Below are 56,970 nucleotides of genomic sequence, written 5' to 3'. Positions count from 1 at the left end.
TCTAAGGCTTCCGTGTTCAGCACTGGTGCGAGGTCAACCACCGCATCAATGGCTTTCAAATCACCACCGAAGGTCGTCACGTCGTCACACTTTAAAACAAAACCTTGCACGCGACGTTTGCCACGACCAAATGGCACAACGACACGCATTCCCGGTTTAACTTGGGATTGCCAAGCACTCGGAATCTGATAACTATAAGGTCGATTAGTCTGCATGGTCGGAACATCGACCAAAACTTGTGCAATTTGAGCCAAGTCAAACTTCCTTTCTTAAACTTTCTGCGTCGCACCTTGTGCAATTGCAGTTTCTAAAACTGTCCGCGCAATGGCTTTTTTGGCTAAAACACCGGTCGTAATCGGTGCAAAATTCTGACTTAACATCGTCACTTGATTCGTCTCTCCGTTAAAGCCAACACCGGGCTTTGAGACATCATTTGCCACTAACAAATCCAATTTTTTTGCGGTTAATTTGCGAGTTGCGTTGGCCAACAACTGCTGGGTTTCTGCCGCAAAGCCAATCACAAATTGATTGTGCTTTTGACCAGCTAATTTTTTCAAAATATCGGTCGTTTCCGTTAATTCGAGTGTCAGTCCATTAATCTCCGGTTGCTTTTTGATTTTTTGTGCCGCCATTTCAACCGGTCGATAATCTGAGACCGCTGCTGCCATCACTAAAATATCGGTCGCATCGAAAGCTTGTTCAACCTGAGTCAACATTTCTGCCGCAGAGGTCACTTGTACATAGTGCACTCCTTCAGGCGGTGTTAATGCTGTTTGTGCACTGATCAAAGTCACATTGGCACCCATTTCACGGGCCACTTGGGCAAGGGCATACCCCATCTTACCGGATGATCGGTTAGAAATATAACGTACTGGATCAAGCATCTCACGTGTGCCACCAGCCGTCACGAGGACTTTTTTTCCATGTAGTGGCAACTCAGTCGCGGTTGCAAGTAACTGAGACGTCAGCCAGGCCACGATTTCGGGTGGTTCTGGTAATCTGCCATGGCCTACATAACCTTCGGCTAACAGCCCCGTAGCTGGATCTAACACGGTCATGCCATCTGCAACAAGTTGCTTTAAATTACGGGTCGTCGCTGGATTCGCAAACATATGTGAATTCATGGCGGGAACCACGTACTTTGGCGCAGTCGTTGCTAAAATTGTCGTCGTAGCCACATCATCCGCGATACCAGTAGCCATTTTAGCAATCAGGTTAGCTGTTGCCGGCACGACCAACATTAGATCCGTCCAGTCAGCCAAAGCAACATGCACCACGTGTTCGGGGTCGGTCATCGCAAACTCATCCGTCGCAACTGGTTGTTGCGTTAGCGTCTGAAAGGTCAATGGCGTAATGAATTCAGTGGCATGAGCCGTCAGCGCCACCCGCACCTGGGCACCTTGATGCATTAATAATCGGATCACCGTTAAGGCCTTATAACTCGCAATGCCGCCACTAACCACGACAGTCACATGTCGATCCGTCCAAATACTCATTCGCTCACGTCCTCAATTTTTAATCGATTTAAACTTGCCTGGAGTCTTTTTTTAGTGCAACGTTGTCCAAACAAGTCATGAATAAGTTAATTGTATCAAGAATCAGAGTTTAGGTGAAGCTTGAAGGCCGCGTTAATCTACCCTACAAGTCAAAAAATGAGTCCGGGACTAAACCCCAGGCTCATTTCGTTGCAACAACTTATTTATTTCAGACTAATCTTTATCGGTTTCGTCAGGGTCAATCATTAAATCGCCGGCAGCGATTTCCTCTAAGGCCCGACCAATCGTTTTAACTGACTTGTATTCACTCAACATTGGCGTTGCACCAGCATCTAGCTCGTGAGCCCGTTTGCTGGCCAACATAATCAATGAGTAACGTGAATTAACTTGCTTTAATAAATCATCAACTGATGGATATAAGATCAAGATTCAGCATCTCCTAACATTTCTTCGTATTCTGGCATGACCCGTTTGACACTGTAACGTTCACTGCGAATAATCGCCTTGATTCGTTCAGCAGCCAATGGCACTTCATCATTGACGACGGCATAATCATAATTCCGCATCATCTTAATTTCGCCAACCGCTTTCGCCATTCGCTTATTGATGACCGCCATATCATCGGTACCACGACCAATGATGCGATGTTTCAGTTCCATTAGGTCTGGTGGTGTCAAAAAGATAAAGACACCATCGGGCATTTTTTCGCGAACTTGCATGGCACCGTTAACTTCAATCTCCAAAAAGACATCTTTGCCGGCTGCCAGTGATTGCTTAATATATTTTAAGGGCGTTCCATAGTAATTGTCAACATACTTGGCATATTCAAGCATACCGCCACTCTTGATTTCATCCTCGAATTCATCTTTGGAGACAAAATAGTAATCCTTTCCATCGACTTCACCCGGACGCATTTTCCGAGTCGTCATCGAGACTGAATATTGAAAATCGTTATCATCTGAGTCAAAGATTTCCTTACGGACGGTACCCTTGCCGACGCCCGAAGGACCTGATAAGACGATTAACATGCCTTGTTTCGCCATGATCGCAAATTCCCCTTATTAAATATGTTTTAAAGATTATTTTGCACTTTTTACGGCGTGATTGCAAGTTTTATCGCAGGCCAGCCATGGATTTTCATTAAAGTGCCATCGCTAATCTGATAATTTGCGAAAATATTGCTTGCATTTTAGAACGCTTGTTCGTATAATAAAAACACAAACAAATGTTCGAGGTGGCTATCATGCAAAACAAACAATCAAGTTTACAAATTGTTTCCAAAAGCTTACAAACTTCATATCGGCAGTTCATGGCTGATTTTACCAGCCCAGCCGAAGTCGTCGCACCGTTGTTGCCGCAGATGCCTGCCTTCCAATTAAACCTATTTTTGGAAAAAGCACAGACGAATCATTATCAGATTATGTTGCAAATGCAACCAAGTTTAACCGAAACTCGTCCCTATAACATTCATGGTATTCTTAAAACTTTGGCTTCTGGGCAGTTGGTCCTCGTAAATCGTCGCGAACATCTGACCCATTTAATTGATCCAGAACAAATTCGCTATTTAAAACGTGCCTAATCATCATTATTAACATGACTTGCATCAAAAGATGAAATCAAGGTTAATCAAACCTTGCAGATTGCCTTGGTGTTTTTGATGCAACTTAAAAAAGATTGATGTTACAGTTCAACCTGCTTCCCTGAATGAGCAATGTTGACGCCTGTAAATCAATCTTTTAGTTTACGCTTTTTTCTGAGTTGGATCAGCTTTTTTCTCGATCCAGCCTAAAACTAAATCGGAAATAATTGCCATTAAAGCCGTTGGTAATGCCCCAGCTAAGATAATGGCACCACCATCCGTTGCGTTAGTCCCACGAATAATGATATCACCTAATCCACCAGCACCAACGAAGGTCCCAATCGCAGTAATCCCAATTTCCAAGACCAAGGCATTCCGCAAGCCTGCCATAATCACTGATAAAGATAATGGTAACTCAACGATCCGTAACACTTGCCAACGAGTCATGCCCATCCCTTTACCTGAATCCAGCACACTTGGATCAACATTAAGCATCCCAGTATACGTATTCTTGATAATTGGTAATAAGGCATACAAGAAGACCGTAACGATAACCGTATTTACACCCAGTCCTAGGCCAATCATGATGATTGACAACATCGCGAGTGATGGCACCGTCTGGATCACATTGGCAATGGCAATTACGGTCGCACTTAACTTACTGTGATGCGCAATGAAAATCCCAATGGGAATCCCAATCACGGCGGCAAATAAGACCCCATAAATTGAAATCAAGAAGTGGCGGGAGAACTGGCTCAAAACATAAGCGCCATTTTGTTGATAATAATAAATCAACTGTTGCAACATATTCATATTAGCCATTATTTGCCACTCCCTTCAAAGTAATTATTTTTTTCGAGGAATTGTTTAGCAACCACTTCTGGTTCAACTAAGTTGTTATCCACCTGATAATTCAAGCTCTGCATCGTCTTCAAATCAATCTTACCATTCAAACGCGACAGAATCGGTTTGAGTTTAGGATGTGCGGCCAGGATTTTGTTTGTCGCAACAGCACTGGCATTGTATGGTGGGAAGAAGTGGCGATCATCCTTCAAAATCGTCAAATCGTAGCTCTTAATCCGACCATCGGTGGAATAACCGAGAATTGCATCCATCTTACCAGATTCCAACGCGTCATAAACTAACCCAATTTGCATTGGATAAGTCTTGCCGAAGGAATAGCCATAGAGTTTTTGAAAGGCATCGTAGCCGTCACCCTTACGCTCCAGCCAAGTTTGATCCAAACCAACTGTCAACTTTGAAGAGACTTTCTGCATGTCACTAACCGTCTTTAAATTATACTTTTTGGCCGTTTGTTTTGTGACCATAAAGGCATACGTATCCGCAAAGCCATAACTTGGGAAATAATGCATCCCATATTTCGAGTCGAATTGCCGCTTAACCAAAGCATCCGTCTTTTTGGTTTGACCACGTTGAACTTTTTCACCCAGGATGGTCGTTAAATCAGTCCCAGTAAAGCGAATCGAGGAAATATCAGCCTGGTCGTTCTTCAAAGCATTGAAGCTTACTGTCCCAGAGCCCAAATTATTAATAATCGTCGTATTTAAATTCGAATAATGCTGAATCATGTCTTGAATCATATAAGCCATGATTTGTTGTTCGGTCGTATTTTGGGATGCAATCCGAACGGTATCACTCGAAGTCCCAGATAGGCCGGGAAACCCACAACCTGCCAAGAGCAAGGCACTGGCAGCGGCGGCGATTAAACTGAGTAACCATTTCTTAAATTTTCGCATGTCGTTTCCCTCCTTACGCTTGAGTCGTTCGTGGGGTCACTGCAGCTTCCAGTTTCCCGAGTAACCAATCGACAATCAACGCCAGGATAATCACTGGAATCGACCCACCTAAAATTAAATCAGTCCGATACAAATTCAACCCATTGAAGATGAAATCCCCAAGACCACCGGCACCAATATAAGAGGCTAAGGCGGCCCATGCGATGACATAGGTTGCCGACAAACGAATTCCCGCCATAATGACTGGCGCCGCCATTGGTAACTCAACTTTAACGATTGATTGCCAACCAGTGAGGCCCATCCCTTTAGCGGCATCAATCAAAGCTGGATTCACATCTTCCATCCCCAAATAGGTATTCCGCAAAATTGGCAACAGCGAATAGATGAATAACGCGATGATGGCTGGAATTGCCCCAATCCCGAAGAACGGAATCATTAAGGCCAACAAAGCCATCGCCGGAATCGTTTGTAACATACTAGCAATCGCCATGACAAAGCCAGAAATTTTCTTGGTCCGTGTCAATAAAATGCCAAGTGGCACCGCGACAATAATCCCTAGTGCAAGCGCAATTGCCGAAATGTATAAGTGTTGCCAAGTTTTCAGTAATAATTGCGTGCCATAAGTTTGCAAGAACGTGATCATCCCTGATCACCGCCCTTAGCGTCAGTTTGCGAAGCCCCACTTACTGGTGTTTTGTCGGTGCCATGATGAATGTTATCAGACTCTTCATCTTCTTCTTCATCACCCCAGAGCGCATCGTAGACGATGTCGACCAAGGTTGCCCGAGTCACAATCCCGACCAACCGATGCTCGTCATCGACAACCGGAATATTCTTAAAGCCACGCTTCAAGATGCGTTCAACTGTATCACGAATTAATGAGTTAGATTGAACATAGAAAATATCGCGGTTCATTATGTCATCGACACTCGTGGCCGAATTAAAGTTATAATCCACATCTTCAATACCAATCATCCCTTTAAGGATATTGGCTTCATCAGTCACTAAGAGTGAATCGACCCGTTTTTCATGCATCAAACGTAAGGCATCAGTCAATGATTTGCCAGGCGTCGTTGAAATTGGGTTCTTCAACATCACTTGCCCAACAGTCGTAATACTTGGCCGGGCCTGAATCAAGCGATCCTTCCCAATCAAATTCTCAACAAATTCATTGGCGGGATGCCGTAAAATACCATCGGGCGTGTCAACTTGCATAATCTTACCGCCATCCATGACGACGATCCGAGTTGATAGCTTCAAAGCTTCATCCATATCATGGGTCACAAAGACGAAGGTCTTACCCAAACGTTCCTGCAAATCTTTGACCAAGTCTTGCAAAGCTTCCCGCGTGATTGGATCCAAGGCTCCAAATGGTTCGTCCATCAAAACTAAATCTTGATTGGCGGCCAAAGCCCGCACAACCCCAATCCGTTGTTGTTGCCCACCAGAAAGTTCGGAAGGATAACGATCTAAATAATCTTCAGGCAATTCAACCAATTTGATCATTTCTTTAGCCCGTTGGTTCATTTTTTCTTGTGGCCATTTCAACAATTTGGGCACTAACGTAATGTTGTCACGGATTGTCATATGCGGCATTAAGCCGATATTTTGAATGACGTAGCCGATTTTACGCCGCAACTTGACGGGATCCATCTTGCCAATATCTTCCCCGTTCAATTTAATTGTGCCGGAGGTCTGACTCAACATCCGATTAATCATCCGCATCGTAGTCGTTTTCCCGGAACCAGACGTCCCGATAAAACAGATAAATTCACCTTTTTCAATTTCTAGGTTAAAATCTTCGACCGCGACTTTGCCACCGGGATAAGTTTTGTTCAAATGTTCCATTGTCAGAAACAATCTTATCACTCCTATCTTTTTATTTTTCATAATTAATTTTCTAAAGCAGTACACGATAAATCATAACTTACCCAAGCCCCCAATTGCAAACAAGTCGAAGTCTCCCTATCGAGCATCTGCTTGGATAACTCTCCACAATCCCCTTGAGCGCACCGATTGCACAAAAAAGGTTTGACATAAATCGTCAAACCTTCCTGGGCCACTGATGGGCTTATTTTTTCTCTTCTCCGGCTAAACGTAATAGCTCTTCAGCATGCTCCAATGACAATTGTGTCACCTTTGTTCCGGCAAGCATCCGTGCCAATTCTTGCACCCGATCCGGTTGTGCGAGCTTAGCAACACTCGTCTTGGTTCGTTTACCAGTGATTTTCTTAGCAATAAAGTAATGATGATCCGCCATAGCCGCAACTTGTGGTAAATGAGTGATACAAAGGACTTGTGAAAAGGTTGCAATACCACTGATTTTTTCTGCAATTGCTTGTGCCACTCGACCACTGACCCCGGTATCCACTTCATCAAAGATAATACTCGTGATTCCCTGTGACTCTGAAAAAATGGTTTTCAAGGCCAACATCATCCGTGAAAGTTCCCCACCGGACGCAATCTTTGCCAATGGTCGCATCCGTTCGCCAGGATTTGTCTGGATATAAAATTCTACACTGTCTAAACCACTACGATAGATTTGTCCCTTAGTTGGCTTGAACCGTACTTCAAAAATAGCTTTATCCATATAGAGATCTTTGAGTTCTTGATGAATTTGGCGTTGTAAACTTTTCGCGCAAGACCGCCGCTTATCTGAGAGCGCCTGTCCGGTCTTCAGCAGCGCTGCTTTTTGTTCGGCAACACGTTGTGATAAGCCTTCACTATTTTCTTCAGAGTCCGTCATTTTGGCGAGTTCGGCAACAATCTTTTGATAATAATCCAAAATCTGTTGCTCAGAATCGCCATATTTACGTTTTAACTGCGCCAAGACATCAAGCCGTTGTTCAATTTCATCCAGCCGACCCTCGTCAAACTCTTGTAAATCCAACTGATTCGAAATTTGACCGGCAGCATCTTGTAACGCATAAAAGGCATTTTTGACGTTGACCGTAATGTCATTAAATGCAGAATCTAAATTGGCAATCGGTTCTAAGGCATTCATTACTTCGCCAACCACATCAACCGCACCCGGAGTTTCTTCTTCGGCGGTCAACAAATTGTAGCTTTGTTGCAAGGCTTGGTTAATGGTCTGATAGTTATCTAACCGATCCCGTTCGGCCGTCAATTCCGCCTCTTCGCCAACCTTAACTTGAGCGCCACTAATTTCCTCAACTTGAAAATTCAACATATCCAAGCGTTGGGCCCATTCTTTTTCGTTCGCATTTTTCTGGCGTAATTCTTGATTTAACTGTTGATATTCTTCATATTGTTGCGTGTAAGTTGCTTTTAATTTTTGAATCTTGTGAGCAGCAAATTCGTCCAATAACCCTAAATGTTTTTCAGGTTGCATTAACTCTTGATGTTCATTTTGACCGTGAATATCGACGATCGTTTCGCCAATCCGTTTCAGCGTCGTCGTATTGACCAACATCCCATTGATTCGACAAGTATTCCGGCCGCTCTTCGCAATCTCACGTTGTAAAATCACCGTGTTGTCCGCATGATCAATCCCCGCATCGTCAAGCATATGCGCGGTCACACCATCGGCTGGTAAAATGAACATGCCTTGCAAAACCGCTTTGTCCGCACCAGTTCGAATAAACTCCTGTGAGCCACGGCCACCTGCAAGTAAGCCAACCGCATCAATAATAATTGATTTACCGGCCCCGGTTTCCCCTGTTAAGACCGTCATCCCATTTTCAAAGGCGATGTCTAGTTGTTCAATAATCGCAAAATTCGTAATGGATAATTCTTGTAACACCGCGAATCCCTCCTAAAAAAATGGCCTGTCTCACTCATCGTGAACAGGCCCATGATAACCCTTAGTTATCGCTTAATAGTCGTTGAAGTGTTTGTTGTAATTCTAAGGTTGCATCCAGTGACTTGCAGATAATCAAAACAGTTGAATCGTCACCCAAAGTTCCAAAAACGTGCTCATAATGCATAGCTTCTACTAGTGAAGCCAGTGCTGGACCGTTACCGGGCAACACCTTGATCAGCACAAATTTATCCTGTGTCGCATACGAAACATACGCGTCTTTCAAAGTTCGCTTGAGCTTCTTTTCCGTGTCCATCTTTTTTTGGACTGGCATACTGTAATGATACCCACCCGTGGCCGAGGGAACTTTAACCAGTTGCATGTCCTTGATATCTCTAGAAATCGTGGCTTGCGTCACGTCAATATTTTCGGCACGTAATAAGCTGACAAAGTCTTCTTGTCGTTCAATCTCTTTTGAACTTAATAATCGTTTAATGTAGCGTTGGCGCTCTTGCTTTTTCAACCGATCACCCCCGGCGTATTAGTCAGTTCACTACCCACATAATAAGCTATTTTGCATAAATATGAAAGACTTCACGACAAAATAATTACTTATTCAATTGGTCGTAAGCTGCTTGTTGCGTCTTTTCAATGGATACGGTAGGTTTCACTTCAGCACTGCCGTCGGTTGCTTGTAAATGAACTAAAAATTCAATATTGCCTTCGCCGCCTTTAATTGGTGAATAATCGAGGCCAAGCACATTGTACCCCGCCGACTGAGCAAAATTAACAATATCCGTTAAAACCGACGTGTGCACCGCATGATCACGGACAATTCCATGTTTCCCGACGTTTTCCCGACCAGCTTCAAATTGTGGCTTGATCAGTGCGACCACTTCACCGCCGTTTTCAATAATGGCATGTAATGGTGGCAAAATTAAGTGTAAGGAAATAAAGGACACATCGATGGACGCGAAGCTGGGTTGGCCGCGTTTGAAATCTGCCAACTTACTGTAACGGAAGTTAGTGTGTTCCATGACTTCAACACGCGGATCTTGCCGTAACTTCCAGACCAGCTGATTGCTGCCGACATCCAGGGCATAGCTCATCTGGGCACCATTTTGTAACATCACATCTGTAAAACCGCCAGTTGAAGAACCAATATCTAGCACAATCCGGTCGGTCACATCAATGTTAAAACTTTTGAGTGCCTTTTCGAGCTTCAAGCCCCCACGTGAAACGTAGGGCATTGGTTTGCCTTTCAAATGCAACTCAGTGGTCACCGGAATTTTCACACCAGGTTTATCTAACCGCTCTTCGTTGACCCCTAAGATTTCACCGGCCATGACCGCCCGTTTCGCTTTTTCTCGGGTATCAAATAGGCCTTGTTGTACTAATAACACGTCAATCCGTTCTTTTTCCATCTAATTAAGTCCTCTAATTCGTAAAATACGTTAAAAACGATGCCAATAAATCTAAGTCGCGCTGACTGAGACGCTCGGCGCGATCAAGAGCGGTTTGCGCAGTGGTGATTGCTTGTTTCAAAGCATCTTCCGCGCCGGCTAACCCCAATAGACCCGGATAAGTATTCTTGTGCTCACCCGCATCTTTATGAGTCTCTTTACCGAGTTGCGCCGGCGTACTAGTCACATCCAGAATATCGTCATAGATCTGGAAAGCGAGTCCAAAGGCATCGCCAAAAGCTAATAAAGCCGTTCGAACGTCAGTTGGCAGTTCGGCCTGAATGGCACCGGATAACACTGCATAATGAATCAACGCACCTGTTTTCTCGCGATGTAATTGCTGTAGTGCCGGTAACGCTAAGTGTTGACCAACCCCTTGCACATCTGCAACTTGGCCAGCAACCATCCCTTGTGGACCAGCAGCTTGTGCCAAGCCCAAAGTCAATTGGGCCACTTGTTCGGCGGGCAATCCACTGTCGGCCAGCCACTGAAAGGCCAACGGCTGTAGTGCATCACCCGCTAAAATGGCAATATCTTCACCAAATTTAACGTGACTAGTCGGTTGGCCGCGCCGCAAGCCATCATTGTCCATGGCTGGTAAGTCATCATGGATCAACGAATAAGTATGCATGAGTTCCAACGCCACACTTGCGCGCAGATTAATCTCTGTAATCGGTTGCTCAAACGCGGTTAAGACGGCCAAACTGAGTAACGGCCGTAATCGCTTGCCACCCGCCAGTACAGAATAACGCATTGCCGCAGTTAAGCTTTCCCGGTCACTAACTGAACGCAAATTTTCATCCAAATAAGTGTTAATTCGCGGTTGCCATTGCTGTTCAAAGGCAGTTAGGGTTGACTTATTCATTAGAATCAGGAGCTTTAGCTTGTTCAAATGGGACCTCTGCCCCATTTTCATCCATCATCTTAGTTAGGGTCTTCTCGGCACCTTCCAAGGTCGTTTGTAATTGTTTGCTTAAGGTCACGCCCTTTTGGAATTGATCCAAAGCTTGTTCCAGCGGCACGTCGCCTTGTTCTAACTGGTTCACAATGGTTTCTAATTGGGTTAAGTTTGCTTCAAAAGTTGGTTGATCAGCCATTCATTTTTCCTCCATCAATTTTCGTAATCTGAGCTTGGGCTTCGCCATCCGCAAAATGGACCGCAACAGTCTGTTTCGGAGCAACCTGCTTAATCGACCGCACGATTTGATCATCGTGTGTCACAAACGCGTAGCCACGCCCCATAATCTTCAAGGGACTCAGCAAATCCAATGATTGGATCGTCCGCGTGAGTTGCTGTTCCTTAGTCGTTAAGACAAGCTGAACACCACGCTGTAAACGCTGTTGTAAGTTCGTCAACTGCGTCTGAGCTTGACGAACACGATGAATCGGTGTTTGTTGCCCTAAGCGTTGTGCTAAGCGTTGATACTGTTGCTGCGATTGTGCTAAGCGTTGTGTCCCTGCTTGTTGTAAACGCTCAGTTAAGAAATCTAATTTTTGAATATAGCCCTCATACAACCGATTGGGCTGCATGAAGACATAGGAAGTCGTCAACTTATTCAGTCGTTGGCGATCCCGTTGAACTAAATTTTGAAACGCATTAAAGACGCGTGTTCGATCCTGGTTGAGTTGCAGTAAAACATCATTAAAAACCGGCACTGCTAACTCAGCGGCCGCAGTTGGCGTCGCAGCACGAACGTCTGCGACCAAATCAGCAATTGTGGTATCCGTTTCATGACCCACCGAAGAAATAACCGGTAACTGACTCGCCGCAATCGCGCGCGCCACAACTTCTTCATTAAATGGCCATAAGTCTTCAATCGAGCCACCACCACGACCAATAATCAACGTATCAAAGTTGCCAGCTGCATTAGCGCGTTCAATCTGCTGGGCAATCTCTGGTGCCGCCGCATCACCTTGAACCTGTGCTGGATAAAGCACGATTTGCGCAATCGGGTAACGCCGTCGGACTGTCGTAATAATATCGCGGATCACTGCACCCGATTGACTCGTTACCACCGCAATCCGTTTTGGAAAACGCGGTAATGGCTGTTTGGGAGCACTAAAGAGGCCTTCTGTTGCTAACTTCTTCTTGAGTTGTTCATAAGCTTGATAAAGTGCCCCGACGCCATCAGGTTCCATACGTTCGATATAAATTTGGTAATTGCCACTCGCTTCATAAAGCCCAATACGGCCGACCACGAGCACCTTCATCCCAACTTCGGGTTGAAATTTGACCTTTTCAAACGCCGACCGAAACATAATTGCCGCAATCTTAGCCTGATCGTCTTTTAAACTAAAGTATTGATGCGTATGTGGACGTGGACGGTAATTGGAAATTTCACCCGTCAAATAAACCTTACCCAAGTATGGATCAACATCAAATTTACGTTTAATGTATTGCGTTAGTGCAGAAACTGTCAAATACTGCTGACTGTCACTCACCTAAATCACTCCATTTTGCTAATTCTACCGTTGTTTGCATCAAAGTTGCGATGGTCATTGGACCAACACCACCGGGCACCGGCGTAATTGCCCCAGCAATCCCTTGAGCAGAATCGAAATCGACGTCACCGACTAATTTACCATTAGCGTCACGATCCATACCGACATCAATCACAGTCGCACCGGGCTTCAAATCTGCACCAGTAATCAGGTGCGCAATCCCCGTCGCCACCACTAAAATATCGGCAGTGCGGGCAACCGCTTTGAGATCCTTCGTCCGACTATGGGCAATCGTGACGGTAGCATTGGCATTCGTCAAGAGTGCTGCCATCGGTTTACCCACAATGGTGCTCCGGCCAATCACGACTGCAGTCTTCCCAGCCGGGTCAATATCATAGGCTGCCAACATGGTCATAATTCCCCGTGGGGTATTGGCAACCGGATAGTGACCAGGAAAATTGGTCAACAGCTTACCAATATTCGTTGGATGGAACCCATCAACGTCTTTTCTAGGATCAATGGCCAATGTGATCAATGGTTCGTTAATTTGTTTTGGCAATGGTGACTGCACTAAGATTCCGTGAATACTTGGATCCACATTATATTCAGCAATGATTGATAGTAATTCGGCCTGTGTCGTCGTCTCGGGTAATTCCCGAACAATCGAATGCATGCCTAGTTTTTCAGCTTTGCGATTCTTATTACGCACATAGATTTGACTGGCTGGATCTGCCCCCACAATAATGACCACAATTCCAGGTTGAATACCCCGTTCAACTAATTTAGCAACTTCGACTTGCGTTGCTTGATTAACTTTTTTCGCTACGGCTTTACCATCAATAAGTGTTGTCACACATGCCACGCTCCTTTGGTTTGTCTTTTTTTATTTTAGCATATTCCAGCTACGATTATATAGCGGCTTAACCAAGAGTTATTAAAAAAAGCCTGGCAATTTGCCAGGCTCTCAGATTGAACAAACTATTATTCGGTTTTAGACTAGATGTGATCATTCATGACGGCTTTACCCAAGACGCCACTCACAAATTTCCGTGATTGGTCATCACTGAATGCTTTCGTTAATTCGATAGCTTCATTGACAGCAACTTTTCCGGGCACATCTTCCACGTAGTCCAACTCATAAAATGCGAGTCGTAAGATAATCAAATCAGTTTTAGGTAACCGATCCAATGACCAAGTTTGACTCAGATACGGTTGAATTTTAGCGTCTAATTCCGCTTGATGTTCCGTGACTCCGGTCACCAACGTACTGAGGTAACTCGGAATTTCTAATTCCGCCGTTTCATCAGGATTGAGTAATTGTTGGTATAACTGATTTTCATCAGCATCTGGATTCGCGTTCAAGGCAAACAAGGCTTGAAACGCTTTTTCACGAATTTCATGACGCGTTAAACTCAAGATTCTTCACCGTCTTCATTTTCTGGGGTTTCCGGGTCAGCATCACCAAAGAGATTATTCGGGTCAATCCCGCTTTCTGTCTTTTCGGTAACGATCCCAGTAATATGCACGTTAACTTCGCTCAAGGCCAAATCAGTCATGAACAAGATCTGTTGCTTGACTTTGTCTTGAATGGCTAAGGCAACTTTAGGTACGGACACACCGTAATCTAAATAGGCATAGACATCAACACTGATTTGGTCATCAACGATGGTTAACTTGACACCTTTGCTGAGACTCTTTTTTCGACCGAACAACTCATTTACACTGGAAGAAATCGAGCCACGCATGCGGTTAACCCCATCAATCTGGCTTACCGCGATACCAACGATTATCTCAAGCACTTCTGGTGCAATTTGAATTTGTCCTAAGCTGGGTTCTTTACTTTGTAACGTAATGTTGCTGCTTTCAGCCATTTTGACATTCCTCCAATTCCATGTTTGTCGGCGCTAACTAAAAAATTAAGCCCGAGAAACGTAGGTGCTGTCAACCGTGTTAACGATTAACTTGTCGCCAGCTTTAACGAAGAAAGGTACTTGGATAATCGCACCAGTTTCCAAAGTAGCTGGTTTTGAGCCACCAGAAGCCGTGTCACCCTTGATACCTGGTTCAGTATCAGTAACTTCCAAGGTAACCGTGTTTGGTAATTCAATCCCTAACACTTCGCCGCCGTATAAAGTTACTTGAACTTCCATGTTTTCCTTCAAGAACTTCAATTCAGTTTGGATATGGTCGCCAGGAATTTCAAGTTGTTCGTACGTGTCAGTATTCATGAAGACGTAGTTGTCGCCATCTTCATAAAGGTATTGCATCGTACTCTTTTCGATTGGGGCTTGTTCCATCTTAGCACCGGCACGGAAAGTCTTGTCTTGAACAGCACCTGTCCGCAAGTTCTTAAGCTTTGAACGTACAAAAGCGCCACCCTTACCAGGCTTAACGTGCTGGAATTCCACGATACGCCAAATGGCATGGTCTACTTCAATTGTTAAACCGTTTTTAAAATCTGCTGTAGAAATCATATAAAAGTTCCTCCTATGAAGATATCTTTATTACTATAACAAGACAGAGCCACCGTGGCAACTGTCTTACCATTATAAAATCAATAAATCGCGTGTCGCGGTCGTTAGCCGTTCATGCCCCGTTTCGGTCACCAACACATCGTCTTCGATGCGCATCCCACCTAGACCAGGGAAATAAACACCCGGTTCAACCGTCACAACACTGTTGCTAACTAACTTTTCAGTACCATGAGTCGAAATTAACGGACTTTCATGAATCTCCAGCCCAATTCCGTGACCCATGCCATGATTGAATGCTTCGCCGTAACCAGCCGCTGTGATAAGTTGCCGACCAACTTGATCCAAATCAGCACTAACAGCGCCTGGTTTCACTTGATCAACGACTGCTTGTTGCGCGGTTTTCACCACGTCATAAGCCGTCGCTAACTTGTCATCAGGCTGACCCAAAGCAAACGTCCGCGTCATATCTGACGTGTAACCAGCTAAAAAGTAGCCAAAATCTAAGGTGACCAGTTGCCCAGCCGTCAATAAAGCCGTTGAGGCCGTGCCGTGGGGCAGAGCTGCCCGGGCACCACCAAGCACGATAGTTGTAAACGATGGCCCGCTTGCACCATGCGTTCGCATGAAGGCGTCTAGCAAGTTGCTGACGTCAATTTCACGCATTCCCGGTCTCACAATACTCGTCACGTACTCAAAGCCGGCATCCGCCAATTTAGCGGTTGCTCGTAGCTTATCCAATTCGTCACTCGTTTTAACCATCCGGATCTGTTCGACCACGTTTGGTAACGCCACCAAATCACTGACTAAGTTTTCGTCCAAATAGCTGTACGCCGTATATGGCAAGCCATCTTCAAAACCTAAGACCCCAGTTTGGTGCTGGGCAATCACATCACACACTGCCCCGAGATAGTCGCGGGTAATTATCAAGTGATCAGCATCAAATTGATCTGCGAATGCTGTTTGGTAACGTGCATCAGTGATCAAGAAAACTGATTTGGTAAGCACTAATAAATAACCGTCGCCGGCCATATCTGCCATCCCCGTCAAATAGTGCAAATTGCCTTCACTTGAAACGAGAAAAGCATCAATTTTTAACTGATCAAACCTTGCTTGTAACCGTTCAATTCGACTAGACATCCAGTCACTCCCATCATAACTCATGCTTCATTATACCAAACTTGAGTGCAGACGACGTCCTAGAAAGCCAATTCACGGCTCAAGCGTTAAAAAAAGAGCCTCAAGCAGAGGCTCTTTCAAAAAAAATTATTTTGCTGGGTAAACAGAAACTTGACGCTTGTCGCGACCTTTGCGTTCAAAACGAACGACACCGTCAACCTTAGCAAATAACGTATCGTCGCCACCGCGGCCAACGTTAACACCAGGGTAAATATGGGTTCCACGTTGACGATAAAGGATGTTACCACCCTTAACAGTTTGGCCATCAGCCCGCTTGGCACCTAAACGCCGACCAGCTGAATCACGACCGTTGGCAGTTGAACCGCCACCTTTATGGTGAGAGAAGAATTGCAAGTTCATTTTCATAGTAAGTCCACCTCCGAATGTGGTTATCGTGTTTGCTCACGAACTCGGATATAATCCTGATAGTTCGCGGCAACATCGTTTAATCCAAGAGTGAAGCTCTCAAGCAGTGTCTGTAATTGGTTATTTGTTAAGTCAAGCTTACCAAAGTTCGCAATTAGTAGACCACCGTTGGCTTCATCACTTTGGACATCGGGTTTTAGATGAGCAACTTGTTCAATCCCATTGATTGTACTGATTGCCAATACTGAAACTGCCGCACAAACGATGTCTTGTCCATAAGCACCTGAATCAGCATGACCCGTCAATCGAAAACCAGTAATTAACCGGTCAGGATTACGATAAATCATTGCTTGAATCATAAAGAATGCCTACTTTCTTATTTATGCATTAATTGTGTCGATCGTTACCTTAGTGTATGGTTGGCGATGACCCTTCTTAGTATGTTGGCCTTTCTTAGCCTTGTACTTGTAAGTAATCACTTTACGTTCGCGGCCTTGTTTTTCAACAGTACCTTCGACCGTCGCACCATCAACAGTAGGCGTACCAATCTTAGTTGAGTCGCCACCGACAAAGACTACTTGATCAAAAGTAACCTTGTCGCCTGCAGCAGCATCAAGCTTTTCGACATAAATTGCTTGGCCTGCTTCAACTTTATATTGTTTACCACCAGTTACAATAATTGCGTACACGTTTGTGCACCTCCTTAAATTATGAATCACTTAGACTCGCCAAATTAAGCGTCATTGCTGAACTTAATACTCAATTCGTGCGGTTGTAGCTGTAGAAGTCCACAAATACAACAAGAAAATACTATCAAAATACCGGTGACTAGTCAAGTTATATTTTCATTGTACGAAGAAATCCGTGAAAGTAATATTACGAGCTGTCATTAAATGATGAAGCTTTTTGATACATTTCGTCAAATAACGCGGCGTGTAAATCATGTCGTGTGCCAACCAATCCGTAATAATTCCCGTCGTTGCCGAGACGTAATAAGCAATCTGGACGCTCACCGGAACTTCTAAATCCGCAAACTGATCTTCAAAATCGTGATAAAACCGTTGCATCCACTGTGTTAGTTGTTCATTGATACGACGATTGACCGCTAATTGACTCTGGTCTAATAGTAACGTTTTAAATGCCTCGGCGTGTTGATCAACGTAACCCAAGGCCTTCGATAACGACAGGACTTGTACGCGACGCAACGGATCGAGCGGATTGGTAATGATATCTGCCACCGGTACCGTCACAATCGTCTGCTCAAATAAATCAGTCACCAAATCATCCAACGCTTGATCGACGAAGGCTGGTTTATCTTTATAATGAAGATAAAAGGTCCCTCGCGTCACCGAAGCGGTGGCAGTTAATTCCTGGACCGAAATGTTTTCAACTTGTTCATTTTGTAGTAATGTAATTAGTGCTTGCCGTAAATGCCGGCGGGTCTTATCGACGCGTGGATCCATGTCGTGACTCATTTAACTTCCCTACTTTCTCATTAAATTAAATATAACATCATTTTGAGAAAGTGTCTAACAGTTCAAATAAGCAAGACAAATTATGGCTAAACGTGTATAATTTTCGAGGAATTTTCAAAAAAAATAGCTTTTTCATTAATTTTTGTTGCATTTTACGTTATACTAGCTTTACAATAATTGTTATTGGACTAAATAAAGGAGGAATTTCTCTCATGACCGAAGTACGTAAGCCATACAATACATGGGCATCACGTCGTCCAGTTGCTGATAAGCAAAAGCGCATTCGTCGCGAAAAGCAAACTGCTGCCATCCAACGTTTCGCTGCTGGCAAGACTGAAACCATTGAAGCAACACCAAAAATCAAGTAATCTAAAAAAAGAACTGGCCACTTGGTGGTCAGTTCTTTTTTTATTTATCTATTAAGTGCCGGTTACTCGAATGGCAAAAATCGTTAACGATTTTCGCGGGAAGCGGTGAAGTGTTTACTTGCTTCATTTTCCTTCTTCACAAAATCTGAATAATATTGAACGCCACCGGCAATGGCAAGCATGCCAATAATTGCTAATACTGGACCCATAAGCGTCACACCTTCCCTTTCTCTGATTACAGTTATATTATCGTTATGTTACAGGAATATTTCAAGTGAAATGTTTGAAATTTATGACTATACCCCTCACCTTTAACTTTTCTTAAACTATTAAACCCATTTAATCAATTTTTTATTTTAAAATAACGGCATAACGCGTAAACTTAATCCTATCGAATGGAGGCTCCCCAATGGCTAAGTCATCAGACAGTATCATCTATCGTGCGACACCATACGGCACCATTTTAATTATCTTGGTTAGCATCGGCTTCACCTATTTCGCCATCGACAGTTTAATTGCAGTCTGGGGTGATCCCTGGTTTTCCATCGCTGCCGATCACGTCTGGGAAAAAGGAATCGGCTATACGTCACTGACTGTGCTCGAAGTTGAAGGCCTCAGTTGGCTCGGAATCGGCCTATTTGGTGTTGGTGGGTTATTTATGATTTGGCAATCCGCGCTTCGCTTCATCAAGGGACGCTGCCAAGTCTTAAATATCAATGCAAGTGGCATTGCCTTGCCAATGTTTACTCGTAATTTTGCGCGGATTCCATGGCAAAATGTCCAAAAATTAACCAGCAATGAGGATACCATCCACATTACACTCGTCAATCCAAATATGATTTGGGGACCCGCAGTTAAAAAGTTAGACCGTGGCATTGACCTCACTGGTAACACCCTAACCGTACAACTTTATCAATATACTTACTGGAGCGGTTGCGATGAAGCGCAGTTAAAACGAGACTTGAACCGACTCAGCAAACACTACATCGAAGCTTAAACCACCAAAAAGCCCTACTAGTAATTTTGACATTACTGGTAAGGCTTTTTTCGTCACTGATCTAACTGCAATTGTTCAGTTAAAAATCTGCCCACTAACTCACCACCGGCAGCCGAAAAATGAATATGATCCCCACAATCAAAATCTGGGACCAGTCTTTGGTCTGCGGTGGCCACAAATTGAGCCAAATCAACAGTCAGTGGCAACGATCGCAAATAACGATTAACCGTTTGCCGAATTTGCTCTTTAGTAGGATTCCAGGCTGGCGCTCCACCATTGAGGCCCCCTTTAAACGGCGTAATGGTCATGAGCGTCAGGCGACAATGTTGGGTCTGTGCTAACTGTTGCACCTGCTTAAGCCCGGCAATCAGTTCGGCAGCACGCGGCAATTCGGTAATTGGCGACCCATTCCCCGGATGTAGCAGGTCATTCAGCCCTTCCATAAAAATTAACCAATTGACGGGTTGTTCAGTCAATAGACGGGGTAAACGGTCAAGGCCCGCTGCGCCAAAACTTGGTGACCACTCGGAAGTTGAATGTCCAGGACGTAACAGCCGATTGCCTGAAATTCCCCCATTGGTAATCCCCCATTGATCCGGCTGACTGGTCAATAATCGTCGTGAAAACGCGGCGGAATAGTAGCCTTGATTGGTTAAAGAGTCGCCAAACATGAGCAGTGATTGCGCTGAATCCTCGCGTTCAACTTCAATTGCAGCCAGCCCGAAAAAGTACGGGCGTGACGCACTCGTTACCCGAACAATGGTTTCATCGAGTGACTGCGCCAACGTTTGTGGACTATCACACGATGAGGTCGTTTCAAACTGCAACCACTCTCCCGCCGTAACCGGTAGCTCAAGCCAGTCGCTCCAAAACCGCGACTGTGCTGGGATTTGAAAACTGGTTTGTCCTGAAACCGTAACGGATACAGTTTTCTGGCCCGTCACCACCAGACTTTTGATTGGCAAGGGCGCGTCCCCGTAGTCATTAGTCAGCCATATCCGTAATCTAGTCGCTGACAACGGTTGACAGATTTGAACGGACTGATAGTGTTGTGCATTCAGCCCTTTTAGATTTGGAAAATTAGCGACCATTTGCCGCCACGCCATGATAGTGGACATCCAAAAACCTTCTTTATTTAGACTGTTTGATCTGATGGTTTCATTTTATCATTAAAGCCCACTAGCCAGGTTAAGACGAATGCGACTAGGAAGGTTAAGCCATGTGAAATAATATAATTATAAAAATTCTGATCAATGCCAACTTTTGGATTGATAAATGATGCAAACCCAATTAGGCCGCCTGAGAAACCATAATTTAATAAATGTAGTGCCCCAGCAAGCGCCCCACCAAAAATGTTAGCTAAGGTGACCATATAGAAGACCCGTTTGTATTTTAACAAAACCCCATAAATCGCTGGTTCACCAACCCCGCACAATTGCGAAATTGTGGCCCCAAAACCGATTTGTTTCAACTGCTTTTGCCGTGTCTTTAACGTCACTGCGAAGACCCCACCGGCAATTCCCATCATCAAAACGGATGAAAAGGCATTTAACATGCTATACCCATGGACCGCTAAATCATTAACAATAATTGGAATCAATGGCCAGTGTAGACCAAAGATAACCAACACTGGGAAAATGGCGCAATAGATGGCGCCCCCAATAATAGCGTTGAAATTCAGTGCCGCCATAATACCATTGGCTAACCAATCACTTAACTGAGTAATCGCTGGACCAAGGATCAAAATAATTAAGGCACTTAAAATCAGAACTTCAATAATTGGGATGAAGATCGAAGCAATCAGTTGTGGAATAACTTTTTTTAGCCAGCGCTCGAGGTACACCGCCAACCACGCTGCAACTAAAATTGGAAAGACCGACGCCGCATAATTCATGATTGGAAAATGAACGCCAAAAAGTAACAGGGACGGCGTTTTACTGCTGGCAATCGTCGCGAGTGACGGATACACCAGCACGCCCCCGACCGTGGCTAACACAATCTGATTTGAACCCAACTTTTTGGCGGCCGTGACACCCAAAATAACTGGTAAGAAATGGAAAATACCATCGGCAATCGCACTAATCAAAATATACAACGGTGCGGTTGCCGTTAACCATTTAAACCCCACCGCCATCGCGAGAATCCCTTTGACAATCCCAGCACCGGCCAACAAGCCGATGATTGGCATCATCGTAGCGGTGATAACCCCAACCAGTTCACCAAATCCCCACTTAAAACTTGGCCAAATTCCTTTTGGCCGAGGCGCTTTTACCACCGCAGTCGGTTTCAAGTCTAATTTGGCCATAACCGCATCATAGACAGACTCAACGGCCGCACCAATAACGACTTGATATTGACCACCCGCTTTGACGACATCAATCACCCCAGGCAAGCGTTTAATCGCCGCGTCATCCGCTAAACTTTCATCTGCCAAATAAAAACGTAGACGCGTAATACAGTGAATCAAGTTTTTAATATTACCGGGACCGCCGACCAGTTTAATCAACGTCGGTGCCATATCGGCTGGCTTAGTTGTCCCGGTTGCAGGTTTGATTGTGGGATCGGTAAACTCACAGGTGGTTACGTCATCACCGGCCTGGACCGCCTGAGGGTTCATTGGTGATAAGTCCGCAGCGAGTTCAACCGTGTTGGTGATTACGACAACCACGGTCGCAGCTAAGTGCTTCACTTCAATGGCCGCCAGATCCATTGCCCCCAATGATTCACCGGCCGTAACCGCCTGCTGAGCCTTAACTTTCCAAGTAAATGGTGCGCCATTGAGTGTCACCGTATCTAGCCCCAGATGAAGTAGGATTTCCACCCCGCTAGTCGTCAAAATCGCCAGTGCATGCTTGGTCGGTGCAATGAAACTGATGACCCCACTAACTGGCGCCACCACTGCGCCATCAGTCGGTTCGACTGCAAACCCTTTTCCCATTTTTTCAGAAGCAAACACCGCGTCATTGACTGCCGTAATCGGCTTTAATTGGCCACTGACTGGTGCTTTTAGTGTTAACTTTGTTGGCATGAAAAACTCCCCCTTTAAACTAACTTTCATAACCAACCATATTCTAGTAGGTCAGTCGTTCAAAGAGACACTTGATGAATTGTTTGGGGAGTGTGCAAACAAACTTTGTTAAGATACAAACAAAAAAACGGCCACCTGCTAAAGTTGATTTTAACAGGTGGTCGTTTTTGATTTAGACGCTTAATTTATGTCACGAGTGAGACTTGAACTCACAACCCTCCGCTTAGAAGGCGGATGCTCTATCCAGTTGAGCTACCGTGACAACAACAAGATTAATTATAGTTAACAAAAGAAAGGCTGTCAATTCTTATTTAATCAGCTAGCACCGGATTCCATGGTAATTAGACAACCAATTGATTTTTGAAAATAAAACTAAAATTAAAAAAATGAAACTTCCTAGAATTTGCGTATTTAAGTAATAGTGGCTCAAAGTCACGAAAAAATTATTTCTTTGGAGGCGTTTCAGTCATGAAAAAGTTTAAGCATCAAGTATTAAGTCTTATTTTATTAGCAGCTACTGGGGTTGCATTAGCCGGTTGTAGTTCAGAAGCCAGTACCGCTGTCACCACTTCTAGCTCATCCTCGGCCGTGGAAAAATCAAGTAAAAGTCCTACCAGCAGTTCTACTAGCTCATCGGTCAACAATTCTAGTAGTTCGGCTTCCAGTGAGTCGATTCAAGCACTAGACACTAGTATTACTGATGAAATCACACAATCAACTAGTTCCTCAACAAGTCAAAAAGCTGAGCCGAAGACGACGGCCTCAAGCACCAGTAGCGCTACCAACACTGCTAGTACTGATAGCGCCGCTGCAACCAGTGCACCTCAACCAGAAACCAAAGCGACACCCGCAACGCAAAAATCAGGTGCCGAAAAAACAGCCGTCATTTGGGGCAACCCCAAGAGCAAAATCTATCATGTTCCTGGTCAACACAATTATCGTAATCCCCATGGCAACGGCGTACAGTTCAACAGTGAAGCTGAAGCACAGGCAGCCGGCTACCGGCGCTCAATGAAATAATTAGACCACAAGCATCTGAAAACCGTTCAGATGCTTTTTTGGACGAAAAAAGCGTAGCCTTAACAGCTACACTTCATTTCAATAATCATTTTCTTGGCGCTGCTCGTTAACTTGATTCTTGGCAATAAAGGCCGCCTGAATCTCCGCTTGTGAGTAACCAAACTCAACTAAACCAATCTTCAAAAAGACATGCCATGCGTGCTTGTAACTCACCTGTCGATGATTAAAGTACGCATCATACAGCAAGTGCTTGATGGCTAAGTATTGTTTATTCAAATCGGTTGGTCGTTTGTCAGTTAGCTCGGTTAACTCGCTCGGCATCATTGGGATCAGATGTGTCCATTGTTGAATCGCCGCAACCAAGAAAAAGAAATCCATGGCATCGACATATTCATTGAGTAACGTTTCACGATGGGTTTTACCAGCATCCGCCTTACCCTTATGAATCTTCCAAACTTTGAACCACTCCGAAGTATTCGCCATCTCAGCGAGTTCCACGTCCAGTGAGACCATCGCATTCTGCAACCGATCTGCTGGTTTCCAATGAATCGCTTGTCGACGCGTAATATCTTGATCCAATCGAATTGATTGTTGTAATAACGTGGTTAAATCTAACATATCTACCTCCATCAGCTATGCGAACACCAATGGGTCTGCTTTAATTTCTAGGGCCTCAATATTATTGAGATACCAATCCCGCATGAAATCAAAGTGAAGTAACACGTCGAACCAAGAGACTCGTTGTTCGGTATCGCGAACAGTTAAGACCCACTTCGCATTTTCCGGCGTGCCAGCGTCGAAAACGTCAATGACTAAGGCGCCCGGCAATTCGATCTCGGCACCATGACCATTTGGTGAATTACGTAACATGTAGTCATGTTCAGCAGCTAACACAAAGAGTTTATCCAAAACTTCGCCATCGAGATTCGTTTGGCGTAACTCGTAGCGGGCTGCATTGTTGACATCCAAAATATTGAAGTCAACGTTGAAACCAAAATCGTCCTGTAAATCATGACCAAAATTGATCAATGTTGCCAATACAGTATTAATCTGGGCGACATCCGCACCCTTCAGCAACAATTTATTAATAAATAAATTGGTAAATGCCGTGCTATTAAAGCGCAATAACCGCCGTTCTAAGTGAATATAAAATAAATTTTCACCAGTCGTCTGTTCACGATAATAAGCCCCACCATTTTCACCATCAACAACTTGATACAAAAATGTATAGTCATCAGAAATCGCATCAAAAACGTGATACAACGCTTCACTATGCGCCCGTGTTTTTAGCGTAGCTTGTTCATCTTGATGCATACTTAGCAAACGACTCATAAAAATGAGATAATAATCGGCATTTTTATATTGATGCGGGAATGTCACGTAAGCCGAATCTAGTTTGAAATCGGCCAGCTTCTGAGCAGCTGCTAACAAGGCCTCGGCATCCGTGGTATCAATTAACTGATCCATCAGCGCCGTGAATTTTTCCCCGTTCGCTAAGCCCTTCTTCAGACCCTCGTTAAACATCGCAAGCTTACCGTGCGTGCTTAGCGTTGCAGCGTCAATTTTATTCGTCTCATTCGCCATCAGCAGCTACCTGCGCCTTTCCAATCAGCGTTGTCAAATAGTCCACATAAAGACTACGATTACGCTCATTAAAGTTTTCAAAACTCTTGAACGACGTTTCGATAGCTTGCTTTTCGTAGGCCAAAATCGTGTCTTCTTTAGACAACGACAAAATTTTAGCTTCGTTATCTTTCATAGTGGCGTGCGCATTATTGGCTTGTTCATCGGCATCAGCCAATTTTGTTAATTGGTCAATAATTTGTTGTCGTTCTTCTTTAATCCGGCCAGAATCAAACAACGAGTTACGTTGGCCGTTTTCTTTTAATTGTTGCCGCAACTGATCTTTTTCAGCATCCCGGTCATCTTGCGCATCGATGAGCTTTTGAAGTTCATCATTAGCGGCCGAAACCTTTTGAATGTTATCTGTATTGTACCGTTTATGGGCCATGGCTAATTCAAAAGTCTGTTGTAACTTGTTGAATTCTTCTTGACTAAACTCAAACGCCACATTTAAGACATTTAGCTTGCCAAAACGGCGCCGATCCCACCAATTCCCAAAATAAATCTGGAATTCACCTGGCTGGATTTCTTCGTAATAAAAGAATGGGTATTCATGTGCTAAATAGTCAATCAATTTCGTACTGAGGTAGTGACTGATTGCTGGATGAACATCCGTAATTAAATCCACCTGTGCGTTTCGAGCTGGATTAGGTTCTTCGTTCAATAAGGCTTGATGATAGTGGTCGCCATCGATCAATTCGTAAATTAACCGGTCGTCACCAGCCGTTATTGCTTGACGTAGCGTCGTTAAATAGTCCAGTTTTTGCTGTAAGCTATTCGTAAGCTCGCTCGTCCGTTGATCTTGTTTTTCAAGACCTGGCTGATTTTGTTTTTCCATGATAATCTCCTTGCAATCAATTGATAATTGGCAAATTGCTGACTTGCACTTCTGTCCTTAATGTTACCGAAAATAACCCGATTAAGAAAGGGTTGTGTCGCCAATTTTCCAAAAAACTAACAAAAAAGCAGTTAGAACGACCAACTTGGTGTTCTAACCGCTCAATTCAGTTGAATTTATCGCTTTTTAGTACAATTCCATGTACTGTTCACGTTCCCATTCACTAACTTGTTGACGGTATGAAGCCCATTCAAGTCGTTTAGCTTCCAAGAAACTTTGATAAATATGTGGCCCTAAGGCTTTCTTCATCGTTGGATCAGTTTGGAATTCTTTTAAGGCATTATGCAAAGTTGATGGTAAGTCGACAATGCCAGCTTCACGGCGTTCATCTTCATCCATCACATAAATATTGCGATCAACACTCTTTGGTGGTTCGATATTATTCTTAATGCCATCGAGTCCAGCTTCCAAAACAGTTGCAAATGCTAAATATGGATTAGCAGAAGCATCAACACTCCGAAGTTCCAAACGAGTCGATAAACCACGCGCACTTGGAATACGGATCATTGGTGACCGGTTAGACCCAGACCAAGCCACATAAACTGGCGCTTCGTACCCAGGCACTAAACGCTTGTACGAGTTAACGGTTGGATTAGTCACCGCTGTATAACTGCGAGCATGCTTCATCAAGCCGCCCAAGAAGTGGTAAGCATCCGTTGATAATTGTAATTCGTCTTTTTCACTTTGATCGTAAAACGCATTGCCTTGATCATGGAATAAGGACATATTGACGTGCATCCCAGAACCATTGACCCCGTTTAAAGGCTTTGGCATAAAGGTTGCCCATAAATTGTACTTACGTGCGATCGTTTTGACGACTAATTTAAAGGTTTGAATGTGATCGGCCGCGGCTAAAGCGTCTGCATACTTAAAGTCAATTTCATGTTGGCCAGGAGCAACTTCATGGTGACTGGCTTCAACATTGAAGCCCAAGCGTTCAAGTTCAAGCGCAATATCACGACGACAGTTCTCGCCCATGTCCATTGGAGCCAAGTCAAAATAGCTCCCTTTATCATTCAATTCGGTCGTTGGTTCACCCTTCTCATTCATCTTAAATAAGAAGAATTCAGGTTCCGTCCCAATATTAAAGGCGGTATAACCCGCATCACGCATATCGCTTAAGACCCGAATTAAATTATTCCGTGGGTCGCCTTCGAATGGCTTGCGGTCAGTGGTATAAACTTCACAGATAATCCGGGCAATCTTGCCATGTTCCGTGTTCCAAGGCATGATCAACCAAGTTGATAAATCTGGGTACAGGTACATGTCACTCTCTTCAATCCGAACAAAGCCGTCGATTGAAGAACCGTCAAACATTAACTTGTTATCTAATAACTTGTCCAGTTGAGACACTGGCACTTCCACGTTTTTGATGGTACCGAATAAATCAGTGAACATTAAACGTAAGAAATTAACGTTTTCTTCTTTGACGATTTTGCGAATATCGTCCTTAGTATACTGCTGTTTTGCCATGAAAATCGCTCCTTAAATTGGTTGACTATCTGGATGCAGACGCATTAATGAGTTGGATATTCCGGACCATCCTTAGCTTTTAAGCCCCCGATATTCAGAAACTCGTCATGCAAGATTCGGCGTACATCGTTGTCAGTTAATGGCCGCGCTAAGTCCGCTTCTTTTTGTTGGGCTTTTTGCTTTTGCATGGCATAAATTTCTTTAATACCAGCCATATTAATCCCATCAGCTAAATAGTCTTTAATTTCTAACAAACGATCCACATCGTTCAGCGAAAACATCCGTCGATTCCCGGCATTACGCTCCGGATGAATCAAGTCCTGTTCTTCGTAATAACGAATCTGTCGCGCGGTTAAATTAGCTAACTTCATAACCGTACCAATTGGTAAGACTGCTAACGAACGACGTAATTCCTTTTCTTTCATGACGACCCTCCTCTTTAATACAGTGTTAATATTAGCAATCTCATTCTGGAATGTCAATCATTCATGTAAGAAAATATCACATCATTTATACGGGTATACCAATTTAATTTTTAATTTAACCAACTAGCTAGTTCGGTCATAATCATTGCTTGTTGTGAAGGATCTTCTAATAGGTTATACCAATCCACCGTCATTTTGTTGCGGAACCACGTTAGCTGACGCTTGGCATAGCGCCGGGAATCCTGCTTGATTAACGCGACCGCCGTGTCTAAATCACTGTCACCGGCAAAATATGGGAAGAGCTCATGATAGCCGATCCCCTTGCCCGCTGGCAGGTCAGTGCCACCCTGATCAAATAACCATTTGGCTTCATCGACCAAACCAGCCGACATCATCTGATCCACGCGTTGATTGATACGTGCATATAACAATGATCGTTCAGCAGTTAAACATATCGTACGAGCATCCAACGTCTGTGGGGCCTCGTCAGCTTGTTCAGAGAACTTCTGACCACTTGTATGCCAATACTCTAAAGCACGAACGACACGCACCAAATTCTGCGGTTCAATTCCGGTCGCCGCCGCTGGATCAATCTTTTTGAGTGCTGTCCAAACGGCTGGTGTGCCATGACTGGCAGCATAATCAAACCATGACTGCCGATACGCCAAGTCTGGTTCCGTCGTTGCCGAGCCAAACTGATAACCAGCCAGCAAAGATTGCAGGTAAAACCCTGTTCCACCAGCAATAATCGGTAATTTCCCTCGCGCTTGAATCTGATTAATCAAATCCGTGGCGCGAGTGACAAACTCTGCCACGGTAAAACGTTCCTGCACCGCTTTAATATCAATTAAGTAATGTGGAATTCCCTGTCGTTCAGCTGGCAAAACCTTGGCCGTGCCAATATCTAAATGGCGATAAACTTGCATCGAATCGCCAGAGATCACTTCACCGTTAAATTTCTTGGCCAAGTCAATGGCTAATGCCGTTTTCCCGACAGCCGTGGGACCGGCAATTAATAGTACCTTTTTACCTGTCAAATGTCGTTAGCTCCCTTGCATTTTTAGTCGTAAGCGATGCGCCAGACCTGGATAATCCGTAATCAGGCCCGCAAATTGATGACGATAGCAGAATCGCATATCACGTTCCGAATTGACCGTCCAGGGCCGGAGTTGCACTTTTGGCAACAACAGCCAGTGCCGCCGTACCCACCGAATATCCGGATGGTACCCAATAATCACATGTTCCGCATGCAGCCGTCTGGCAGTCTTAAACTTGCTCTCGAATAAACTATCGAATTCAGCGGTTGGTTGTAATGCATGCAGTCGTTCAATTGACTTCGGATAGAAACTCGAATAGACCAACTTGAATGGCACCTCGTGATGATTAAAGTAATCCGCCACTAACGCTTCAATGCCATCATAATGAATCTTATTCGTTTTCAATTCCAGATTAAAAATGCCAGTAAAGTTCGCCTTGACGAGTAACTGCACCACTTCATCTAGTGTTGGAATTCGCGTGCCCGCATAGACGGAATCAAATTTAGCACCCGCATCCAAGCGTTTTAATTGTGCCAAAGTTAAATCCAACACGCGCCCTTTACCGTCAGTGGTGCGATCAACTTTTTCGTCATGAATAATGATCAGGTGGCCATCTTTTGATAGATGCACGTCCGTTTCAATGCCATCTGCGCCATCAGCCAATGCCGCTTCAAACGCTGGTAACGTATTTTCGGGACGAGTGCCTTTACTGCCACGATGAGCGATAATTTGAGTTAACATCTAATCACCTCAATTAGCTTAGACCTTTTTTAAGCTTTTAATATTGCGCTTTCAACGAAAAACATACATAATGAATGTAACAAATTATTAGGAGGTTCAAACGATGAAATCATTTACACGCGGGTTCTTATTTGGGGTAGTTGCGACTGCCGGTGCCGTTATCGGTTCCGTTTTATCATTCAAGAAACAGGTCGTTGACCCAATTGAAGATCAAGAAAATAAATTTGAAGAAAGCCGTAAAAAGGCCTTACGCAAGAGTCGTTCAGCCCATAACGGTTAATAACAAAAAATGGTGGCACGAACAAAGTTATTTTGTTCCGGCCGCCATTTTTTTAATACTTCGCTTTTTTCGTCTTGCCTTCCCAACGGGCATAACCAGGTTTCAAAATACATAAGTTTGAATACCCGTTTTTAGCTAAGATTGCCACTGCTCGCGTGCTTAACGTATGATTTTGGTCATAAACATAAACGGGCATGTCTTGACGTAATTCACCCATCCGAACCTTTAAGGAATTATAGGGAATATTACGAGCGCCTAAAATATGTCCCGCATCAAATTCCTTCTTTTCACGTAAGTCAATCACTTGAGCCTTACGCATTCCCTTAGTAAATTCTTCTTCATCTAGCATCGTTGAAACCTGACGCCGACGAATATAACTATAAAAGACATAAATAAAATATGCCGCGATTAAGATGATCAACACCGTGTTAACGTATGTCATCACACCAACTGCACCTAAAACCAACGCTATCCCTCCTAATTTCTACTTCTTTATTTTACACAAAACCGCTTACTTTTACTAGTCCTACTGTGGTTTCAACTAAGATTTAGCCAATTGACGACACAGGTATGGCTAGCAGAAATCACCTTGAACTAAAAAAGAGCCCCTCTTGAGGACTCTTTTCACACATCAATGAATTAGATAAAACGTTGAGCTAATGATGCGGCGCCAATAACACCGGCGTCATTACCTAAAACCGCTAACTTCAACTTTGTCGTATTCCGAACAGTTGGGAATGTGAATTGTTGGAAGTAAGCGTCAACTTGCTTCAATAAGAAGTCGCCGGCTGCAGAAACGCCACCACCAATGATGATTGAAGATGGGTTCATGGTATTACCAACGTTAGCCAAAGCTAAACCTAAGTAATATGAAACCTTGTCAACAACCTTTTTAGCTAAGGCATCGTCTTCTTTAGCTAAGTCAAAGGTAATTTTTGAACTGATTTCTTCACCATTGTCTAAAAGTTCTTTTAATTTAGAAGCACCAGAGAATTCTTCAGCCATATCTCGCGCAACGTGAACCACACCAGTTGCTGAAGCGTATTGTTCCAAACAACCGCGCTTGCCACAAGTACACATGTAACCATTAGGTTCTACGGTCACATGACCGATTTCACCAGCGGCACCAGCAGCACCGTGAAGTAAATGACCGCCAGCGATCAAACCACCACCGACACCAGTCCCTAAGGTCACAAAGGCCACATCATTGCCGTTTTCGCCAGCGCCTTTCCAGCGTTCGCCCAAAGCAGCTACGTTGGCATCGTTATCAAGCGTAAACTTGATTCCGGTTCCAGCTTCGATTTGTTTTTTAACTGGTTGTAAGGTCTTCCAGTTTAAGTTGTAGGCACCAATAACTGTCCCGGCGTCTAAATCAACAGTCCCGGGAGTTCCCATGCCAATACCGACAAATTGAGAACGATCCATCTTGTAGAGATCCAAATGATGATTGATTGAGTCGATGATGTTTGGCACGATGTGTGCCCCTTCATCTAAGATAGTGGTTTCGATACTCCACTTTTGTTGAATGTCGCCATTTTCAGTTAAAATAGCGAATTTAGTCGTCGTCCCACCAAGGTCGACACCGATTAATTTGCGATCCATGTTACGAAATCCCTCCATTAATGATGCGTGTGCTCATCACGCGCATGTTCTGCTTCTATCCGGTGCTCATGAGTCAATACGAGTTTTACGCGCGCATACGTCTTGGCATCCAGCACTCCGGCTTGGTACAAATGATCAATTTCGATCGCCATGAGTTCAATATCCCAAATTCGTTTGCCCACGTAAACGTAAACGCCAAACTTTTTCAGTAACTGTTGTACGTCGTAAAGTGTTTTCATGTGCATATCCTCGATTAATTATACAGTTTATTGAAAATTTGTAAAACCTAATTTTATCATTGCCAACCAAGCGATTATTAACGTTATCCCAGCTAAAACGCGTTTGAGGGTTGGAATCTTTCCCATTCGCGGTACACCAACGATGTAACCGAGTAAAAAGCCCCCGATTAAACCACCGACATGCCCCCAAATATCGATTCCTGACGAGAACAAATCGAAGACCAAGTTCAGCGCGGTGAATAATAAAAATTGACTGGTCAATTGTCGAATCATTGGGTTTTCCCAGAAAGACTCACCAACCATCAAGAACGCGCCAAACAGCGCAAAAATCGCCGTACTAGCACCGACTGACTGGTCTGGTGACAAGCCGAAGCTCATGATGTTACCGCTGATGCCACCCAGCAAGTAAATTGCTAATAGTCGCCAATGACCAAATAGCGCTTCAATCTGCATACCCATAAAGTAGATGACCACCCCATTTAGCGCAATGTGGGTCAACCCCATATGTAAAAAGATTGGTGTGATAAAGCGCCACCACTGGCCCGCAATAATCGCTTGGTCGTTCTTGGCACCCATTAGATAGAGCACTGCCGTGGCCGTGCTGCCACCTAATAACCATTCAACTAAGAAAACTGCAACGGTGAGCCCCAGTAACAACTGGGTCATCGCTGGTTCCGTTTGCCACCAACGTTTAATGTTCGTAATCAACACCATCCTTTGCAACCAATAATTGATCCAATAAAATATCATAGGCGTCCACGGGCCATTCAGCCTGCGTAAACACCATTTCGCGAAAAGCCAGCGTCAGTTTAATGCCACTATAATCAGCGAGGTAGCGATCGTAATACCCACCGCCAAAACCAATTCGGGCCAGTTCAGCTTGACTGTAACCTAAACCAGGAACCAAGATTAAGTCGATCTCATCCTTGGCAACCGTTTCACCAGTTGTTGGCTCGAAAATACCAAACTTAGTGCGAGTCAGCACTGTCTCTGACGTATATGGTTTAAAGGCCATTTGGCGTTTAGGTAAGGTTTGTGGAATGACCACTTGTTTATGATCCATCCAAGCTTGTCTGATAATTGGTTGAGTTGCAACCTCGATGCCACTGCTGATCGTCGTCGCAATCACTTGAGCTTGTTGCCACGCGGGACTAGCAAACAATTGTTGTTGTAAGTTCAGATTCTGTTGTGCTCGCGCATCGTCCGACAGCTCGGTCAAACGAGTGATCTGTTGTTGACGAAAAGCCTTTTTCTCCAAAACAATCACACTCCTATATTCAAGTCAATTTCTCTCTTAAGACTAAAAAATCTCATTCATCAACACGGCTGATTGTTAAGAAAACAATCACCCATTTGCCAACAAATGAGAAACCCATTGTCTAATGACAATGCACCGAAAAAACAACAGGTCACCCCGTTGTTATTTCGTTTCGCGATGTAATGTAACTTTGTGATCCCGTGGACAGTACTTCTTAAATTCAACCCGGTCCGGATTGTTCCGACGGTTCTTTGAAGATAAGTAGTTGCGTTCATGGCATTCTGTACATTCTAAAGTAATGTGTACCCGCATGTTGTAAACCCTCCAAACTCATTCGCATAATACAGGGCTGGAGCCCTTAACTTGAACTACTATACCATTATTAAATAAAAAATACCAGTATCAATTCAGATACTGGCATCGAAAAACACAATTTAATTATTTCGCATAATACTTCCAGAAAGCCTTATAAATTTGAATCGCCGTCTGCAAGTTAACAGTACTATTCGTCCCATTATTCATCCCTGGGAAGACAACCGCAATCGCCACCTTAGGGTTCTTGAATGGCGCATAAGTTGCCAAACTCAATGTTTCGGTAGGTGTCGAAGCATTGTAGAACGTTTCAGCAGTCCCAGACTTGGCGGCTACAGCTGGTGACAAACCAGCTAAGGTTCGCCCAGTTTTGTATTGGTTTGACCCATGGACCACGTCCCAATAACCGGTATGCACAACATCAAAATACGAGCTAGGAACATCAATCGTGTTCAAAACCCGTGTCCCGACGTTGACCTTAGTCTTACCTTGACTACCATCAGCATTTGTTCCCGTAATTGAAGAAACCACGTGTGGTGCCACCCGTTTACCACCGTTCGCCATGGTGGCAATGTATTGAGCCACTTGGATGGTCGTGTACGAATCGTAGTTACCGAAGGACAAGTCTAACGCATTACCAATATGGGCTTGATCCGCAGTCCCTTCATACCCAGTAGCTTCACCAGGTAAATCGATCCCGGTTGAGACACCTAAACCAAATTGATTAAAGTAGCCACGCAACTTAGAAAAAATTGAGGTTGGCATGTCTAGTGCTTTACCAGAGGCATACTGGAACCCGCCTTCCTTCATCGCTAATTGCATCATGTACGAGTTTGAAGAAACTTCCATCGCCGTTGAAGCATCTAGTCCGATACTTTGAGCACCCGCCTTATTGAACCAAGAAGTCTTAGCAGCGGTCCCTTTTAATTTGATTGGCGTATCGGTTAAGGCACTGCTGGTTGGCGTAATCACACCTGATTGTAGCGCACCCATGACCGTCGCACCTTTGACGACTGACCCCATAACAAATGATTGGTTAATAGTTCCGAGGGCGTTTTCGGTCACTTTACCAGTCTTAACATCACGATTTGCTCCGGCTAAGGCATAAACTGCGCCAGTAGTTGGATTCAGGACAACCGCATAGCCACCAACTGAATACGAATTACCAGAGCCGGCAGATTTAGCTTGTGACATGACAATACTTTGGACTTTTTCTTGGAATTTAGCGTTCATCGTTAGCCCAACGTTATCACCCTTTTGCCCGCCATATTTCTTGATTTCTTTCTTGATGACCCCATCTTGAGTCTTTACTTCAGTCTGTGACTTGGTGCCACGCAGCACGTTTTCGTATTGCTTTTCCAATTGGCTTTGACCAACGGAATCGTCCCGCGAATAACCCTGTGCCAGCAACGTCTTAATGTCATCACTTGGTAGCCCTTGCTTTTCAGTGGTGACTGTCCCAAGCACACTGCTTAAGCTAGTCCCATTAGGATAACTACGGGTCCAACTTGTCCCAACTTTGATCCCTGGCATTTGAGATTGATGTTCACCAATTTCGGCGAGTTCCTTACTCGTCACGCCAGTCGCTTTGATATTGACCGTCGACAACGAATAAGCGCCACTCATTTTGGCATAAATTTCAGCGGCATTCTTCTGATCCACTGTAAAATCATCAATCAAATGATCCGTCGTATATTTGACTTCACGGTCGTATAACACCTCTGAATCTGAAGAAGTTTTAACGTGTTTTGCAACGGCTTTTAAATTCTTAGCGTTCGATAAATAATAGTCGGCCTTGTTCCGATCAGTTAACGTATCCGTTGGTACCGTTAAATAATTGCTTAATTTCGTCGCAATTGAATACATTTTAGTAGAAGCAACGTTCAAACCTTTTGTATATTGAATGGCTTGATGAGACTTGTTACCAACCATGACACGACCAGTGGAATCATAGACAGAACCACGCTGCACGCTAGCGGTTGCTGTCGTGTTATTCGCGGAGTTAACTTCCGTCGCAAACTTATTCCCATAGTCAACTTGTAAGTAAGCCAACTGACCAATTAACGCTGCAAATAGTAAGAAGACGATAAAAAACAAAAAATTCAATCGAAATGGAATATGTGATTTATTCGGATCACGGTTTGCAGTTACTTTCTTAAACAGTTTCAATTCTCAGGCTCCCGTTCTTAATTTGGTCGCTATTTCTCAACAACTACCAGATACTACTAGCAATTGGACATCATTGCATAACTGGTACTATTTTACCCTGTACCTATTCACCAATCAATAGTGTACTATAAATCCCCTTATTTGGCATTCTTACGACTATGAATTTATACGCATCTTTAAAACTCGGTCCGAATAAAAATAGATCTTATCAAAAAGTTTCAAAGCCGAGACAGATTCACATTAACTGGTTATCTAAAATGAAAACTAGTCGATCACCGCCGCTTCCGATTGTTGCCGATAACATGCGGACGAGGGACCGGTTCAAGCCTTAGAAACGTCTTGAGCCTCGCCCGGAAGCTTTGCCTAAACCGCAAATCTCCCGGACCGTCCGTGGTGTAAGACCGGCAAGAAACGCCGGTCAAACGCCACCTGCACGTCCGATGTTATCAACAACAACCTCGGGCTAACCAGCAATTTTTAAAAGATAAATCAGTTATTTACACTTAGCGGAGTCAGTCAAAATCGGTGTGCGGTGTCAGCAAGCTTAGTCAGCGTTCTTGGTTGACTAAGCTCGCGGGGCAATTCAAAGACGGGTTTATCGGCTTTGAATTGAGATGCTAGACCGTTCTTTGGCTAGCGTCGTCCCCCACAGCACACCGGTTTTGACTGACGGAGCGCAAAATTTAGGTAAGTCTATTTTGGACGTAAAGGTTGCTGGTACTTCTACATTTGTGATACTTTTGAGTCTTTCAAGTTATAATAAAATCAGTTAGCAATTAATGTGCTCCGGGGAAGTGTTAATTGACTATCAAAACTACTTTGGAGGAATTACCATGAAAAAATCACTGATTTTGGGTATGACAGTGCTTACCATGTCTACACTCACATTATCTGGTTGCGGCAATCAACGTGCCAGCTCAAATACTGCAGGCAGTTCGAAGGTATCATCAGTTAAAAAAGTGAGTGAGAAGAAAGAAACAAGTCTTAAAAAGAAGTCAAGTGAAGCTGCATCAACAAGTATAACTGTCAGTGCATCATCAAGTCAGAATTCTGATAGCGCCACAACTAGCAGTCATGAATCCAGCTCACACTACACTAACTTAGCGGAAGTCAAACAACAACTAATTGGCAAGAGTTTTACAATAACCCCAACACAATTTGATGGCGAAGATGTCGATCAGGCCATGGATGAACAAAAGGCACCACAAAATACCGTTCACGACGGCATCGGATTCATAAATTTTGACAACGATACAACGGCCAGTTCAGTCATGCTAGGCTCAGTTAACGTTGCAACTAATTTTTATACAATTTCGGACCACTTGATCAAAGTCGCTAACTACGAGATTCCCTACACGCTAACCAATGATTCGTTAAATTTTAACAATTGGCAAACTGAAAGTGGCGGCCACACAATTACTTGGACTTGCAAATTAGATCCGGGTGCTAAAAGTAAGATTGATCAGATTGCCAACAACGGGTAGTTCATGACTATGAAAGTCAACACAGTCGCCATATCAGTAATTTAAAGCAACTGTAGTCGGATCTGATATCTATACGCAATTCTCGATTCTCACTTAAAACCAACTTACCTAGCGTTTTCCAGTACTAAGTTCAGCCACTTAACTTTCACCCATTTCATTACGAAGTTTTAACCGACGACTTGGGTCACTTATGCTATCCTAGACGATAGACATAAAATTTCAGTAACCATTTTACAGGTCTTAACTGGCTACTGTGGATTTAATAAGAGATTGAGGTGGCATTTTGAGAATCCGTCGTATCTTTGACAAACGCACTTGGCCGCTGTGGGTCAGTTTTTGGCTGCCATTACTAATCATGACCGGTTATTTCATTTACCGGCACATGGCACCTTTTGGCTCAAGTAGCCTGCTAACAGTTGATTTGGGACAACAATACGTTGACCTCTTCGCCTATTTCCGCCATACCCTGTTGCACGATCCAAGTGCTTTTTTCTATTCCTTTTCTAAAACAATTGGCGGCGAAATGGTGGGCGTCTGGGCTTACTATTTAATGAGTCCGTTTAACTTAATTTATTTACTATTCCCAGGCACATCGATCACTACCGGCATTTTCATCGTGACCGTGCTGAAATACGGCTTTGCCGGTTGGTCATTTGCCTGGTTATTGACCAAGACCCACACGCAAAAAGGCTGGCTAGTGCCAACATTCAGTACCGCCTACGCCTTAATGGGTTGGATGGTTGCCAACCAACTCAACATGATTTGGCTCGATACGACCGCAATTTTGCCATTAGTTATCCTCGGCCTTGAACGCCTCTTCAAAACTGGCAAAGTTCGTTGGTTTGCTGGTTGGCTCACCATCATGTTAATCGATAATTACTACATGGCATACATGGTCATTTTGTTCAGTTGCCTATACTGGTTGTATGGTGCAACTAAATATTGGGAGAATTTAAAAACGCTTGGCAAACAGCTCTTAAAGTTTGCCTGGGGTGGCCTACTTGCGGTCGCGTTATCCGCATGGTTGCTCCTACCAACTTTCTGGGCGTTGATGCAAAGTAAAGCTCAATACAACGTGACCAAGCTCCATTGGAAATTTGAATACGCGCCTTGGAAAATGTTGGCAAAATTCGTCACTGGTAGCTTCAACTTTGAACAGATGCCAGCTGGTCAGCCTAACTTCTATGTGGCTTGGCTGGTATTATTTGCCTTCATTCTGTACTTCTTACGTAAGCAACCCAAATGGTCCATTAAAGTTAGTGCTCTGCTGATCACAGCCGTTTTAGTCTTATCTTTCTGTTATGAACCATTAGACTTGCTTTGGCACGCCGACCAATTTCCAGTCTGGTACCCTTACCGCTTCTCATTTGTCTTTTGTTTCTGGATCGTTTGGCTAGGCGCACAAGCACTGACACAAAAGTTAACCGTCAACTGGTGGCAAGGAACGATCATGTTTGCATTAGCGGCTGGTCTCTTTGGCACTGTTTATTTAAATCTCAAGCACGTGAGCTACATTAACGTGCCTAATCTGTTAATTACGATTGGGCTTGCGGCAGTTAGTTTAATTTTACTCTTGGCACCTAAACAAAATCGAATGATTTACCATCTAATCGCCTTATTGTTAGTTGCAACTGATATGAGTATTAACGTTGTTGCTTCTCTGAATAACATTTCATACGTTTCACAATCCGAATTTGGCAACTATACCGCTGCCTTGGATAAAACGGTCAATCAAATCAAGGGCAGCGACAATCACTTCTATCGGGTTGGCAAAACGTTCACGCGAACTAAAGATGATCCGATGCAAGCGGCTTATAATGGTGCCGATCATTTTAGTTCAACCTTTGAAAGCATTATTCCGAACTTCTTTGGCTCGATTGGACAACCTGATGGTGACGGGGTTGTGACCTACTCGAACGGGACGTTGATTACCGATTCCTTATTAGACATGCGCTACTTCATGTCCAAGACGATTCCACAATCACAAGCTGACAATGCCAATTACAATCGCTATATTCCGGTTACGAGTACCAAGCCAGATTTAGTTCATTATCAAAAAAAGCCCAGTTTGAGTAACTCTGAGGCAACGACTTATCAAAATCCTTATGCGCTTGGCCTAGGCTTTGCGGCTTCAGATAACATCTTGCATTTGAAAGTTCCTAAAACAACTGGTGATCCAATTGCCCGCCAAGAATTGATCTATCAAACGCTGGCAAATCGGTCAACCACTGGCCTGATTTCAGCAGAAAACTTTGATCAGGTCGTCTTCCAAAACGTGAAGCAAGTGACCACCTTGACGGGGGCCGTCGTAAATAAGAAAGACCTCGCTAAAACTGGTTCGATCTACTTTAAGTTTACGCCGCAAACGAATGATTCTTACTATATTACTTTAGGCTCGAACTTAACGACTTCTAACGCTAGTTATTATATTAACGGTAAAGAATTACAACAATATCCGACTTACCGGCATACCATCGCTGTCAATGTCGCAACTAACAGCAAAGGTAAAACGGTCACGTTCGGCATTCAAATGAAAAAGACGTCGCTCTGGTTGCAGAACTTTACGCTTTATAAGTTGAATAATCATCAATTTAAACAATCCGCCAAGACATTGCAACAGTCACCTTGGCAGTTGACGAAACACTCAAGTCGTAAATTGACTGGAACCATCAACATTAAACAAAAGCACCAAGTCTTGATGACGACCATTCCGTACTCTGATGGTTGGCATGCTACCGTCGATGGCAAGGCAGTCAACACGAAGAAAGTCATCAACACGTTTGTCGCCGTGCCACTTAACCAAGGCAAGCACACTGTCACGTTAACCTATCGCCCACCATACCTAGTCACCGGCTTAAGTATTTCCGGAATTGCTGCACTCGGTACCGTCGCCTGGTTCACATTAAAACGCCGCAAGCATTAGTCAAGAAAGGCTTTCGACCCCGTTTGGGGCTGGAAGCCTTTTTGCGACACTGAGTTTGGTAACTATCCCAAAATGCCTGTCAGATTGACAATTGGTAGACTGGCAGCTAGGCTTTAGGAAATCAACTTGTGAACGTCCGGTTTCAGCCCACGAATCGAGGAACCTATCATGCTCATCCCTGCAAAAATCCAATTTAACCTCATCTTTTGGAAAGTGCTCAACTTCGGTCTCTTATTGCTTATTTACTGGACTCAAATCACGGCGTACACGCCTCGCGTGCTCCTGCCAAACAATACCTTAATACTGATGATAAGCTTTACCATTGGTTACGGCATATTACTAGTGTCTCCAGCCCTCATCAAAAGATTGGTACAACCAAGTACTAGCCGGTCAATCCAACAAGACTTAAACTTGATTTTTGCGGGCTATGCCTTGATTCTAGTTTTCTTCCCCACAACATACACCCAACCAAATCTAATTAGTCATTACGGCGTTCTGGGGTTCTTCCTGGCTCTGATTAGCTTGTCCTTAAGTTATCTCACCCAGCCAACAGCCATCAGCATTAGTCAACCTAATTCAGCCCCAAATTGGCGGTCAACGAATTTACTCGAAGCACGTTTACTGGTTCCCTTAGGACTGGTCATAATGGTGGCAGCAACTAGTAGCAGCCGGCTGACATGGATTGTGAGCGTTGGCGGGATCTCTATTGTTACGCTGATTACCCGTTTATATTCAAACTATCTCGCCAAACAAGATCTTTAAAAAAAGAGTTTCACCCTGATTCAATCAGTGGTGAGACTCATTTTTTGTAACTTTTACTCGTGATTTTCAATGTACTCATACTTGGGACCGTCATTTTCAGCATCATAATCGACCGTCAAATCATACCCCTTAAAGAACCATTCGTCACGATCGTTCACATAATAGTTCACACCATCCGTCTCCGTTGACGCAATCGGGCGATGAGGTTCATCATCTCGTGCCACACCAATTGAAAAACCGTGGTGCACTGGTGTTTTACCGTATGTCTTACCATAAAAACGGACACCATTACCAGTCGTCACGCCCATATCTTCGTGGAACCATTTGCTAGCAGCTGGTGTAATCGTAATCTTCATCAAGGCTCACCTCATCTTTGTAATCGTTTACAACATTGTCTTCTTTTTTGTCACAAAACGCAACATTGTAAGTAATGTAACAATCCTCGACCACTCACGCACTGAGATGAACCACTTAGGCTAAATCCATTTACAATCACGACCTAATATGGTGTACTAATAATTGCTAAAGGAGGTGAATCACCGTGCATGTCACTGTCAAAACTGAACCCGCCGGCACTGAACCCAAACTCACTTTACACTTACCGGCGGATTATCCGAATCCAAAACAGCTACTGACGCAACTTGAAAATTTTTCCGCCACAGCGGTTACGTTAACCGTTTCACAGGCTGGACACACCGTTCAATTGCCCATCGCAACTATCTTATTTTTTGAAGCTGAAGGTCATCAAGTTCGAGCGCATACACGGGAGACCAGCTATCAGACCTCGTGGCACTTGTATGAATTAGCCGCACAATTGCCAGCAACCTTTTTACGAATTTCAAAATCCGCAATTGCCAATACACAGTTAATCACCTCATTAACCAAATCGTTAACTGGTAATTTGGTTGAATTTGATCATAGCCACAAACAATTGTACGCCTCACGTCGGTATTATCGGGAACTCAAACAAACTCTAGAGAAGGAGCCTTTTAAATGAAACAACGTTGGTTTTGGGGAACTTTTTTCCTCGTTAGTGCCATTGTCCTCGTCACCAGTCAATTAGGTGTCTTTAGTTATCACGTTGGCATTTGGACTTTGTTTTTAACCATTGCTTTAATTGCAATTATCGTCACCAGTCTTCGTAATCTCATCATGTCTAGTCTGGTCTTTGCCATCGCTTTACTTGCCATTATTTATGCCAAGCCACTCGGGATTACGGCGCTGGTTCCTTGGACAATTCTGGGTGCCGCCCTATTACTCAGCATCGGCCTAAGCATCCTAGTTCATCCGCGTTGGAAAATACACGGTGGTGCGCATCGAAATTGGCACGGCCACTTCGATCATGAACGAACTAGCACTCAGACCATTGATGAGCCTAATGTTAACCTGGACTTAAGCATGAGTAACAGTATTCGTTACATTCACAGTACCGACTTTAACGGTGCGAACCTCCACGTTTCCATGGGTGGTGCTAAGATTTACTTTGATGATGTGCAACTGCGTCACGCTGAAGCGACAATCACTGTCGACATTTCCCTGAGTGGCGTCGAATTGTATCTACCAAAGACTTGGCAAGTCCAATTAAACGTGGACAATAGTCTCGGCGACATTACCATTAACGGCACGCCAACCACTGCTGGACCAGTGATCTACTTGCAAGGCCGGGTATCGCTTGGTCAATTATCTATTACCTACATCTAACAAAAAGGCACTACCAACGGCAACTTGGGTAACCCAAGCAATCGTTAGTAGTGTCTTTTTAACACTGTTCAATTAAGCATTTTCAACTTTTAAAATTTTAACTTTCATTGAGCCAGCTGGAATATCGATGTTAACTTCTTCATCAACGTGATGGCCAATTAAGCCCTTCGCAATTGGTGAATCGTTAGAGATCTTACCTTGCATTGGATCAGCTTCTGCTGCCCCAACAATTGTATAGCTTTCAGGATCTTCATCTGGTAATTCTTTGAAGGTCACAATCTTACCAACTGAAACTTCGGTCACATCGATTTTTTCACTATCGATGATTTCTGCATATTGAAGCATATGTTCGACCGTCTTGATCCGATTTTCTAATAAACTTTGTTCATTTTTAGCTGATTCATATTCAGAGTTTTCGGATAAATCTCCGTAACTCCGTGCGATTTTAATCCGGTTGATGATTTCAGGACGTTGGTTAAGCTTTAAATCTTCAAGTTCATGTTCAAGCTTAACTTTGCCTTCTTCCGTCATTGGATAAGTTTTATCTTCTGCCACTGTTTCCACTCCTCGATTTTTAAATAAGTTAACAGAGAACAGCCTACCATGTCGGATTTTAATTGTAAACTGTCAAATCCGAAAAATAGGCTGTTGTTTGTTGATATTTATAAAATTGACCGTACTTTCGTCGTTAACAAATCGATGGCGACTTCATTCTCGCCACCTTCTGGCACGATGATGTCAGCATAACGCTTGGTCGGTTCCACGAACTGATGATACATTGGCTTAACGGTTGCTAAGTACTGTTCAATCACCCAGTCCAAAGTTCGCCCACGTTCCTTGATATCCCGTTGAATCCGACGAATGATTCGAATATCATCGTCAGTATCAACAAACACCTTGATGTCCATCAAATCTCGCATCCGTTGATCATCTAAAATCAAAACACCCTCGACAATAATCACGTCGCGTGGTTCTTGATGGATAGTCTCCGCGCTCCGTGTCGACTGTTCATAATCATACACGGGTTTCTCGATTGCTTCATAATTGATCAACTGCTTAATTTGTTTAATCATGAGTTCCGTGTCAAAAGCTAGTGGATGATCGTAATTGACTGCCCGCCGTTCTGCCATGGTCATTTCACTCTGATCATTGTAATAAGAATCCTGTTGTAAAATTAATAATGATTGCCCAGATAACTGGTTATAGATGGCCTTGCTAACCGTTGTTTTACCACTACCGGAACCACCCGTTACGCCAATCACAATTGGACGCCGATGTTTATTTTCATTCATATTACGCTTCAACCTCATTGTCCGTTTTCGTCGGTACCGTTATGTTTGGCTACCTTTTTGATGTTGGCCGCATGTCCTGCAGCGTCCTTTGCATAATAAACTTTACCAGTCTTCAAATCAGCCACAAAGTACATATAATCCTTGCTTCGATCTGTTGGGTTAAGCACTGACTTAATTGAAACCAAGCCAGGACTATTAAATGGTCCAGGACCATAGCCCAAATGTAACCTTAAGTTGTACGGTGATTTTGATTGTAAATCTTTAGCCGTCAAAGTTGACTTCGTTGAGTTAATGGCATAGAAGACTGAAATATCAGAATCCAAGCGCCATTTAGCCGCCAACCGGTTTAAGAAAACACCCGCAATCAGATGCCGATCTTTAGTCGTGCTACCTTCACGTTCCACCAGCGACGCTAAAGTCATCACTTCTTGAACAGACATCTTTTGTGTCTTGATTTGCTTGTAGTAAGGTTGCATTTCTTGATCCGTCTTAGCAACCATCTGCGTGACCAATTGTTTCAAAGTCGTTTTCTTATCCGCAATATAAGTCGCAGGGAATAGGTACCCCTCCAACCGGTAACGCACATTCTTAGCTTGCATCGCCGAACCAAGCAAGTCAGGATATTTCTTCGCCAAAGACTTCATGAAGGTCTCATCCTTCATCAATGCCAGGAATTCCTGCGAAGTAAAGTCAGTTTGCTTCTGAACGGTCTTCGCAATGGTCTTGATTTGACTACCTTCCACAATCAGTACCCGCCCCGTTGAACTTTGAATGGGTTCAGATGACCCGCCCTTATTCAACGTTTTCGCGATTTTTGAAACTGACATGGATGGTTTTAATTGATAATAGCCCGCGTGGAAATTAGATAAATTGTGTGCCTTGGTCCAATATTCGAACACAAAACCGCTCTTAATCACTTTCTTGGACTGTAAAATATCCGCAATCTTTTTACCATTCGCACCAAATGGAATCTCAACTTGCACCACTTGTTGGTCGTTTTTATTCAACGGCTGCGTCGCATTATCAAAATAGCGATAACCGAGAAAACCGATAATGACGATCAATGCTACCAAAATACCAATCACGCCGCCAATGACGCGCTTAGAAAAAGACTTCCGCTGTTTCTGGGCTAGCCGATTTGGTTGATCGGTCGAGCCGTGGTCTTGTTGATCCTGATTATTTTGGTCGTTATTCAAAATTCGCCCCTCCATCTATTGATTAATCTTATCAATTATACAAAACTAGCGCTATCTTTGCACGATTTCTGAAAGACTTTTACCCTTTTTTAGAATAATTTTCATTTCTACGCAAAAAATTGGTCTGGCGGGCAAAAAAATAACCATCCTAGCGACTGATAAACACACAGTGCTAGGATGATTATTTTTGAGTTAATTAATGGTTGAAAGTTTAAAATTACCGATCTGCATGTCAATAATCAGACAGTGAAAACCAGACGATTACTGGTACTGCGACATTTGTGATACTTTTTAGTCTTTCAACCTTTAAGACTCAATTTAACGGATTTCAGCGCCCAACGTTTCAGTTAATGCGGCTAAAACTTTGTCGAAAGCTTTGGTGATCTCATCATCCACCAAAGTCCCATTTTGATCTTGATAAGTCAAAGTGTAAGCCAAGGACTTCTTACCAGCTGGCACATGCTTACCATTATAAACATCAAAGAGTTGGACCTTTTGGAGGTGCGCCCCACCCTTATCGGTAATCAACTTCACGATTGCAGCATTAGTGACCTGATCATCGATTAACATCGCAACGTCTCGGGTAATGCTTGGGAACTTCGAAATCGTTTGATATTGTTGATGTTCCTTTGGTTGCGCAATCAGCGCATCCAAGTCAAGTTCAAAGACATACGTCTCACGCACTTTGTAAGCTTTGGCCGTTGCCGGATGAATTTCACCGACGAAACCAACCAAGTCTTCACCAACATAGATGTCAGCGGTCCGACCAGGGTGCATTTCAGGATGTTCCGTGCTGGCAACATAGCTGATTGGGGCTGCTAACGCCAAACTCTTCAAGTAACCAGCAACAATACCTTTGATTTGATAGAAATCAACCGGTGTCGCTGCCGTATCCCAAGCGGTTTGAACCATTGACCCGGTAATTGCACCAGCAATGTGTTCAACTTCTTTAGGACGCACTTGTTCGGGCTGACTGAAGAAGACCCGGCCTTCCTCGTACAAGGCAACGTCATGTTCTTTACGAGCATTGTTGTAAGCTAAGTCATCTAACAAGCCTGAAATCAGATTCAAGCGCAAGGCAGAGCGCTCTGAACTCATTGGGAAATCTAACTTAGTGACCTCGCTGGCATGCATGGCAAAGGCTTTGGCTTTGGCTTCAGTCGTCAAAGAATAACTTATAGCTTGCGTTAAGCCGGCACTTTCCATTAACTTGCGAGAGTCCCGAATAACTTGTTGCGTTTCATTCAATTTACCAATCGTTGGTTGACCAGTTGGTAAGGTTGATGGCAAGTTATCGTAGCCATACAAACGCGCCACTTCTTCAATCAAATCAGCTGGAATATGAATATCCCAACGGCGGGCTGGAATCGTAACGGTATACGTTTCACCATCGATCGTGGTTGGGAAGTCTAACCGTTTGAAGATGTCAGCAACTGTCTCTAAGGATAAGTCGGTCCCCAACACATGGTTGATCCGACTCAGACTAATTTTGACAACTGCTGGTTGCACGTCTTCATCCCGACCGACGACCACGCCAGTTGTCACGGTACCATCACTCAATTCAGCGATTAATGCTGCCGCAGCATCCAAGGCCGTCTCAGTCGCGCTGTGATCAATACCACGTTCATAACGCATTGAGGCTTCACTATGCAAATTATGGTTATGTGCTGTCTTCCGAATCTTCACGGCATCAAAAATTGCGCCTTCCAGAGCAATCGCAGTGGTATTGTCAGTTACTTCACTGTCCAAGCCGCCCATGGTTCCGGCTAAACAAATTGGCACATCGTCGCTACAGATGACCAAGTCAGTCGTGGCTAAGTCACGTTCTTCACCATCTAAGGTCGTCAATTGTTCTCCGGCCTTAGCAAAACGAACGTTGACCTGACCCTTAGTTAAGCTGTTGAAATCAAACGCATGTAAAGGTTGGCCATATTGCATCAGAATGTAGTTCGTCGCATCAACCACGTTGTTAATGGGACGCATACCGGCATTCCAGATCCGGATTTGCAGCCACAATGGACTTGGTTTGATCGTGATATTTTTGATCAAACGCATCTTGTACATTGGTACCGCCTGCTCGTCGGCTTGAACTGTCACACTAAGTTCATCGTCAGCCAATTCATTGGCGTCTTCATGCAAATCAACAGTTGGCATCGTTGGTTGTTGATCATAGATTGCGGCCAATTCATGGGCAGTTCCGTTCATACTCAACATGTCGCCACGATTAGGTGTCACTGACATGTCAATAATTTCGTCGTCCATCCCAATGTATGAGAAGACTGGTTCGCCCGGTTTAGCGTCGGCTGGCAAGATGAAGATGCCGTCAGCAACTTCTTTTGGTACTAATTTTTCATCAAAACCGAGTTCATCTAAAGCACACAACATCCCATTTGAAACCACGCCACGCATCTTACTGCGCTTGATTTTTGTGTGATTGCCAATCCAAGAATTTGGCAGCGCCACAATCACCTTTTCACCAGCGGCCACATTTGGAGCCCCACAAACGATTTGAATTGGATCGTCTTCACCAACATCAACTTGGCAAATGTGTAAATGATCTGAGTCGGGATGTGGGACGCACTCTAGCACGTCACCCACGACAACCTTTTTCAAGCCTTCACTTGGACGAATCACGCCATCAACTTCAACGGCTGTCCGTTCAATTTTTTCTGCTAATTCATCGGCTGGAATGTCCAGCTTTAAATAATCACGTAACCATGCATAAGAAATTCTCATTGGACCAGCCTAACCTTTCTTGTAAAACTGTGATAAGAACCGAACATCATTTAGGTAGAAATTCCGGATATCGTCAACACCGTATTTCAACATTGCAAAACGATCTGGACCTAAGCCAAAGGCAAAACCGCCATAGACTTCTGGATCAATCCCAGACATCTTCAAGACCCGAGGATGGACCATCCCGGCACCTAAGACTTCAATCCAACCAGTTTGCTTGCAGACGGCACAACCTTTACCGTTACAGTTAAAGCAAGTCACATCGGCTTCCACAGAAGGTTCCGTAAATGGGAAGTAACTTGGGCGTAACCGGACGTCAAATTGATCACCGAATAATTCATTGGCAACTAAAATCAAAGTCCCTTTCAAATCAGCCATCGTGATGTGCTTATCCACGACTAACCCTTCAATTTGATGGAATTGGTGAGAATGCGTTGCGTCATCGGTATCGCGACGATAGACCCGACCTGGTGATAATACTTTTAATGGTCCCTTAGAAAAATCATGATTTTCAAGTGAACGCGGTTGGTCCGCAGAAGTTTGCGTCCGCAACAGAATCTCTTTTGTGATATAGAAAGTATCTTGCATATCACGGGCAGGATGATCCTTCGGCAAATTCAACCGTTCGAAGTTATAATAATCTTCTTCAACTTCATCCCCGTCGACGATCTGATAGCCCATTCCCATGAATAAATCTTCAAGTTGCGTGATAATCTGGGTAATCACATGTGGTTGGCCTTGTGGCACTTGCCGACCTGGCAACGTCACATCGATCTTTTCAGCAGCCAATCGTTTGTTTTGAGCCGCTAATTCCAATTCTTCGCGACGGTGATCAATCGCTGCCTGTAACTTATCACGAACTTCATTCGCATATGCCCCAACTTTTGGTCGTTCTTCTGGGGTCAAATCACGCATTCCCCGTAACACTTCAGTAATAGGGCCTTTCTTACCGAGCAAGTCAACTTTGACATCATTAACTTTTTTCAAAACATCGGCAGACTTAATATCTGCTAAGCCTTGATCTCGTAATTCGGTTAACCGATCTTGTAAACTCATATGGTTCCCTCCATTTTTTACTCACCTTTAGACACAAAAAAGACCTCATCCTAAAAGGGACGAGGTCATCGCGGTACCACCCTTGTTCGCAAAACTCAGTCAAACTGAGTTTACACGCACTTTCACCGGATAACGGCCGGGTACCGGAAACTGTTTTTTGTCTTAACTAAATGTCCAATTTCAGCTCAGAGAGTGAATTCGTTAGCGTTAGTCGCCGGAGTGCTTCCAATCGATGACACTCTTCCCTAAGACGCCGCTACTAATTACTATTTCTCATCAAGGCTTTATTCGTTCTACTATGCAAGTCTATGGCAAAGTTTCCACAGCGTCAAGCCCTATTAGCAAGATTCTGCGGGACTGTACCACTTATCTGACCAATTGTGAACCGTTGCCATGACTTGTTTCAAGTCGGCACCCTTGTCCGTCAACCGGTATTCAATCAACGCGGAATCACAATGGGTCACGCGACTAACGATGCCATTTGCTTCCAGTTCTTTAAGACGCACCACTAAAACCCGATCACTGCACTTTGGAATGCGGCGGGCTAAATTCTTAAACCGTTGGGGCCCATCTTCAAGTAAAACGTCGATAATTAGGCCGTTCCACTTCTTACCCAATATCGAGAACGTCTTTTCAAATTTAGGACACAGTTCGAATTCGGATTCAACGGTCGCGTCTTCAACCGTTTCTAGCATCATTTCTGACATTTGCATGACCTCCAATAATCCTGCTATCGATCTAACCAGCAGATACTTTTCCGTGGAGTCGATCTAATTGCTTGGCCACCTTATTACGTAATGGTCCAAAAAATTCATGTTCTGCTTCATAATCATCGACTAAAGAGACTAACAAACTTTCACGATACTTAGGTAAAGCCAATGTGGCACCGAACATATGCTTTAAAATGATATCCTTTTCCATCGGTGTTAATTTCGTTAACTTTTCCGCGTTACGTAGCGCCACGCGTGGATGAATAAAGGCATGCGAACCCAAGTCAAACTTGGTTTCACGCCAATCATAATAAAATAAGTCATGTAATAATCCGGCACGTGCAACAGCCGAAGTATTGAGATGCCACTTCTTTGCCAATAAGTAACTATCATATGAAACTGCAATTGAATGATCTAAACGATTCGAATGATGGTGTTGCGTAAAATCAGCTAAATGTTGCACCGCTGGTTGGGCCAACAAATCGGCGACAAGCGCCACGTACTCGGAATCTTGTTTCCAGACATTGGTTTTCATTGAAAGCTCCCTTTACTAATAACTACCGCTATTCTACTAAAAAGTAAGTAACTTTGAAAGTATTTTGTCCAATTCGGCCACAATTCTAACCAAGCTCGAGTTGTTTAGGCTGCCCCTTTCGTTAGTACGGAAGCGGCTAATTAACGATAAAGTCCAAACATTAAGATTCCGGCCGCAATAGCTACATTCAATGATTCTGCCCGACCTTTTATCGGAATATAAAGATTTTTATCCGTCAACGCCAACAACTCAGCACTCATGCCGTTGCCTTCATTGCCCATGACCAGACCAAAGCTGGCTGGCGCCTCAATATCTAAGTATTGCGCTGCTTGGTCATTTAATTCAGAACCGTAGACTGGTTTACCTTGGGCTTGCAGTAATTTGACAAAATCAGTCAGATCCGTGCTGATCAGTTGTAAATGAAACTGACTACCCTGCATTGCTCGTTCGACCTTCGGCTGATGAATATCAACGGTCCCCGTCCCGAACGCCACTCCCGCAAAACCAGCGGCATCCGCAGTCCGAACCATCGTCCCAATATTCCCTGGGTCTTGCACGTTGTCTAGTAACAACCAAGGGCGACTCAAATCTAGATTTGCTAACGGATCCGTCTTCGGCTTGGGGAGCACCGCCAACGCAAAAACGCCTTGAGGGGTCACAGTCGCACTAATATGACTGGCCACTTCTTCTGAAATTTCAATCAACGCTGGAAAATGAGTTAAATCAGGTTCCGTTGCCAATTGTTTTTCGGTAATCAACAGCGTTTTAATCGAAACTTTGGCTTTAACTGCTTCATTGACCAAATGCCAGCCATCTAGTAAATAAAGTCCCTGTTGCTTGCGGCCCTTTTTTGTCTGTAATTTTTTCCACGCCTTCACGTGAACATTTTGTAGTGAATTTATTTTTTCCATCATGGACTTCCTATTCTGCTTGGTTTATTAATGATAAGTATAGCATATCGCTTGGAAGGAATTTCCATGCTATTATATTAGTATGGTGTGGTTATCAATCGCCCCATCTGGACCATTTTGTAAAAGGAAGTGACAACATGCGTGCAGTAACGTTACAAGCCAGTGGCCGTGTTCAAGGCGTTGGTTTTCGTTGGGCAACCAAGGTCGCTGCGGATAAATGTGGGGTCAATGGTATTGTCCGCAACCTAATGGACGGTTCCGTCTTCATTGAAGCTGAAGGCGAAGATCAACGTATTCAAGTATTTATCGATGTCATTAAGCAATCACCGACTGATTTCGGGAAAGTCACCAAATTAATTGTCAATGACGTTGAACCGCAAAATTATCATAATTTTCGGATAACTAATTGAAATCCCTTACCGTCTCTAGTATCATCATGTTTATATGACTAAATTAAAGGGGATTAATATCTAGTGAAAAATAAAAAAGCCCTCACCGTCACAGTGGCACTATCTAGTTTAGTGTTCTTCTTAAGTGGCTGTGTGCAGGTCAAAAACGGTAAACCATACGGCTTTGTCTATGACTACTTAGCTCGACCTGGTCAAGCCGTCATGCAGTGGTTAGCACAACTCTTCGGCAACAATTATGGGTGGGCCATCATTGGGTTGACCGTAATTGTTCGATTGATCTTATTACCTATGATGATCAACCAACAACGTAAGTCGACATATCAACAAGAAAAAATGTCCGCCGTCAAACCACAGTTAGCTGTCATTCAAGAACGACAAAAAGCAGCCAAGACACAGGAAGAAAAAGCAGCGGCCAGCAACGATATGATGGCCTTATACAAAGCCAACGGTATCAGTATGACCGGTGGCATCGGTTGTTTGCCATTACTGATTCAATTTCCAGTCTTTTCGGCCTTGTATTATGCGATTCGGTATTCACCAGAACTTTCTAGTGCGAAGTTCATGGGCATCGCATTAGGTCATTCGAGCTTCTTGTTAGCTGTACTCGCCTTCTTGTCTTACTTGGCACAAGGTTACTTGTCAATGATTGGGATTCCAGACGAACAAAAAAAGACCATGCGGACGATGTTAGTTGTTAGTCCAGTGATGATTTTATTTGTGACCATGTCTGCTCCGGCTGGATTGGGCTTGTACTTCTTCGTTGGTGGATTATTCGCCTGCTTACAAACATTGATTATCAACTACTTCCGTCCACGGATTCGCCGTGAGGTGGAAGAAGAACTCAAAAAGCATCCAATTAAAACGCCAACACCGACAGCAGCTAAGCCTGTCAAAGCCACTGAACAAACGGTTGAAACCAACCGACCAACTAATCGTAATGCACGACCAAATGAGGGCCGTAATGCTGGTAAACAGCAACGTCATCATCATTAATAGATTTAAAAGAGCCTGGGACCAACCCCAGGCTCTTTTTGTTTTTCCTAATATTTATAGCCGAAACGTGGAACAAAAGATCACGGATGCAACGTAGCTACGAAAGTCAAACGATTGAAAATACCAATCATTCGACTTTCTAGGCTATGCTCGGTAGCAGATCGCCTTTTGTCCCACTCTTATGCTTTCCGATACTGCTGGGCCTCCGCTGTTCTAACCTGAATAATTGAGCGCAGATTGTTATCCAAAAATGGCCGTTGTTGCTTTTCTACCGCCATAATCTCGCTCAACGTGTCTTGTCCGGCCTGCCAATTGCCAAAATAACATTCCCACAACGCCAGCCAGACTTGCTGGGTCAGGCGACCATCCCAATCTAATTCGGCCGGCGTAATTGCAAGCAGTTTCGGCCGCAATTGGCGCGCTTGGTCAAAGGCCTTACCACTTAACAAAACCTGAAAAGTCGTGCCGTAAAACGCTAACAGCTCGCCTAAGACTCTAAATGGATCGCCCCAAGGCGTACAGTACCGTTGACAATTAAGTTCCATTTTAGTCCTCAGTTGCGCGACCCCCGTCAGACCAGCATCGTGCATGGTCAACGGCACTAACAAGTTGACAAACTTCAACTCCTGTAAAGTCCACATCGGTGTTTGCTGTAAATGCTGTACTGCTGGACGCACCGCGTCGGTCATCGCAAATTCGGCACGATCAAAGCTCAATAATTCGATCTGCATATAACTCGCCACCAAGCGATCATAAGCTCGCGGACTTTTGGCATGTGACCTGATCCACTGACTTAGTGCTGGAAAATTTTGCTGCTCATAATAGCGATTTGCCTGGCTCAGTGCTTGATCAAGTGGCGACGGTTGGTAGTGCTGATGGATAAAACGGAACTCATCCACCGAAACTGCCAGATTATCTAAAATTTCAAACAATTTACTAGCACTGATATCGTTGTGACCACTTTCAAACCGGCTGGCAAATGATCGTGAAACGATCCCACCATAAACGCCAGCCTGAGTTAGACCTTTAGCCAATCGTAATTGCTTAATCGTGACACCTAAACCATCAGTCATCCGCTCACATCCTCATGTGGCATATATGCCACTATTTTAATGCTCATCATACACCGCCATTGGCTATAATGCCATTATTAACCAGAAAGACGGTGATCAAAATGCTCACAATTCTTAAAAATCATACCTTGCAAACGCTAGCGAGTGCGAACTGTTTTGCCACGCTAGGGATGAGTTTATTTAATATCATTTTACTCACGTATGCCAAAAGCTTCGTACAACCAAAACTATTCGTTTCAATTGTATCAATCGCCACAATTGCCCCCTACGCGCTGAACGTCATCATGGGTGACTTAGCCGATCGAACGACAGCCAAGGCAACTTGGTTAATTGGGACCAAACTCGGACAAGCCCTCCTGTACTTTGGACTCGCCCTGATCATCAACCAACAAACGGTTCTCAGTTTTACAATCGTTGTCACCTTGAATGTACTCGCCACGTTACTTGGTAATTATGGTGGAAGTCTTTTCAATGTCATCGTCCAAAAACGGTTGGTCGCAGCGGACCGCCAACAGGCCTTTGGCATCAATCAAAGCGTGGGTACCCTCATGGCTCCCGTTGGTCAAAGTCTTGGCGTGCTGATTATCGCGGTAACGCATAACTACGCCTTGGCTGGTGTAATCAACGGTGTCACCTTTCTGCTTGCTGCGGCCTGCCTATTTATTGGCTATCCAACCATTATGACCAGCGTTGCTGCAAGTAAGCAACCCAGTTTAAACACCATCTGGCAGCTAGCTAAACGGGCGATCGAACAAACCACACAATTACCGGCGATCAGTTTCCTGGGAATTATCATGTTACTAAACATCCTAGCAATGAGTGTGGACACCGTTTTAAACTTGTACTTTATCACCGCCGCCCCCAAGTTTGGGCTACCCTATGCTACAGCAATCTTACTCACGAACCTCGTTTTCGTGGTGGGTAGTGTCCTTGGTGGTGTTTCCCGTCGGACCTGGTTGGATCAGTTAAGCTTCTGCCAACTCACTTTACTAACCACCATTGCGATCGGTAGCGTCTACCTAGGCTTACTGTTATGGCCAAATATCAATTTGATCCTGCTAACTCAATTTGTCACCGCCTTTTGTACTGGTAAGTTAGATCCAAAGATGTACGCCTTATTCACTGCCACCGTTACACCAAACCTAACCGGAACCGTGCTTGGACTCGTCAGCACAACAGTCACGATCGGCGCACCAGCTGGTAGTATCGGCCTTGTGCTTCTCTATAATCTCATTGGGCCACAACTAGCCTTTACGGTTGCCGTCGGTCTCGCCGGAATCATCATGTTGTGGCTCTGGACCGCAAATCACCTGAAATACCTAAAAAAGCGCCCATGACTGGACGCTTCGCAGACGCTAGAATATGATCCCAATAATTAACCCTAATAACTGCATGCCTTGAAAAAGCATCAGGTTTTGTGGGGCAGTATTAAAGGTCGTTTCTTTAATTTGTACAGCATTGAAAGCTTTAATGTTTTTAAGAATCTTCGGTAGCACTAATAAGACTAATAATTGATAAATTGGTAATAACTGTAATGCCACACTAATAATCACGGGCACATAGCCAAGTAATGCCAAGGTATCATACGTCTTCAGGGCACGGGACTTGCCAATATAATAAGGCACTGTATATCGTTTGTTGCGCACATCTTGATCAACATCACAGATATTATCAGCCAACATAATGTTAGAGACCAAGAAAATATTAGGCATCCCGACCAGAATCATGACTAAAATGTTTTGTAAATTACCAACAATTGCAAAATGTGGCCAGGCAAACGTGAAGCCCATCAAAACAGGTGTCGCAACATTCATATAAACTGTTAGGAAAAAGACCCCAAAGCCTTCAACCGTCCCGGATAATAATTCTCCGAGCGGAAAACGTGAAAATGGCACAGGACCATAAGTATAGAAAATAGCCACGCCAATTGCCGCTGCTCCCATAAACAATAATAGCAAATTCGTTTTGAAGACAAGCACTATCCCCAAGATAATTGCCGTTGCCAGCATAACTAATACTAAATGCAACGAACGTTTAGGCGATAGGTGCTCACGCCCAATAATATTATAAGTATCGCGATAATGTAAATCGACCGCCAAAAAGTAGTCTTGGACATTATTGAATCCCGTCACGAATAACGCAATCGAAACTTGTGCAATTAAATAGATCAGTGAATTGACCCAATTAAACGCGTGAAAATAATAAATTGAGAAAAGAGCCCCAATAAAATACGGCACGACACTAGCCGCTTTTGCATTCAGCCGAATGAATTGCAAAAAGATCTTGAAAGTCATTGGCTTGTATGTTGTTTCGTTCGACAACTGTTACGCCTCCTGATTAAAATTACTACTCTTTCACTATAACAGTCTTTGAGACTTGTGAAAACCATTGCAAGTCATTTATCTCACAAACTAAAGGCGCCCACAATTAACTCGTAGACGCCTTAATTAGGTTATTTTATTGAATTTGAATCATGTTCATGATCATCCAAAGGTGGTTCGTCCGGATCAGGAACCGCTGGCCGAATGCCAGCTGGTAACTCAGACTTGGCAATCTTTTCAACGGCATCCGTATCGGCTTCGGCTTTTGCCAACAATTTTGGATCTTTCAAAATTGGCAAATGGAAGCGGAAGATGGACCCTTGTCCCACAACGGATTCGACACTAATGCGACCATGATAGCCTTCGACTAATCGCTGTGCAATCGACAATCCAAGACCGTTCCCACCCTTATCACGACTCCGAGCTTTATCGACGCGATAGAACCGATTGAAGACCCGGTCTAAGTTATCTTTCGAGATACCTTCACCAAAATCTTGCACGGCCACTTCAATATAACGAATATCCGTTGATAAGGATAAGTGAATTTCTTGACGTTTAGTCGAATATTTTACCGCATTATCCAACAAGATGATGAGAATCTGTTCCAAATGGTTGCGATAGATCTGCGCGTAAACTGGCTGTTTCACATCATCATCGAATGTGAAAATGAAATCGGGATGAATCATTTTGAAGTCATTAAACGCCTGTGTGACCAATTTTTGGACATCCGTCGTTTCATGACTGAAGTTGATTTCCAATTGTTCTGCTCGCGACAAATCTAACATTTCTTGAACCAGACTCTGCATCCGCTGCGTCTCAGACAAGCTTGCTGACAAGGACTCTGCCAAAATTTGTGGATCATCTTTCCCCCACCGATTGAGCAATTCCATATGTCCTTGAATAATCGCCACCGGAGTCCGCAATTCATGCGACACATCTTCAACGAACTGTTGTTGTTGGGTAATGTAGCGTTGCATTTGATCCAACATGTCATTAAATAAAACCGCCAAATCAGATAATTCATCATTACGATTTAAATCTGGCACCCGTGAATCTGTTTGGGGATCCAAGTTGACGGCATTAATCGTCTGCGTAATTTTTCGCATTGGTCGTAACAGAAAAGCCGCTAGGAAATAGCCCAGCAAAGTGGCCCCAAAGATGGCAATCAACGTCATCACAATAAAGATCCACATTAAATTATGTGTCGTATTATGATAGTCTGCCAAGTCATCTGTGACCTGCGCATACCCAATCAATTTATGATTGGCAGCCGCATGAATCGGCGCTCGTCCCACTAATTCTGAGTTGCTACCGTGACCAATCATCTGAATGGTTCGGTTAGCATTCTTTTTAAATTCATGAGCATCTTTACGTGAAATATATAGCGTAGTTCCTTCTGGGTCATAGAC

The 56,970-nt window shown here is 43.9% G+C and carries 65 protein-coding genes, 1 tRNA gene and 1 other annotated feature (2 of these 67 only partly in view); of the genes, 13 read left to right on the top strand and 53 right to left on the bottom strand.

Annotation, left to right across the window (positions count from 1 at the left end; translation table 11 throughout):
* The 4 genes from priA to gmk form a co-directional block, all read right to left on the bottom strand.
* Positions 1-254 carry the start of a primosomal protein N' gene (gene priA / locus FFM64_RS08065; RefSeq protein ID WP_137607495.1) on the bottom strand. The gene continues 2,164 nt to the left of window position 1, outside the view, so only the first 254 of its 2,418 coding nucleotides appear in the window; the start codon lies at positions 252-254; its stop codon lies beyond the left edge, outside the window.
* A 15-nt stretch (positions 255-269) separates the two neighbouring features.
* Positions 270-1,496, bottom strand: coding sequence for a bifunctional phosphopantothenoylcysteine decarboxylase/phosphopantothenate--cysteine ligase CoaBC (coaBC, locus tag FFM64_RS08060; RefSeq protein ID WP_137607494.1), 1,227 nt, complete (start codon positions 1,494-1,496; stop codon positions 270-272).
* Between the two features lie 213 nt (positions 1,497-1,709).
* Complete coding sequence (gene rpoZ / locus FFM64_RS08055) at positions 1,710-1,922, bottom strand: DNA-directed RNA polymerase subunit omega (protein ID WP_137607493.1); 213 nt, start codon at positions 1,920-1,922, stop codon at positions 1,710-1,712.
* Positions 1,919-2,539 carry a guanylate kinase gene (gene gmk, locus FFM64_RS08050; RefSeq protein ID WP_137607492.1) on the bottom strand — a complete coding sequence of 207 codons (621 nt, stop codon included), beginning with the start codon at positions 2,537-2,539 and terminating at the stop codon, positions 1,919-1,921. Before gmk ends, rpoZ begins: the two co-directional genes overlap by 4 nt.
* A gap of 200 nt (positions 2,540-2,739) precedes the next feature.
* Here gmk and FFM64_RS08045 point away from each other — a divergent pair, with 200 nt between their 5' ends.
* Positions 2,740-3,075 (top strand): hypothetical protein, encoded by a 336-nt coding sequence (locus FFM64_RS08045; protein ID WP_137607491.1) that lies wholly within the window; start codon positions 2,740-2,742, stop codon positions 3,073-3,075.
* A 162-nt stretch (positions 3,076-3,237) separates the two neighbouring features.
* Here FFM64_RS08045 and FFM64_RS08040 read toward each other — a convergent pair whose 3' ends face one another.
* The 19 genes from FFM64_RS08040 to FFM64_RS07950 all read right to left on the bottom strand — a co-directional run bounded on the left by FFM64_RS08040 (position 3,238) and on the right by FFM64_RS07950 (position 17,988).
* Complete coding sequence (locus FFM64_RS08040; protein ID WP_137607490.1) at positions 3,238-3,897, bottom strand: ABC transporter permease; 660 nt, start codon at positions 3,895-3,897, stop codon at positions 3,238-3,240.
* Positions 3,897-4,832, bottom strand: a complete 936-nt coding sequence (locus FFM64_RS08035) for an osmoprotectant ABC transporter substrate-binding protein (protein ID WP_137607489.1) — start codon at positions 4,830-4,832, stop codon at positions 3,897-3,899. Before FFM64_RS08035 ends, FFM64_RS08040 begins: the two co-directional genes overlap by 1 nt.
* A 13-nt stretch (positions 4,833-4,845) precedes the next feature.
* Positions 4,846-5,475, bottom strand: a complete 630-nt coding sequence (locus tag FFM64_RS08030; protein WP_137607488.1) for an ABC transporter permease — start codon at positions 5,473-5,475, stop codon at positions 4,846-4,848.
* Positions 5,472-6,680 carry a betaine/proline/choline family ABC transporter ATP-binding protein gene (locus tag FFM64_RS08025; protein ID WP_223876934.1) on the bottom strand — a complete coding sequence of 403 codons (1,209 nt, stop codon included), beginning with the start codon at positions 6,678-6,680 and terminating at the stop codon, positions 5,472-5,474. Before FFM64_RS08025 ends, FFM64_RS08030 begins: the two co-directional genes overlap by 4 nt.
* A gap of 223 nt (positions 6,681-6,903) precedes the next feature.
* Positions 6,904-8,595: a DNA repair protein RecN gene (gene recN, locus FFM64_RS08020; RefSeq protein ID WP_137607487.1), complete on the bottom strand. Its 1,692-nt coding sequence runs from the start codon at positions 8,593-8,595 to the stop codon at positions 6,904-6,906.
* Positions 8,596-8,656: 61 nt separating this feature from the next.
* Positions 8,657-9,115: an arginine repressor gene (locus tag FFM64_RS08015; RefSeq protein WP_137607486.1), complete on the bottom strand. Its 459-nt coding sequence runs from the start codon at positions 9,113-9,115 to the stop codon at positions 8,657-8,659.
* 85 nt (positions 9,116-9,200) lie between these two features.
* Entirely contained in the window at positions 9,201-10,016 is an 816-nt protein-coding gene (locus tag FFM64_RS08010; RefSeq protein WP_137607485.1) for a TlyA family RNA methyltransferase, read from the bottom strand.
* Between the two features lie 13 nt (positions 10,017-10,029).
* Entirely contained in the window at positions 10,030-10,920 is an 891-nt protein-coding gene (locus FFM64_RS08005) for a polyprenyl synthetase family protein (RefSeq protein ID WP_137607484.1), read from the bottom strand.
* Positions 10,913-11,152 (bottom strand): exodeoxyribonuclease VII small subunit, encoded by a 240-nt coding sequence (locus tag FFM64_RS08000; protein ID WP_137607483.1) that lies wholly within the window; start codon positions 11,150-11,152, stop codon positions 10,913-10,915. The genes FFM64_RS08005 and FFM64_RS08000 overlap by 8 nt, the downstream gene beginning before the upstream one ends.
* A complete protein-coding gene (gene xseA, locus FFM64_RS07995) occupies positions 11,145-12,497 on the bottom strand; it encodes an exodeoxyribonuclease VII large subunit (protein WP_137607482.1) in 1,353 nt (450 codons plus the stop codon). The genes FFM64_RS08000 and xseA overlap by 8 nt, the downstream gene beginning before the upstream one ends.
* Complete coding sequence (locus tag FFM64_RS07990) at positions 12,490-13,350, bottom strand: bifunctional 5,10-methylenetetrahydrofolate dehydrogenase/5,10-methenyltetrahydrofolate cyclohydrolase (RefSeq protein ID WP_137607481.1); 861 nt, start codon at positions 13,348-13,350, stop codon at positions 12,490-12,492. The genes xseA and FFM64_RS07990 overlap by 8 nt, the downstream gene beginning before the upstream one ends.
* 143 nt (positions 13,351-13,493) lie before the next feature.
* Positions 13,494-13,913 carry a transcription antitermination factor NusB gene (gene nusB / locus FFM64_RS07985; RefSeq protein WP_137607480.1) on the bottom strand — a complete coding sequence of 140 codons (420 nt, stop codon included), beginning with the start codon at positions 13,911-13,913 and terminating at the stop codon, positions 13,494-13,496.
* Positions 13,910-14,368, bottom strand: coding sequence for an Asp23/Gls24 family envelope stress response protein (locus FFM64_RS07980; RefSeq protein WP_137607479.1), 459 nt, complete (start codon positions 14,366-14,368; stop codon positions 13,910-13,912). Before FFM64_RS07980 ends, nusB begins: the two co-directional genes overlap by 4 nt.
* Positions 14,369-14,413: 45 nt before the next feature.
* Positions 14,414-14,971, bottom strand: a complete 558-nt coding sequence (efp, locus tag FFM64_RS07975; protein ID WP_137607478.1) for an elongation factor P — start codon at positions 14,969-14,971, stop codon at positions 14,414-14,416.
* Positions 14,972-15,043: 72 nt separating this feature from the next.
* A complete protein-coding gene (locus FFM64_RS07970; protein ID WP_137607589.1) occupies positions 15,044-16,108 on the bottom strand; it encodes a M24 family metallopeptidase in 1,065 nt (354 codons plus the stop codon).
* 126 nt (positions 16,109-16,234) lie between these two features.
* On the bottom strand, positions 16,235-16,513 hold the full coding sequence (gene rpmA, locus FFM64_RS07965; protein ID WP_137607477.1) for a 50S ribosomal protein L27: 279 nt from the start codon (positions 16,511-16,513) through the stop codon (positions 16,235-16,237).
* A gap of 23 nt (positions 16,514-16,536) precedes the next feature.
* A complete protein-coding gene (locus tag FFM64_RS07960) occupies positions 16,537-16,872 on the bottom strand; it encodes a ribosomal-processing cysteine protease Prp (RefSeq protein WP_137607476.1) in 336 nt (111 codons plus the stop codon).
* A 21-nt stretch (positions 16,873-16,893) separates the two neighbouring features.
* Positions 16,894-17,202: a 50S ribosomal protein L21 gene (gene rplU, locus FFM64_RS07955; RefSeq protein ID WP_137607475.1), complete on the bottom strand. Its 309-nt coding sequence runs from the start codon at positions 17,200-17,202 to the stop codon at positions 16,894-16,896.
* 22 nt (positions 17,203-17,224) lie between these two features.
* Positions 17,225-17,297 (bottom strand) — a sequence feature (ribosomal protein L21 leader region).
* Between the two features lie 61 nt (positions 17,298-17,358).
* Positions 17,359-17,988, bottom strand: a complete 630-nt coding sequence (locus FFM64_RS07950) for a TetR/AcrR family transcriptional regulator (RefSeq protein ID WP_137607474.1) — start codon at positions 17,986-17,988, stop codon at positions 17,359-17,361.
* Between the two features lie 212 nt (positions 17,989-18,200).
* On the opposite strand from FFM64_RS07950, the gene FFM64_RS07945 reads away from it, so the two are divergent.
* Entirely contained in the window at positions 18,201-18,356 is a 156-nt protein-coding gene (locus tag FFM64_RS07945; RefSeq protein WP_137607473.1) for a hypothetical protein, read from the top strand.
* 83 nt (positions 18,357-18,439) lie between these two features.
* Here FFM64_RS07945 and FFM64_RS12465 read toward each other — a convergent pair whose 3' ends face one another.
* Positions 18,440-18,565, bottom strand: coding sequence for a hypothetical protein (locus tag FFM64_RS12465; RefSeq protein ID WP_263389782.1), 126 nt, complete (start codon positions 18,563-18,565; stop codon positions 18,440-18,442).
* Between the two features lie 200 nt (positions 18,566-18,765).
* Here FFM64_RS12465 and FFM64_RS07940 point away from each other — a divergent pair, with 200 nt between their 5' ends.
* On the top strand, positions 18,766-19,353 hold the full coding sequence (locus FFM64_RS07940; protein WP_137607472.1) for a hypothetical protein: 588 nt from the start codon (positions 18,766-18,768) through the stop codon (positions 19,351-19,353).
* A 53-nt stretch (positions 19,354-19,406) separates the two neighbouring features.
* Here the strand turns inward: FFM64_RS07940 and FFM64_RS07935 are convergent, their stop codons facing one another.
* The 3 genes from FFM64_RS07935 to FFM64_RS07925 all read right to left on the bottom strand — a co-directional run bounded on the left by FFM64_RS07935 (position 19,407) and on the right by FFM64_RS07925 (position 22,643).
* Positions 19,407-20,471 carry a GDSL-type esterase/lipase family protein gene (locus tag FFM64_RS07935; RefSeq protein WP_137607471.1) on the bottom strand — a complete coding sequence of 355 codons (1,065 nt, stop codon included), beginning with the start codon at positions 20,469-20,471 and terminating at the stop codon, positions 19,407-19,409.
* 17 nt (positions 20,472-20,488) lie between these two features.
* Positions 20,489-22,381, bottom strand: coding sequence for a PTS sugar transporter subunit IIABC (locus FFM64_RS07930; protein ID WP_137607470.1), 1,893 nt, complete (start codon positions 22,379-22,381; stop codon positions 20,489-20,491).
* Positions 22,382-22,569: 188 nt separating this feature from the next.
* Positions 22,570-22,643 (bottom strand) — tRNA-Arg (locus tag FFM64_RS07925).
* A 206-nt stretch (positions 22,644-22,849) separates the two neighbouring features.
* Between FFM64_RS07925 and FFM64_RS07920 the strand changes: the two genes are divergently transcribed.
* A complete protein-coding gene (locus tag FFM64_RS07920) occupies positions 22,850-23,401 on the top strand; it encodes a sunset domain-containing protein (protein ID WP_137607469.1) in 552 nt (183 codons plus the stop codon).
* Positions 23,402-23,479: 78 nt separating this feature from the next.
* Here FFM64_RS07920 and FFM64_RS07915 read toward each other — a convergent pair whose 3' ends face one another.
* From FFM64_RS07915 to FFM64_RS07885, 7 genes are all read right to left on the bottom strand, one after another.
* Entirely contained in the window at positions 23,480-24,019 is a 540-nt protein-coding gene (locus FFM64_RS07915) for a dUTPase (RefSeq protein ID WP_137607468.1), read from the bottom strand.
* 15 nt (positions 24,020-24,034) lie between these two features.
* Positions 24,035-24,985 (bottom strand): hypothetical protein, encoded by a 951-nt coding sequence (locus FFM64_RS07910; RefSeq protein WP_137607467.1) that lies wholly within the window; start codon positions 24,983-24,985, stop codon positions 24,035-24,037.
* Complete coding sequence (locus tag FFM64_RS07905; protein WP_137607466.1) at positions 24,975-25,862, bottom strand: exonuclease SbcC; 888 nt, start codon at positions 25,860-25,862, stop codon at positions 24,975-24,977. Before FFM64_RS07905 ends, FFM64_RS07910 begins: the two co-directional genes overlap by 11 nt.
* Before the next feature lie 186 nt (positions 25,863-26,048).
* Complete coding sequence (glnA, locus tag FFM64_RS07900) at positions 26,049-27,395, bottom strand: type I glutamate--ammonia ligase (RefSeq protein WP_137607465.1); 1,347 nt, start codon at positions 27,393-27,395, stop codon at positions 26,049-26,051.
* A gap of 44 nt (positions 27,396-27,439) precedes the next feature.
* Positions 27,440-27,820, bottom strand: coding sequence for a MerR family transcriptional regulator (locus FFM64_RS07895; RefSeq protein ID WP_137607464.1), 381 nt, complete (start codon positions 27,818-27,820; stop codon positions 27,440-27,442).
* A gap of 110 nt (positions 27,821-27,930) precedes the next feature.
* Entirely contained in the window at positions 27,931-28,857 is a 927-nt protein-coding gene (gene miaA, locus FFM64_RS07890) for a tRNA (adenosine(37)-N6)-dimethylallyltransferase MiaA (protein WP_137607463.1), read from the bottom strand.
* 6 nt (positions 28,858-28,863) lie between these two features.
* Positions 28,864-29,598: a glycerophosphodiester phosphodiesterase gene (locus tag FFM64_RS07885; RefSeq protein ID WP_137607462.1), complete on the bottom strand. Its 735-nt coding sequence runs from the start codon at positions 29,596-29,598 to the stop codon at positions 28,864-28,866.
* Between the two features lie 103 nt (positions 29,599-29,701).
* Between FFM64_RS07885 and FFM64_RS07880 the strand changes: the two genes are divergently transcribed.
* On the top strand, positions 29,702-29,878 hold the full coding sequence (locus FFM64_RS07880; RefSeq protein WP_024625559.1) for a DUF3042 family protein: 177 nt from the start codon (positions 29,702-29,704) through the stop codon (positions 29,876-29,878).
* Positions 29,879-29,930: 52 nt separating this feature from the next.
* Here the strand turns inward: FFM64_RS07880 and FFM64_RS07875 are convergent, their stop codons facing one another.
* The 7 genes from FFM64_RS07875 to FFM64_RS07845 all read right to left on the bottom strand — a co-directional run bounded on the left by FFM64_RS07875 (position 29,931) and on the right by FFM64_RS07845 (position 35,458).
* Positions 29,931-30,344: a rhodanese-like domain-containing protein gene (locus FFM64_RS07875; protein ID WP_137607461.1), complete on the bottom strand. Its 414-nt coding sequence runs from the start codon at positions 30,342-30,344 to the stop codon at positions 29,931-29,933.
* A gap of 173 nt (positions 30,345-30,517) precedes the next feature.
* Positions 30,518-31,480, bottom strand: a complete 963-nt coding sequence (locus tag FFM64_RS07870) for an ROK family glucokinase (protein ID WP_137607460.1) — start codon at positions 31,478-31,480, stop codon at positions 30,518-30,520.
* Positions 31,481-31,497: 17 nt separating this feature from the next.
* Entirely contained in the window at positions 31,498-31,719 is a 222-nt protein-coding gene (locus tag FFM64_RS07865; protein ID WP_137607459.1) for a YqgQ family protein, read from the bottom strand.
* Between the two features lie 27 nt (positions 31,720-31,746).
* Positions 31,747-32,433: a rhomboid family intramembrane serine protease gene (locus FFM64_RS07860; RefSeq protein WP_171000346.1), complete on the bottom strand. Its 687-nt coding sequence runs from the start codon at positions 32,431-32,433 to the stop codon at positions 31,747-31,749.
* On the bottom strand, positions 32,411-32,977 hold the full coding sequence (locus FFM64_RS07855) for a 5-formyltetrahydrofolate cyclo-ligase (protein ID WP_137607458.1): 567 nt from the start codon (positions 32,975-32,977) through the stop codon (positions 32,411-32,413). The genes FFM64_RS07860 and FFM64_RS07855 overlap by 23 nt, the downstream gene beginning before the upstream one ends.
* A gap of 162 nt (positions 32,978-33,139) precedes the next feature.
* The gene (gene rpmG / locus FFM64_RS07850) at positions 33,140-33,289 is read right to left on the bottom strand and encodes a 50S ribosomal protein L33 (protein ID WP_137607457.1); all 150 of its coding nucleotides are present in this window, start codon (positions 33,287-33,289) and stop codon (positions 33,140-33,142) included.
* Positions 33,290-33,415: 126 nt separating this feature from the next.
* Complete coding sequence (locus FFM64_RS07845; RefSeq protein WP_137607456.1) at positions 33,416-35,458, bottom strand: peptidoglycan D,D-transpeptidase FtsI family protein; 2,043 nt, start codon at positions 35,456-35,458, stop codon at positions 33,416-33,418.
* A gap of 833 nt (positions 35,459-36,291) precedes the next feature.
* Between FFM64_RS07845 and FFM64_RS07840 the strand changes: the two genes are divergently transcribed.
* The 3 genes from FFM64_RS07840 to FFM64_RS07830 all read left to right on the top strand — a co-directional run bounded on the left by FFM64_RS07840 (position 36,292) and on the right by FFM64_RS07830 (position 40,627).
* Positions 36,292-36,942: a hypothetical protein gene (locus FFM64_RS07840; protein ID WP_137607455.1), complete on the top strand. Its 651-nt coding sequence runs from the start codon at positions 36,292-36,294 to the stop codon at positions 36,940-36,942.
* A 283-nt stretch (positions 36,943-37,225) separates the two neighbouring features.
* Positions 37,226-39,865 (top strand): YfhO family protein, encoded by a 2,640-nt coding sequence (locus FFM64_RS07835; RefSeq protein WP_137607454.1) that lies wholly within the window; start codon positions 37,226-37,228, stop codon positions 39,863-39,865.
* Positions 39,866-40,033: 168 nt separating this feature from the next.
* Complete coding sequence (locus FFM64_RS07830; protein ID WP_171000333.1) at positions 40,034-40,627, top strand: hypothetical protein; 594 nt, start codon at positions 40,034-40,036, stop codon at positions 40,625-40,627.
* A 53-nt stretch (positions 40,628-40,680) separates the two neighbouring features.
* Here the strand turns inward: FFM64_RS07830 and FFM64_RS07825 are convergent, their stop codons facing one another.
* Complete coding sequence (locus FFM64_RS07825; protein ID WP_137607452.1) at positions 40,681-40,983, bottom strand: HesB/YadR/YfhF family protein; 303 nt, start codon at positions 40,981-40,983, stop codon at positions 40,681-40,683.
* Between the two features lie 185 nt (positions 40,984-41,168).
* Between FFM64_RS07825 and FFM64_RS07820 the strand changes: the two genes are divergently transcribed.
* Together FFM64_RS07820 and FFM64_RS07815 are read left to right on the top strand one after the other, a co-directional pair.
* Complete coding sequence (locus tag FFM64_RS07820; RefSeq protein WP_137607451.1) at positions 41,169-41,624, top strand: LytTR family DNA-binding domain-containing protein; 456 nt, start codon at positions 41,169-41,171, stop codon at positions 41,622-41,624.
* Entirely contained in the window at positions 41,621-42,328 is a 708-nt protein-coding gene (locus FFM64_RS07815; protein ID WP_137607450.1) for a LiaF transmembrane domain-containing protein, read from the top strand. Before FFM64_RS07820 ends, FFM64_RS07815 begins: the two co-directional genes overlap by 4 nt.
* Positions 42,329-42,400: 72 nt before the next feature.
* Here FFM64_RS07815 and greA read toward each other — a convergent pair whose 3' ends face one another.
* From greA to FFM64_RS07775, 8 genes are all read right to left on the bottom strand, one after another.
* On the bottom strand, positions 42,401-42,883 hold the full coding sequence (gene greA / locus FFM64_RS07810) for a transcription elongation factor GreA (RefSeq protein ID WP_137607449.1): 483 nt from the start codon (positions 42,881-42,883) through the stop codon (positions 42,401-42,403).
* 107 nt (positions 42,884-42,990) lie between these two features.
* Positions 42,991-43,620 carry a uridine kinase gene (gene udk, locus FFM64_RS07805; RefSeq protein WP_137607448.1) on the bottom strand — a complete coding sequence of 210 codons (630 nt, stop codon included), beginning with the start codon at positions 43,618-43,620 and terminating at the stop codon, positions 42,991-42,993.
* Between the two features lie 14 nt (positions 43,621-43,634).
* A complete protein-coding gene (gene mltG / locus FFM64_RS07800; protein ID WP_137607447.1) occupies positions 43,635-44,831 on the bottom strand; it encodes an endolytic transglycosylase MltG in 1,197 nt (398 codons plus the stop codon).
* A 303-nt stretch (positions 44,832-45,134) separates the two neighbouring features.
* The gene (gene pheT, locus FFM64_RS07795) at positions 45,135-47,552 is read right to left on the bottom strand and encodes a phenylalanine--tRNA ligase subunit beta (RefSeq protein WP_137607446.1); all 2,418 of its coding nucleotides are present in this window, start codon (positions 47,550-47,552) and stop codon (positions 45,135-45,137) included.
* Positions 47,553-47,561: 9 nt separating this feature from the next.
* Positions 47,562-48,608, bottom strand: coding sequence for a phenylalanine--tRNA ligase subunit alpha (locus FFM64_RS07790; protein WP_137607445.1), 1,047 nt, complete (start codon positions 48,606-48,608; stop codon positions 47,562-47,564).
* Positions 48,609-48,946: 338 nt separating this feature from the next.
* Positions 48,947-49,315, bottom strand: a complete 369-nt coding sequence (locus FFM64_RS07785) for a winged helix-turn-helix transcriptional regulator (RefSeq protein ID WP_137607444.1) — start codon at positions 49,313-49,315, stop codon at positions 48,947-48,949.
* Positions 49,316-49,346: 31 nt separating this feature from the next.
* Complete coding sequence (locus FFM64_RS07780; protein ID WP_137607443.1) at positions 49,347-49,853, bottom strand: HD domain-containing protein; 507 nt, start codon at positions 49,851-49,853, stop codon at positions 49,347-49,349.
* A 140-nt stretch (positions 49,854-49,993) separates the two neighbouring features.
* A complete protein-coding gene (locus FFM64_RS07775) occupies positions 49,994-50,764 on the bottom strand; it encodes a TrmH family RNA methyltransferase (protein WP_137607442.1) in 771 nt (256 codons plus the stop codon).
* A gap of 137 nt (positions 50,765-50,901) precedes the next feature.
* Between FFM64_RS07775 and FFM64_RS07770 the strand changes: the two genes are divergently transcribed.
* Both FFM64_RS07770 and yidC read left to right on the top strand, forming a co-directional pair.
* Positions 50,902-51,174 (top strand): acylphosphatase, encoded by a 273-nt coding sequence (locus FFM64_RS07770; RefSeq protein ID WP_137607441.1) that lies wholly within the window; start codon positions 50,902-50,904, stop codon positions 51,172-51,174.
* A gap of 63 nt (positions 51,175-51,237) precedes the next feature.
* A complete protein-coding gene (gene yidC / locus FFM64_RS07765) occupies positions 51,238-52,167 on the top strand; it encodes a membrane protein insertase YidC (RefSeq protein ID WP_137607440.1) in 930 nt (309 codons plus the stop codon).
* 179 nt (positions 52,168-52,346) lie between these two features.
* On the opposite strand, the gene FFM64_RS07760 is transcribed toward yidC, so the two are convergent.
* The gene (locus FFM64_RS07760) at positions 52,347-53,240 is read right to left on the bottom strand and encodes a helix-turn-helix domain-containing protein (protein WP_137607439.1); all 894 of its coding nucleotides are present in this window, start codon (positions 53,238-53,240) and stop codon (positions 52,347-52,349) included.
* A gap of 101 nt (positions 53,241-53,341) precedes the next feature.
* Here FFM64_RS07760 and FFM64_RS07755 point away from each other — a divergent pair, with 101 nt between their 5' ends.
* Positions 53,342-54,577: an MFS transporter gene (locus FFM64_RS07755; RefSeq protein ID WP_137607438.1), complete on the top strand. Its 1,236-nt coding sequence runs from the start codon at positions 53,342-53,344 to the stop codon at positions 54,575-54,577.
* A gap of 18 nt (positions 54,578-54,595) precedes the next feature.
* Here FFM64_RS07755 and FFM64_RS07750 read toward each other — a convergent pair whose 3' ends face one another.
* Together FFM64_RS07750 and FFM64_RS07745 are read right to left on the bottom strand one after the other, a co-directional pair.
* On the bottom strand, positions 54,596-55,534 hold the full coding sequence (locus tag FFM64_RS07750; RefSeq protein WP_137607587.1) for a 1,4-dihydroxy-2-naphthoate polyprenyltransferase: 939 nt from the start codon (positions 55,532-55,534) through the stop codon (positions 54,596-54,598).
* A gap of 158 nt (positions 55,535-55,692) precedes the next feature.
* Positions 55,693-56,970 carry the 3' portion of a HAMP domain-containing sensor histidine kinase gene (locus FFM64_RS07745; protein WP_137607437.1) on the bottom strand. It continues 372 nt past the right edge of the window, so the window shows 1,278 of its 1,650 coding nt (coding positions 373-1,650); its start codon lies beyond the right edge, outside the window — the gene reads right to left on this strand; its stop codon occupies positions 55,693-55,695.

The organism is Lactiplantibacillus daoliensis (assembly GCF_005405005.1).
In the GTDB taxonomy this organism is placed as follows: Bacteria; Bacillota; Bacilli; order Lactobacillales; family Lactobacillaceae; genus Lactiplantibacillus; species Lactiplantibacillus daoliensis.
The sequence above is the reverse complement of the archived record's forward strand: the minus strand, read 5'-3'. Positions and strand labels throughout refer to the sequence as shown.

Bases quoted from the DNA above. Each gene is read 5' to 3' on its own strand.
- coaBC (WP_137607494.1), bottom strand. From the start codon at position 1,496: ATGAGTATTTGGACGGATCGACATGTGACTGTCGTGGTTAGTGGCGGC.
- gmk (WP_137607492.1), bottom strand. From the start codon at position 2,539: ATGGCGAAACAAGGCATGTTAATCGTCTTATCAGGTCCTTCGGGCGTC.
- FFM64_RS08045 (WP_137607491.1), top strand. From the start codon at position 2,740: ATGCAAAACAAACAATCAAGTTTACAAATTGTTTCCAAAAGCTTACAA.
- FFM64_RS08040 (WP_137607490.1), bottom strand. From the start codon at position 3,897: ATGGCTAATATGAATATGTTGCAACAGTTGATTTATTATTATCAACAA.
- FFM64_RS08035 (WP_137607489.1), bottom strand. From the start codon at position 4,832: ATGCGAAAATTTAAGAAATGGTTACTCAGTTTAATCGCCGCCGCTGCC.
- FFM64_RS08030 (WP_137607488.1), bottom strand. From the start codon at position 5,475: ATGATCACGTTCTTGCAAACTTATGGCACGCAATTATTACTGAAAACT.
- FFM64_RS08025 (WP_223876934.1), bottom strand. From the start codon at position 6,680: ATGGAACATTTGAACAAAACTTATCCCGGTGGCAAAGTCGCGGTCGAA.
- FFM64_RS08010 (WP_137607485.1), bottom strand. From the start codon at position 10,016: ATGGAAAAAGAACGGATTGACGTGTTATTAGTACAACAAGGCCTATTT.
- FFM64_RS08005 (WP_137607484.1), bottom strand. From the start codon at position 10,920: ATGAATAAGTCAACCCTAACTGCCTTTGAACAGCAATGGCAACCGCGA.
- FFM64_RS08000 (WP_137607483.1), bottom strand. From the start codon at position 11,152: ATGGCTGATCAACCAACTTTTGAAGCAAACTTAACCCAATTAGAAACC.
- FFM64_RS07980 (WP_137607479.1), bottom strand. From the start codon at position 14,368: ATGGCTGAAAGCAGCAACATTACGTTACAAAGTAAAGAACCCAGCTTA.
- efp (WP_137607478.1), bottom strand. From the start codon at position 14,971: ATGATTTCTACAGCAGATTTTAAAAACGGTTTAACAATTGAAGTAGAC.
- FFM64_RS07970 (WP_137607589.1), bottom strand. From the start codon at position 16,108: ATGTCTAGTCGAATTGAACGGTTACAAGCAAGGTTTGATCAGTTAAAA.
- rpmA (WP_137607477.1), bottom strand. From the start codon at position 16,513: ATGAAAATGAACTTGCAATTCTTCTCTCACCATAAAGGTGGCGGTTCA.
- FFM64_RS07960 (WP_137607476.1), bottom strand. From the start codon at position 16,872: ATGATTCAAGCAATGATTTATCGTAATCCTGACCGGTTAATTACTGGT.
- FFM64_RS07950 (WP_137607474.1), bottom strand. From the start codon at position 17,988: ATGAGTCACGACATGGATCCACGCGTCGATAAGACCCGCCGGCATTTA.
- FFM64_RS07945 (WP_137607473.1), top strand. From the start codon at position 18,201: ATGACCGAAGTACGTAAGCCATACAATACATGGGCATCACGTCGTCCA.
- FFM64_RS12465 (WP_263389782.1), bottom strand. From the start codon at position 18,565: ATGGGTCCAGTATTAGCAATTATTGGCATGCTTGCCATTGCCGGTGGC.
- FFM64_RS07940 (WP_137607472.1), top strand. From the start codon at position 18,766: ATGGCTAAGTCATCAGACAGTATCATCTATCGTGCGACACCATACGGC.
- FFM64_RS07935 (WP_137607471.1), bottom strand. From the start codon at position 20,471: ATGTCCACTATCATGGCGTGGCGGCAAATGGTCGCTAATTTTCCAAAT.
- FFM64_RS07930 (WP_137607470.1), bottom strand. From the start codon at position 22,381: ATGCCAACAAAGTTAACACTAAAAGCACCAGTCAGTGGCCAATTAAAG.
- FFM64_RS07920 (WP_137607469.1), top strand. From the start codon at position 22,850: ATGAAAAAGTTTAAGCATCAAGTATTAAGTCTTATTTTATTAGCAGCT.
- FFM64_RS07915 (WP_137607468.1), bottom strand. From the start codon at position 24,019: ATGTTAGATTTAACCACGTTATTACAACAATCAATTCGATTGGATCAA.
- FFM64_RS07910 (WP_137607467.1), bottom strand. From the start codon at position 24,985: ATGGCGAATGAGACGAATAAAATTGACGCTGCAACGCTAAGCACGCAC.
- FFM64_RS07905 (WP_137607466.1), bottom strand. From the start codon at position 25,862: ATGGAAAAACAAAATCAGCCAGGTCTTGAAAAACAAGATCAACGGACG.
- glnA (WP_137607465.1), bottom strand. From the start codon at position 27,395: ATGGCAAAACAGCAGTATACTAAGGACGATATTCGCAAAATCGTCAAA.
- FFM64_RS07895 (WP_137607464.1), bottom strand. From the start codon at position 27,820: ATGAAAGAAAAGGAATTACGTCGTTCGTTAGCAGTCTTACCAATTGGT.
- FFM64_RS07885 (WP_137607462.1), bottom strand. From the start codon at position 29,598: ATGTTAACTCAAATTATCGCTCATCGTGGCAGTAAAGGCACTCGTCCC.
- FFM64_RS07880 (WP_024625559.1), top strand. From the start codon at position 29,702: ATGAAATCATTTACACGCGGGTTCTTATTTGGGGTAGTTGCGACTGCC.
- FFM64_RS07870 (WP_137607460.1), bottom strand. From the start codon at position 31,480: ATGGATCGCAAATTAATCGGTGTCGACCTTGGTGGGACGACGACTAAA.
- FFM64_RS07865 (WP_137607459.1), bottom strand. From the start codon at position 31,719: ATGAAAACACTTTACGACGTACAACAGTTACTGAAAAAGTTTGGCGTT.
- FFM64_RS07860 (WP_171000346.1), bottom strand. From the start codon at position 32,433: ATGGTGTTGATTACGAACATTAAACGTTGGTGGCAAACGGAACCAGCG.
- rpmG (WP_137607457.1), bottom strand. From the start codon at position 33,289: ATGCGGGTACACATTACTTTAGAATGTACAGAATGCCATGAACGCAAC.
- FFM64_RS07840 (WP_137607455.1), top strand. From the start codon at position 36,292: ATGAAAAAATCACTGATTTTGGGTATGACAGTGCTTACCATGTCTACA.
- FFM64_RS07830 (WP_171000333.1), top strand. From the start codon at position 40,034: ATGCTCATCCCTGCAAAAATCCAATTTAACCTCATCTTTTGGAAAGTG.
- FFM64_RS07825 (WP_137607452.1), bottom strand. From the start codon at position 40,983: ATGAAGATTACGATTACACCAGCTGCTAGCAAATGGTTCCACGAAGAT.
- FFM64_RS07815 (WP_137607450.1), top strand. From the start codon at position 41,621: ATGAAACAACGTTGGTTTTGGGGAACTTTTTTCCTCGTTAGTGCCATT.
- udk (WP_137607448.1), bottom strand. From the start codon at position 43,620: ATGAATGAAAATAAACATCGGCGTCCAATTGTGATTGGCGTAACGGGT.
- mltG (WP_137607447.1), bottom strand. From the start codon at position 44,831: ATGGAGGGGCGAATTTTGAATAACGACCAAAATAATCAGGATCAACAA.
- pheT (WP_137607446.1), bottom strand. From the start codon at position 47,552: ATGAGAATTTCTTATGCATGGTTACGTGATTATTTAAAGCTGGACATT.
- FFM64_RS07790 (WP_137607445.1), bottom strand. From the start codon at position 48,608: ATGAGTTTACAAGATCGGTTAACCGAATTACGAGATCAAGGCTTAGCA.
- FFM64_RS07785 (WP_137607444.1), bottom strand. From the start codon at position 49,315: ATGTCAGAAATGATGCTAGAAACGGTTGAAGACGCGACCGTTGAATCC.
- FFM64_RS07780 (WP_137607443.1), bottom strand. From the start codon at position 49,853: ATGAAAACCAATGTCTGGAAACAAGATTCCGAGTACGTGGCGCTTGTC.
- FFM64_RS07775 (WP_137607442.1), bottom strand. From the start codon at position 50,764: ATGGAAAAAATAAATTCACTACAAAATGTTCACGTGAAGGCGTGGAAA.
- FFM64_RS07770 (WP_137607441.1), top strand. From the start codon at position 50,902: ATGCGTGCAGTAACGTTACAAGCCAGTGGCCGTGTTCAAGGCGTTGGT.
- FFM64_RS07760 (WP_137607439.1), bottom strand. From the start codon at position 53,240: ATGACTGATGGTTTAGGTGTCACGATTAAGCAATTACGATTGGCTAAA.
- FFM64_RS07755 (WP_137607438.1), top strand. From the start codon at position 53,342: ATGCTCACAATTCTTAAAAATCATACCTTGCAAACGCTAGCGAGTGCG.
- FFM64_RS07750 (WP_137607587.1), bottom strand. From the start codon at position 55,534: ATGACTTTCAAGATCTTTTTGCAATTCATTCGGCTGAATGCAAAAGCG.